Origin of the sequence: Streptomyces sp. CA-250714 (assembly GCF_050936705.1) — a bacterium.
Lineage (GTDB): Bacteria > Actinomycetota > Actinomycetes > Streptomycetales > Streptomycetaceae > Streptomyces.
The window spans coordinates 4094470-4150281 of the sequence record NZ_JBNJMI010000001.1 but is presented as its reverse complement, the minus strand read 5'-3'; the positions used below and the strand labels follow the sequence as shown (position 1 = coordinate 4150281).

Here is a 55812-nt window from a genome sequence, read left to right as displayed (position 1 = left end):
GAAAACCCGCCACCGACGACGAACGCCGCGCACTGCTGCGACAGCTCGCCGCCGAGGGCCGGCCGCCCGGCTCGATCCGCCAGGCCGCCGATGTTCTGGGCTGCCGCCAATCGAAGGCCAAGCAACTGCTGGCGGCTGAGGACCTGCTGAACACCACCAACGCCCGCAAGCACGCAGACAAGTGAGGTACCTGCCGTGACCGACTCGATCCGCTACAGCCGCTGGCACACACCTCGTGTGGTGGCCGCGAACGCACTGGACGTGCTCGCCGACATCACCCGAATCGTCTCCTTCGTAGGCGCCGCCTGGTTCGGCGCCCTGGCCCTCTCCGCAGCCTTCGGTGACTCGCCTACGTACGACCCCGCGGACGCACCCGGTCTGGCGCTGCTCGGACTGGCGTCGCTGGGCGTCGAACGCGTCGCCTTCCTTCTGTTCAGCTGCCCGGCCGCGCGCCTGCGTCCCGGCTTGGGCGAGCTGCCGGGCTGGGCGGTGCCCGCATCCGTGCGTGAGCAGGTGCACGGCTTCCTGAGTGCCCGGGGTCCCGTACGAGTCAGTGAGGCCGCCCGCGGCCTGGGACTGCCGCGGAGCACAACCCGCTCGGCACTGCACTGGCTGGCTGCCGACGGCCTCGCCTACCGGTCTCGGTTCGGTGAGTGGTCGAAGACGCCAGAAAGCCACCGCCAGGCCGACGGCGGCCCGCATGCGCCGGTCATCGAGGGCGGCGAGGGGGAGACCCGATGAGCCGTCGGCAGAAGGCCAGGAAGCAGCGCGAGGCAGCGCACTACGCGGCCAAGCGAGCTGCGGCAACAACCGCCGCCGAGCAAGCCGCCGTCGCCTTCGATCACGTGCGTGCTCGCCTGGCGCACCTGCCCGAGTCCGAGCGCGAGCAGGCGTGGCAGCGCATTGCCGACGACCTCGAAGCCTGGGCTCATCACTTCACCCACGAGCACGCTGCGTGAGCACTCGCGTGAAATTCACGCCCGTATTCACAGGTCCGCGCACGCCAACGCGGAGACGCGCGCAGGCGCGCGCGAATCCACCATCACAGAACGTCACAAGAGTTGATCTTGAAAGGAGGGGAAGTCAGTGTCCTTCTTCGCTGCATCGATCTCCGTAACTGTTGCTGTCCTCTGCCTCATTGCCGCGGGACTGCTGCGAACGGTCGGACGGCGCAAGGCGCCTCGCCTGACCACGCTGCTCGTACTCGCCGGCGTCGTCGGCATCGTCGGGACGCCGGTGGGCGGCTGGCTGCGCACCGCCGTCGGCTGGGCCGACTCGTCGCTCAGCACGATCATCGGCCGCTACACCGGCGCCACCGCCGTCGGCCTCATCGGCCTGGTGACGGCCGCTGTCGTCGGCTTCGACCTGTTCCACAAGTCGATCAACAACCGCACCCTCGCCTGCGCCGCGGTGGTGCCCGTCGCCGGGGTATCCATCCCTGGCACTGCCGGAGCGATCGTCATGGGCGCCGTCGGCGCTGTGGCCAGCGCATTTGGCGCTCTCGGCAGCTTCCTCTTCTGACCCGTGCACAAGCGCACGCACTTTCCTCACTCACTTACCCAACTCCTCAACCCACTTGGAGGTGAGGCCCCATGGGAATCGTCATCGTCCTTCTCGCGGTCTGCTGGGCCGTCGGCGACGGCGTCAGCAACGCGACGAGCAGTGTCCGGGACAACTACCGGGCAAGGCGCGACCGTAGGCACCAGGCCGCCCTGAACCGGCGCAAGCAGGCCGCCCGCGGAGGAGGCCCTGCGCCGCGCAGCGCCAGCACCGGCGTCAAGGTCGCGTCGGGCGCCGCGACCGTCGCCGTCGGCGGGTTCCTCGTCGCCCGCGGCTTTGTCGACGGCGTACGGGCCGGCTGGCCCAAGGGCATGGAGCGCGCCCGTCGCTGGGCCGACACACGCAAGAACGGCGCAGCCGACAACTCGCCGACGCAGCAGGACGCCAAGGGCCAGAACAGCGCTCCGACCCCGCCCGAGCAGCAGCCGAACGTGCCTCAGCCCTCTCCCAAATCCGGCGCGACCGACACCCCGAAGTCCCCCGCCGCCCCTCAGCGCGGCGGGCCCACCCACAACCGAACGAATACCTCTGGAGGTTCCACCGTGTCGATCAACACTGCCACCGGCGGCGAAGTTCACAGCTACGAACAGCTCCTCGCCGAGCTGAACTCCATCGCCGTCGAGGCCCAGGCCGAGCTGGAGGACGCCCAGGCCGACGCCCAGCGCGCCCGCGAGGACGCCGAACGCATCGACCTGATGGTCGGCTCCCTGACCGAACTGGAGTTGGATCAGGAAACGCTCGGCAGGATCAGCTCTCTGGCCGACACAGCCAGCGCCCGACTGGAAGCCGCCAACGCTCGCGCCGTCGCCGCCGACAGCCGCGCCAGCGGCGCCATGGCCACTGCCCAGCACGTCCAGCAGATGCACCAGGCGCTCGCCGAGGCATACGCCTCCATTCCCAACGGCGGAGCGAAGAAGGAGTTCTACGTCTCCGGCTGATGCCCAGAGGTTGCCGGCCGACTGAGGTCGGCCGGCCACCTACCCGCCAACACCCCTCCCCCCGACCGCCCCACGCAAGGAGCACGAGCCCGCATGCTGCGCCGCCACCCTCGTGTTGTTATCCGCCGCTCCAAGCTCGCTACTGCCGTAGCAACCGCCCGCGTCCTCTTCCGCTCCAGCCGTGGCACGGTGCGCTTCCTCTGGCGGTACCGGCGTCCGCTGGTGCCCGTACATGCGGCCGTCAGCCTCGGCACCCTGGGCGCCGCATGCGGCGCCACTGTCGACGGCTGGAAGACGGCGCTGCTGCTCGACGGCGCCTTGGCGGCAGGCGTCGCATGGTGGCTGCGCCGGCGTCGTCGCATGGACAAGCAGCTGCGTCCGGCAAAGCGCGTGTACGCCATCGCTGCTGCCGGCACGGCGGGCGCCCTGTTGTTCGCCATGGCGGCGCGCGGCGGCCTTACCCCGCCCATGCCCGGCCTGCTGCTGGTGTGGCTGCTGGCGACTGGAGTCCCGTGGTGGTGGCACCACCGCATACGCGACCACGGCGACCTCTCGGCCGAGCTGGAGCTGTGGGAAAGCCGCGTCGCCCACGAAAAGGGTGCGCTCACCGGCTCGTGGCTGAGCGACTTCGAGCAGGTCGCCGACGCCAACAGCTCCCGCGCGATCATCAATCTCCCGCCTGGCGAGCTGGAGACCGCACAGGCCGTCTCCGCCACCGGCCGCGTTGCCTCCGCCTTCGGCGTTCCGCCGTCCAACGTCGTCATCGAGGCAACACGCGACGGCGCCAACGACAAGGCCCAACTTTCCCTCTACCGCAGCAACCCGCTTCAGGCAGTCCACCTGTGGCCCGGCCCGCATCTGCTCGACCACGAAACAGGTGTCGCGCCGATCGGCGTCTATGCGGACAGCGGCCATGTCCCGTACCGGTTCTGGCGACCCGGCTCAGGCCCAGTGCACGACCTCATCGCCGGCACCACTGACGCGGGCAAGTCCCGGCTGCTCGACCAGCTCCTGGCTTACGAACGGCACAGCCCGCTCATGGTGTCCTGGGTGATCGACCCGCAGCGCGGGCAGTCGCTACCGGACTGGCAGGACGCGGTCGACTGGTTCGCCGACAGCGTCGCCGAGGGCAAGAAGCTGCTGAAGGCAGCGCAGCGCGAGATGTACCGCCGTAACCGGCTGCTCGCCCGCATGGTCTGGACGGACGAGAAGGGCCGTCAGCGCCGCGGCAAGGCATCGTTCACGCCGACCCTGGAACTGCCGCTCCTGTGCGTGACGATCGATGAGGCGCACGCCATCCTCGCCGACCCGGAATGCGTGAAGATCGCCGAGGATCTGGCGAAGATGGCCCGCAAGTGCGGCATCAAGCTCCGGCTCGTCACACAGGTGCCGCTGCTGTCCCAGCTCGGCAACTCCCAGACGCTGCGCGACATGGTCGCAGCGGGCAACGTCGTCGTCCTGCGCACCGCCAACCGGCTCTCCGGTCAGGTCGCCTTCAACGGCGCCATCCCGGCCGACCCGCACGCCCTCCCGCGCGAGTTCCCCGACGGCTCGACCACATCCGGACTCGCCTACAGCCTCGGGCCACAGTCCCGCTCTTCCGTACTGCGCACCTTCTACGTGGAGGACCCGTACGACTGGGCCGTCACCGGCGAGACCACCACGCTGTGCGAAGAGGGCATCAAAACGGCCGGCAAGGACTACGCGACGTGGCGCCATCGGCGTGACGACGCCTGGAGCGAGCCTGAACCGACCGAGGAAGAGCAGCCCGCGGCAGCCGCCATGTCTCCGGTGGTCCCGGCCGACGCCAGCGCCATCGACACCGTGCACGACTACCTGACCCGGCGCGGCGAACCGGTCCGCACCGGCGTCGTCGCCCAGGCGCTCGATCTCCCGCTGCCCACCGTCAGCCAGTCGTTGCGCCGTCTCGGCGAGGAAGGCCGCGCCGTCAAGGTGCGGCACGGCGTATGGGTCGCGGCAATCAACACCGCCGACGACAACGAGTCGACTTCCGAGGCCGCCGCTTGATCTGCCGCTTCCCCTGCCCGTCCCCTCCGTCACCCGCCTCGCGGAAGGCCCGTACGTGAACCAGCAGCCCCACCCAGCCGCCGACAACGTCCGACCGCTCCACTCCCATGCCGACGAGACAGACGCCATCGATACGACGGCCATGCCTCACGACCTGGAGGCCGAACAGGCCGTGCTCGGCGCCATGCTGCTCCCCGGCCCCAACCGCACGCAGACCGCGGTCATCGCCGAGGTCACCAGCCGCATCGGCCCCGAGGACTACTACCGGCCCGCGCACGCCACCATTCACACCGCGCTCGTGGCCATGCATGAGCAGGGCCACGCCGTCGACCCCATCCTGCTGACCCACCACCTGAGCAAGACCGGCGACCTGAACCGTGTTGGCGGCGCCGCCTACCTCCACCGCCTCGTCCAAGCCGTCCCCACCGCGGCGAACGCCGACTACTACGCCGAGATCGTCGCCGAGAAGGCCGACGAACGGCGCATCATCGAGGCCAGCACCCGTGCCTCCAGCCGCGTCCGCTCGGGTGTCGGCGACAGCGCCAGCATCGCCGCCGATGCGGCAGCCGAACTTTCCGCCCTGCGCACCGCCGAGCGCTGGCCCGCCCCCGTGCCACTCGGCACGACCGCCCCGCTCCCCAGCTTCCCTGTCGACGCTCTTCCTGCGTGGGTCGGCGAGCACGTCGCCGCTGTCGCCGAGTTCACCCAGACCCCGCCCGACATGGCCGCCACCATGGCGCTCGCTGCCCTCTCGACAGCAGCTGGCGGACGCGTTCACATCCAGATCCGCCCCGGTTGGGTCGAGCAGTCCAACCTCTACCTCGTCTGCGCCATGCCGCCCGCGTCCCGGAAGTCAGACGTGTTCGCGGCCATGACGGCGCCGATCTACGAGGTTGAAAGGCAGCTCCAGGACGAGACCCGAGCCGCCCGTGTCGAGGCTGAGACGGCCAAGGAAGCTGCCGAAGCCGAAGCGGACGCCCTCATGGCCAAGGCCCGCAAGGCTGACGGCGGCGACCCCGCCGCACTCGTCGCCGAAGCCTCAGCAGCCCGCATGCTCGCCGAGGACATCGTGGTGCCGCCGAAACCCCGCCTGACCGTCTCCGGGGACGTCACCCCTGAACCGCTCACCCACCAGCTCGCCGTGCACCGCAGCCTCGCCGTCCTGTCCCCCGAAGGCGACCTGTTCGACATCATCGCCGGCCGCTACAGCGCCCGACCGAATCTCGGCGTCTTCCTCAAAGCTCACAAGGGCGAACGTCTGGAGACGGACCGCATCACCCGTGAACAGCCCTCCACCGACCGGCCCGCCCTGACAATCGGCGTCACCCCTCAGCCCTCCGTCCTCCAGGACCTCGGCGAAGCTCACGGGGCACGCGATCGCGGCCTGCTCGCGCGATTCCTCTACGCTCTGCCGCCCTCCAACCTCGGCTACCGCAAGACCCGCACGGCACCGGTACCGGAACAGGTCTCCAGCACCTACGCCGCACGACTCGACGCGCTTTTGCGAACCCTCTTGACCTTGCCGGAGTCGGTCGCCGTGGCCATGGACGCGCACGCCGACCAGGCGGTCGAAGCGCTCCAGGCCGAGGTCGAAGTGCAGATGCGCCCGGACCACCGGCTCGAACACCTCCAGGACTGGGCGGGAAAGCTCGTGGGCACCACCGCCCGCGTCGCGTGCCTGCTCCACCTCGCCGAACGCCTCACTGACGGCTGGGGTGACCCCGTAGCGGTCGGCACAGTTCAGCGAGCAACCGAGATCACCCGGTACTACACCGAGCACGCCCTGGCCGTCTTCGACCTCATCGGCTCCGACCCGGCTACCGAGGACGCCCGCACCATCCTCGACTGGCTCGGCCGCCCCAAGACGGACGGCACCTACCGCCGTGCCTTCAAACGGCGCGACGCCGTCGCCGCTTCCCGCCGCTTTCGCACCGTCGCCCAGGTCGATCCCGCGCTCCAGCTGCTCGAAGCTCACGGCTATCTGAAGGCCGAAGAGCCAGCGAGAACCGGCCGCGTCGGACACCCCTCCTCCGTGACTTACCGCGTCCACCCCGGCTTGCAGACACCGACGGACGGCGATCATGCCCGGTAGTCGTCAGCACCGTCAGCACAATCCGCTGACCAGGACCAACGCCCGTAAGCACCTCGTCAGCACATGTCAGCGCTGTCAGCAGTACCGCCGAATACCGCTGACGCTGCTGACGGCTGCTGACATCCGTCAGCACACCGAAACCGCAGGTCGCCGAATTCTGCTGACGCTGCTGACGGTCCGCGCCCCGCCTCCCTCGGCCGGCACCTGGACGTACGACTGCCCACCCCACCGCGCCCCCGAAAGGGACTGATCACCTTGGCCAAAGAGCCCCTGATGAAACTCCCCGAAGTGCTCGATGAAATCGGAATCTCCAAAGCCGCCTTCTACCGATGGCGCGCTCGTGGCAAAGCCCCGAAGTGCAGAAAGCTCCCCAACGGTCAGCTTCGCTTCCGCCGCGCTGACGTCGACGCCTGGCTGGATTCGTGCGAGGAGAACCGCGATTGCTGACGTATGACGTGAAGTTCTACGAGATCGAGCACCGCCCCGATCGCCGCTCGCCCTACCGCGTGCGCTGGGTCGTCGGCGGCAACCGTCACTCGAAGAGCTACCAGCTCAAGCCGCAGGCAGAGGGACGCAAATCCGAACTCATGGCAGCCGCCCGGCGCGGCGAGCAGTTCGACACCGAAGAAGGGCTGCCCGTATCGGAGCTCCGCGCCAAAGATGTGGTCACCTGGTACGAACACGCATGTGCCTACGTCCTCATGAAGTGGCCGCGTGCCGCAGCGAAGCACCGAGCCGGCATCGCGGACGCCCTGGCGACGGTGACCCCAGCGCTCCTCAAGCAGCCGACCAGCGGACCGACCGCCCCGTCCCGGAGCGATATCCGACAAGCCCTGTTCCAGTGGACATTCCGCATGGTGCGCAACGACGAGGACGAACTGGTTCCCCGCCATCGCTCGGAGGAGCCACCGCCAAGGATTACGCGAGCGTTGACGTGGGTGTCGCAGAACTCACTGACCATAGAGGAGGCTGCTCGGCCGGAAGCCGTACGTAAGGCTCTCAACGCCGTTTCCACGAAGCTCAACGGCGAGCAGGCAGCCGAGAACACCGCCCGCCGAAAGCGCATGGTGCTCAACAGCACCTACAACTACGCCCTCGAACGGGAGCTGATCGAAGGGATCAACCCGCTCAAGCGCGTCGACTGGCAGGCTCCGCAGACCGACGACGAAGTCGACTTCCGCTACGTCCCTGGCCCCAAGCTCGCCAGCGCACTCATACGCGAGGCAGCTCGCCAGGGTGCCCGCGGCGCTCACCTGCACGCGTATTTCGGCTGCCTCTACTACGCCGCTATGCGCCCCGCTGAAATCAGCCAGCTCAAGGAAAAGGACTGCCGTCTCCCCAAGAAGGGATGGGGCACTCTCATCCTGGACAGCAGTTCACCAGAGGTCAGTACGGGCTGGACCGACGCAGGAAAGCCGTACGACGAACGCGGCCTGAAGCGGCGCGCGCGAAAGACAACCCGTCCGGTGCCCATCCCTCCTGTACTGGTCGCCTTGCTCCGAGCACACCTCGACACCTATGGCACCGCAGATGACGGCCGTCTCTTCCGCGCCGCCCGCGGCGGACGTGTCCGCTCGACTGAATACTGCGAGGTCTGGCACAAGGCCCGGCACAAAGTCCTCAGCCCGGAGGACGCCGAAACGCCACTCGCTGAAGTCCCGTACTCCCTGCGTCACGCCGGGGTGTCCTTGTGGATCACGGCAGGAGTTGAGCCGACGGAGGTAGCCCGAAGGGCCGGCCACAGTCTCGCCGTCCTCTACCGCGTCTACGCGAAGATCCTCACCGGCCGACAGGACCACTCGAACGAACTGATCGACAAAGCCCTGGGCGAGCTTCCGTCACAACCCGACGAGGACGAACAGTCACCTGGCCAGGACGAATAGCCGCAGACTGCCGCTCCCCCTGGGGCACACCTGGGGGAGACAGCCTGAGCGCAGCTGAGACTCCGGCGAGAAATCGTGAGATTGTTCGAATGACGAAGGGGTGCCGCGCAGTGCGCGGCACCCCTTTCACCTGCGGCTTTACCGCCAGTGCGGAGGCGGTGGGATTTGAACCCACGGAGGTGTTGCCACCTCTACGGTTTTCAAGACCGCTCCCTTCGGCCGCTCGGGCACGCCTCCCCGCGTCGTCGGTGGACGACGCGGGGACAGCCTAGCGCGTGGTCAGTCGTCGCCCTTGCGGGAGCCGAGGGTGAGCTCGACGGTCTTCTGTTCGCCGTCGCGCTCGTAGGTGATCTGGACCTTTTCGCCCGGCTGGTGGGTCCAGATGGTGCCGATGAGGGTGGGGCCGCTGTCGATCAATGTGTCGTCGAGCTTGGTGATGACGTCGCCGGGCTTGAGGCCCGCCTTGTCGGCCGGGCCGCCCGAGGTGACCGGATCGGAACCGCCCTCGCCGGTGTTGGAGATGGTGGCGCCCTTGCCGCCGCCGCCCAGTTCGACGGTCGCGCCGATCACCGGGTACACCGGCTGGCCGGTCTTGATGAGCTGCTCCGCCACGCGCTTGGCCTGGTTGGAGGGGATTGCGAAGCCCAGGCCGACGCTGCCGGACTGGCCGCCTTCCAGACCGCCGCCTCCGCCACCGCCGCCCGGCTGAATGGCCGAGTTGACACCGACGACCGCGCCCTGGGCGTTCAGCAGTGGTCCGCCCGAGTTGCCAGGGTTGATCGAGGCGTCGGTCTGGAGGGCGCTCATGTACGACGCCTGGCTGCCCTGCCCGTCGCTGGAGGCCACCGGGCGGTTCTTCGCGCTGACGATGCCGGTCGTGACGGTGCCCGAGAGGCCGAACGGAGCACCGATGGCGATCGTCGCGTCGCCGACCGCCACCTCGTTGGAGTTGGCGATCGGCAGCGGCTCCAGCTTCCGGTCGCCGACGCCGCTGAGCTTGAGTACGGCGACGTCGTAGCCCTGCGCCTTGCCGACGACGTGCGCGTCGTACTTCTTGCCGTCGGAGAACGTCGCGGTCAGCTTGCCGCCCTGCGCGCCATTGGCGACCACGTGGTTGTTGGTGAGGATGTGGCCTTCCTTGTCGAAGACGAATCCCGTGCCCGTGCCCTCCTCGCCGCCCCCGGAGGACCGGATCGTCACGACGCTCGGCAGCGCCCTGTCGGCTATGCCCGCGACCGATTTGGGCGAGCGGTTCAGCTTCTTCGGGTCGGCGGAGGAGCTGATGGTGGTGGTGTCGCCGTTCGCGTTGCGGTCGGCCGCCCAGAAGCCGATCCCGCCGCCGATGCCGCCCGCGACGAGCGCGGCGACGAGGACGCCGACGAGCAGACCGCCACGCCGCTTACCGCCGCCCGGCTCCGGGCCGAGCGGGCCGGAAGGCATCGCCCAGGGGTCGTGCGGCGGCACGCCGCCATCACCCGGACCGCCCGGACCTGGCGGGCCACCGGGACCGCCGCCGTACGGGGGCGGAGGCGGCGGAGGCGTCTGACCGCTCGCGCCGCCCTGGCCCCAGCCGCCGGACTGCCCTGCACCACCGTCACCGGGACCGGCGCCGGTGCCCCCCTGCTGCGACTGCACCAGCGTCTCTCCCATGGGCTCGTTCGCCGATACGACCGTGTCCTGGACGTCCGGACTGTTCCGCGTACGGTCCGCGGGGGTGGCCGCGTCGGCGGGCGTGGCCGCGGACGTGGCGGTGGCAGCAGTGGCGTCGGTGGCCGAACCGGAGGCGGAAGAGTCGGGGGAGGGCAGCGAGAAGTCGCCGTCCTCGCGGCTCGTCGGGGCGCCGGTGGACGGGGCCTGGGCCGGCGCCGGGGGCGTGGGACCCGGCCCCGCCGCAGGCGTCACGGCAGCGCCCTCGTTCTCGGTGCTCACAACTCACTCCTCATCAGGTACACGACATCGCAGGGCTGGGTGTGGTCACGTACGCGGGTATCCGTGAACAGCTTTTCCCATCACACGTCAGACGGGCGTAAACCGTTGCTGAGCGTCCGTACCCCCTTCTTCACATCGGGGCAGAACCGGACAGAACACCTGGGTGTCCCGGCTGCCGTCGAGGCTTCCCCAACCGCTGTCGGGCGCGCACGGACCGACAGCGGGGCGGCGTCACCCACACCACCCACCGCTCGCACACGCGTACTCCGTGATCACAGCAACCAGCGTAGGCGTGCCCGGCCCGAACCGCCCCTCGGCGACCTCGGCCACCACCCGGAAGCCGACCCTCCGCCAAGGGCCCCGGCCCCGAACGCCGCCAAAGCCCCCTGGCCCGGAAGGACCTGAAGGTCCCGCCGGCGACCTGGAGCTTCCGCCGACGCCCCGGGGATCCCGCCAGCGACCCGGAGGTCCCGCCGGAACGCCTGCCCGAACGCTGCCGGGTCCCCTCCGGCCCGATGTCTTCCGCAGAGCCCTGCACAGCGTGCTCGTCCGGCCCGATGGCACGATAACCCGGTGAGCAACGAGATCGACGCCCGGCCGCGCCACCGTCTCGCGGGCCCCCCGTCCGTCGTCGCCCACCGCGGTGCCTCCATGGCGGCGCCCGAGCACACGCTGGCGGCCTACCGCCGCGCCATCGAGGAAGGCGCCGACGGCCTGGAGTGCGACGTACGGCTCACCGCTGACGGACATCTTGTCTGCGTCCACGACCGCAGGATCAACCGCACCTCCAACGGGCGCGGCGCAGTCTCGGCCCTGGAGCTCGCCGATCTGGCCGCGCTCGACTTCGGCTCGTGGAAGAACCGGCACGCCGACCCGTACGAGTCACCGGACTCGGCGCTGGACACCGACGGGACCGACGGCCGCGCCTGGAGGACGGACCCCGAGCTCACTTCCGTCCTCACCCTCGACCGCCTGCTCACCCTGGTCGCCGAAGCTCCCCGCCCCGTCGAACTGGCCATCGAGACCAAACACCCCACCCGCTGGGCCGGTCAGGTCGAGGAGCGGCTGCTGGAGCTCCTGGACCGGCACCGGCTGCGCACCCCAGTGCGCGTCATGAGCTTCTCGGCGCGCTCCTTGCAGCGCATCCGCACAGCTGCGCCGCACATTCCGACAGTCTTTCTCATGCAGTTCCTGCTCCCCCGGCACCGGGACGGCCGACTGCCGCACGGTGTGCGCATCGCCGGTCCGAGCATCCGTATCCTGCGCGCCCACCCGGAGTACGTGGCACGGGCGCACCGCGCGGGCAACGAGGTGCATGTGTGGACGGTCGACGAGCCACGGGACGTCGATCTGTGCGTACGGCTCGGTGTCGACGCGATCATCACCAACCGCCCCCGCCAGGTCCGCGCCCGCCTCCACGGCGACCGGGCCGGCTGAGGCGGAAGGCCCAGGCAGACGGAGTGCACCGGCGCACTCGGCACTTATTGCAGACACGCGAGTGCGTCAAGAGACCAGGAGTGGCCGGTTTCCGCCGCACTCTACTGGGGCATTCATCCCGATGGCGTGGGGCAAAGGAGGTCTCGGGGGTGGCGTTGGTGGTGGCACAGGAGGTGCCTACTTCGTCGACCATGGCCGTGCCCCATGGTCCGCAGGGTGTACGAGTCGCACGGCGCAGGATGCGCGAGGAGCTTCGCGCATGCGGCGCGCCCGACACGGTCGTCGACGATGCGATCTTGATCCTTTCCGAACTCCTCAGCAACGCGTGCCGACACGCACGCCCGCTGCACGAGGAGGCGACGGCCGGCACGAACGGCACAGGCAGTCCGGTCGACACCGTCAGAGCGTCCTGGCGCAGGGACGTTCGGGGGGAGGTGACCATCGCCGTCACGGACGGCGGCGGTCCGACCCGCCCACTTCCGGCCAAGCCCTCCGTCACCGCACGCGGCGGCAGAGGACTTGCCATCATCACGGCCCTCGCCCGCGACTGGGGCGTACGGTCCGAGCCGGACACCCCCGCGGACGAGCCCCCGGGAGTGACGGTCTGGGCCGTGCTGCGGCCGGACAGTTCGTTCAGCGGCCGGGTCGCCGCAAGCCTGGACGGCCTCGAGGACGGACTGCACGGTGACCTCGACGGGAGCCTCGACGGCGAATTCGACCTCGCCTCCGTGGAAGAGCTCAAGTAGCCGACTGCCAGGGCGAGGGCGCAGTAACGCGAGAGGGCACAGCCAGCGGGAGCGGCACAAGCAAGCGGCGCGGCGCAAGCACGCCGCACGGGCAGCGACGTGCGCCGTCCAGCTACTAGTATCGCGGCGCCCACACACCGCCGCATACCTGGAGAACCGCTCGTATGGCAAAGAAGCGCCGACCCCAGACAGCCGCCGCGGCGCCCGCCGGAACCTCCGCGGGCGCGGCAGCCGCCGGAAGCTACCCGGTGGTGGGAGCCCGGCAGCCGTGCCCCTGCGGTTCGGGCCGCCGCTACAAGGCGTGCCACGGCAGGGCGGCCGCACAGGCGGCCACCGAGCTGGTGCGTCGCCCGTTCGAGGGCCTGCCGAACGAGAGCGACTGGGTTGCGATGCGCGAGCTGGTCCCCGCCGCCACAGCGCGGCTCACCCTCAAGGACGGGCTGCCGGAGGGCGTTCCCGCGGTGACGCTCGCGACAGTGCTGCCGATGGCGTGGCCCGCGCTGCGCCGCGACAACGGCGAGATCCTGCTGGGCCTGCAGAACGACACGGCGTCCGGTGACATCAGCCGCGATCTGGCGGACACCCTCACTCGTGCGCTCGCGGCCGAGCCGGGCACGCCTGTCGACGCGGGGCGGGCGGCGCCGGACGGCCCGCGGCTTCAGGATCTGCTGGACCTGAACGCACCGTTCGAGCCAGAGGTGCACTCGGGGTTCGAGTTCTGGCTGGACGGTGACGAGCAGCCGGCCGGTGAGGTGGCCGCGTCGTTGGAGAGCGCCAACGCGGCCGCGATCCCGACTGCCCGGCTCTCGGGTGTGGAGGGCGCCTACTGGTGCGAGGCGCCCGAGAAGAACCACCTGCGCTGGGTGATGACCCACCCCGAGGAGCGGCTGCTGGATGCGCTCGCTCGGCTGCACGCGGCCGGCGCCTCGGCCCTGGGCGACCCTGGCGGCGACGCCGACACCGAGGGCTCCCGCCTGGTGGGCTCCTTCCGTGCGCACGGCCTGACCGTGCCGGTGTGGGACCTTCCGTCGCAGATGAGCTCCGAGGACTGCGAGAAGCCCGCTGCCGCGTTCGCCGAACGGCTCGCGGAGGCACTGGCGGTGACGGCACCACTGACTGCCGAGGAGCGCAGGGCGCGCAGCGGTCTCACCAACCGTCAGGTGACGCTCAGCTGAAGGCTTTCGACGGATTCGGCGCGGGGTTTGCGGAGGATTCGTGACCGTGACTCCGGTCACACTGGAGCCCCAACGGGCCCTACTCGCAGGTAAATCGGCGTCCGGATCTGGGCGATCGAATTTGCTAACAGCCGATCTCTTGTTACCGTTCTAGGAGCCCGGTCGCTGGTGCATCCCCCGTCGCCAGCGACCGGGTTCTTTTTGTGCCCGGCTCCGGACGGCGTCGGGGCCCGCGGGTTAACTTCCGCCGCGCTGCCGCGAGTTGCCTCCGAAGGGCCGTGACCCGCTGTCGGCCCGCAGCAGCCGCTCACCGTCCGCCGAGACGACCTCGACCACCGCCGCATACGCGCCCTCAGCTGCCGCTGCGGCCTTCCCGCCACGGCCGCGCGGCGTCTCGCATACGTCTGGAGCGCCGCCGCCGCGCAGCGTGCAGTGCACGCGCGCTGTCCGTCCGTCAGGGCCTCGGAGGGTGAGGACGGCCGGCAACCGGCGGTCGGTCGGGTTGCGGTAGTACGCGCGGGCCCAGGTGTCGCCGTCGTCGGTCAACACGCAGGCGCGGGCTGCCACACCTTCGGGGGAGGCGATTTCCGGCCCGCAGGAAACGGCCGGGCGATCTCTCTTCGACGGGCGGACATCGGAGGGGTGCGCCTTGGGTGCGGTGTCATCGGAATCGGTGCGCGCGGGCGGCTGGGCGGCCTCGAACGCCTTCGACGCCAGTCGCGCGTCCTGGCCCGACACCGCCGCGGCGAGCGGCAGTGCACCGACGAGCGCGACCGCACTGGCAAGCGTGACCACACGGAGCCTGGAGGTGCGCTGTTGCGGCTGGTACATGAGGGACCCACCTGGGACACGAACGAGGAGGGGAGACCGGGCCGACTGATGAGGTGAACATATCGGGGTCAAGGGGCCGCCGGTGCGACAGTCGGCCCGTTTCCCCTGCAACTCCGGTCGGCTCCTACCCGTACGGGTGAATACGCTCCCCGTTCCCAAGCCCCAAGTAGCCCCCGCTCCAGTGGGACGGCGTCCGTGGATCCCTCGGCAGGCGAGCCTCAGTAGGCCAGCCGGCTCCCGCTGTCCGGCGTCGCGGCGCTCTCCTCGACCAGTACGTCGAGCAGCGTCTCCATCCGGGGCAGCCACGGCCGCCCCTCGCCACCACGTTCGGGCTCCCGCTCCCAGCGGACCTTGCCCGCGCCGGTGAGGGAACCGGGGAGTGCCACGTAGCCGCCGCCCCCGTGGAACCGCAGCGAACTGGGCACCCGGTCCTGGGCGTACAGCAGTTCGCCCAGCTCTTCGAGGGCGTAGGGCTCGACCAGCACCGAGAAGCGGGTGGGTGTCGCGATCACCGGGCCGACCCGGACGCCGGTGCGGTCGAACGTGGCCAGGGCGCGCGCTCCGGCGACGGCCGGGAGGCTCAGCGCGCACGGCGCCGAGCCGCCCGTCGCGAGGATGACGGGTGCGTCAGGTCGGTTCTCCCACCACCAGCGCACCATCGTCGGGTCGGTGGTGGCCGCCAGCAGCACCGGCTCGAAGGGGTGCGCTCCGGGCACCACGCACTCGGGGTCCGGACACGCGCAGACGGCCGAAGCGCCGCGGGTTCCCGGAGACGCGAGCGCGGCGCCGGGAACAACTGGCCACTGCCACTCGACGGCCGCGGCCAGCGCCGTGCTCCGCATCGGTGACCTGTGGTTGTACCGTCCGGACCGCGCCCAGAACCGTCGGCCCTGGAGCTGCGCCCAGGCCCGGAGGGAGCGCCTTCCGAGGATCTCGCGCATAAGCGCTCGTTCCTTTCCGTGAACCGAACAACGCCAACTACGCAAACACAGCGGACATCGCCAACTGGCCGTGCCGAACCGATCTCTAGCTCAAAACACCACGTGAAGCTCTGGTGACCGTGCGTGCCGAACAGCGCATCATGCTGCGGGCCGAGCGTGGAACGTGGCGGGGGGTGGCGCACACATGGCGTTCGCGCTGTGGACTGCCACCTGCGCCGATGCTGCTTGCACTTGCTCGTTACTTGCTGAGAACCGCCCCCGGCCTCCGGCCGGGAGGTCCCCCCAGAATCCGCTCGTACCGCGCCTGTGCTGCCTGGTGCAATCCTGCGACTGGCGCCCTCCCGCAAGAAGCGGGCGGGTCGGGGCCCGCTGCTCCCTAGGACGCCATGACTCCCCACAGGGTTCCGTACCCGCAACGGCGGTGCCAACGCGCTGCCGAATGGCCTCAGTCGACAGCAGTATGCACGCCACGTGGGCGATTTTTCGCCAATCTTTCCATGCCTCGGCCAGCCCCCGTGAGGTGGGTCCGTCCTCCGGACATTCTCGGCACCGCAGCGCACGTGCTGGACATGCCTCAACGGCATGTGTAGATGTAGTGGCATTGATAGCGGAGCAGCATGACATGGGGGTTTGCGATGCTATTGGGACAGTTCACCCGCAGCCTGAGCCGCCGCCCATGACCTCCCCGCACCTGCCGAAAGTGGCTGGAATCCAACCAGCGGTTTCCTCGAACTCCTCGACAACCGCAGCGGCCTCCTCCGCTGCGGCACCCGCCGCGCCCACGGCGTCCACAACACCCCCGGGACCCGCCACCTCCCCGGCGTCTGCCGCGTCCGCAGCGGATCCGTCCGCACAGACCGTTCCCCCCGGGACCGGAAGCTCACTGGCCGACCGCAACCGGATCTGCGACCTCTCCTCGCTCCACGACCTCACCACTCGGCTCGTCCGCACCACCAGCCTCGACACCGCGCTGCGCGAGACCCTGCGCGCCGGTTCCGCGCTGCTGGGCGCCCCCCGGGGCATGATCGCGCTCGAACCCGGCACCGACCCCGGAAGCGAGCCCTCCAGCACACCGGGCCGCGCCCCCGAACGCACCATCGGCCTCGGTCTCGGCCGCGCCGATCTGGGCCAGATCGAGACCGTCCCGCGCTCCTCGGCCGCGTACGCACGCATCCTCGACGCGGAAGCAGGGCCCTTGGATGCGGAAGCAGCGCCCTTCGAGGTGGCCGAGAAGGACGAACCGGCCGAGACCGATCGGCCGTACGGGCCCGGCAACAGCGACGGCCCCGCCCCCGACGACGGCGCCGTCCTCTCCGACGCGCCACCGGCGCTCGCCCCGGCCCGCGGCATCGCCTGCCCCGACATCGCCGCCGACCAGGACCTCGCCCCCCGGCACCGGGAGGTCGCGGCCCGTCTCGGCTACGCGGCCACCTACGCCGTGCCGCTCACCACCGAGTCCGGCACCCGGCTGGGCGCCGCCGTCTGGCTCTACGACGAACCAGGCGAGCCCACCCCCCGCCAGCGGGAGCTGCTCGGCAGCTATCTGCGGCACGCCACTGAGCACTGCGCCCGGCTGGGCGAACTCGCCCGTACCCGCGCCGACATGGCCACCCTCGGTGAGGAGCTGCTGCCCAGCGCCCTGCCCCGCGTCCCCGGGGTGTCGCTCGCGGTACGGCACCGTACGGGCCCGTGCGGCGGCGGTGACTGGTATGACGCGCTGCCGCTGCCCGACCGGGCCGTGGGACTCGCGGTGGGCGGGGTCACCGGCAGCGGACCGGCAGCGGTGGCCGCGATGGGGCGGCTGCGCGCTTCCCTGCGCGCGTACGCGGTGATGGAGGGCGAGGACCCGGTCGCCGTGCTGTCCGACCTGGAACTGCTGCTGCGGCTGACCGAGCCGTCCTGTTCGGCTACCGCGCTGTTCGCCTACGCCGAGCCCGCCACCCGCAAGATCCTGCTCGCCGGAGCGGGGCACTGTGCGCCGCTGATCGTCGGGCCCCGGCGGATCGAACCGGTGGAGACCGCCGTCTCGGCACCGCTGGGGATGCTGGCGTGCTGGGAGGCGCCGAGCGCGGAGATCGTCCTGCGGGAAGGCGAAACGCTTCTGTGCTACACGGACGGACTGCTGCACCGTACGGGGCACTCCATGGACCGCGCCTTCGCCCGGCTGCGCTCGGCCGCCGCATCGGCGCCGCGCGCCGCACGGGAGGACCCGGACGCGCTCGTCGACCATGTGCTGCGCACGGTGCTGCCCGGTCCGCTGGCCGATCTGCCGGACCACCCCGAGGACGTCGTACTGCTGGCGGCCCGTTTCTGAAGGGCGCGCCCTCGCGCCGTGATCCGCGCCGCGCGCGCCCGTACCGCGCCGCCGAACCTCACATTCGTACAGCCGAACGTCACATCCGCACGACTGTGGACCAGCCGGGCGCCACCCATACGATGGAAGGTGGTTTTATCCGTCGAAGAGGAGGCAGACGTGGCAGACGCCGCTGACGAGCAGCCGATCAAGCAGCGGAAGAACAGCCTGTACACGGGCGTCTCCGACGAGCTCGCCGAGAACATGAAGTCCGGCTGGGGCGACACCGAGCTGCGTGATCTGGAGCCCATCGCGCAGGCCACCGAGCTTGCCGAGCGGCGCGAGCGGCTGTCGGCGCGTTTCCCTGGCGAGCGTCTGGTCATCCCGGCGGGCAACCTCAAGACCCGGTCCAACGACACCGAGTACCCCTTCAGGTCGTCCGTCGAATACGCCTACCTGTCCGGCAACCAGACCGAGGACGGCGTCCTGGTACTGGAGCCCACCGGTGCGCACGGCCACGAGGCCACGCTCTACCTCCTGCCCCGCTCCGACCGGGAGAACGGCGAGTTCTGGCTGGACGGCCAGGGCGAGCTGTGGGTCGGCCGCCGGCACAGCCTCACCGAGAGCGAGAAGCTCTACGGCCTGCCCTGCGCCGACGTGCGCACAGTGGCCGACAAGCTCCGCGAGGCCACAGGACCGGTGCGGGTCGTACGCGGGTACGACGCCGGGATCGAGGCGGCGCTGGCGGACAAGGTGACCGCCGAGCGGGACGAGGAGCTTCGGGGCTTCCTGTCCGAGATGCGGCTGGTCAAGGACGAGTTCGAGATCGGCGAGCTGCAGAAGGCCGTCGACTCGACAGTGCGCGGCTTCGAGGACGTCGTACGGGTCCTCGACAAGGCGGAGGCCACCTCCGAGCGCTACATCGAGGGCACGTTCTTCCTGCGCGCCCGGGTGGAGGGCAACGACGTCGGCTACGGCTCCATCTGCGCGGCCGGGCCGCACGCCACCACGCTGCACTGGATGCGCAACGACGGCCCGGTGCGCTCGGGCGAGCTGCTGCTGCTCGACGCCGGCGTGGAGACCCACACCCTCTACACCGCCGATGTGACCCGCACCCTGCCGGTCAACGGCCGCTTCACCGAGCTGCAGCGCAAGATCTACGACGCGGTGTACGAGGCGCAGGAGGCGGGCATCGCCGCCGTCAAGCCGGGTGCCAAGTACCTCGACTTCCACGAGGCGGCACAGCGCGTGCTCGCCACCAGGCTGGTCGAGTGGGGTCTGGTGGAGGGCCCGGTGGAGCGTGTGCTGGAGCTGGGCCTCCAGCGGCGCTGGACGCTGCACGGCACCGGCCACATGCTCGGCATGGACGTGCACGACTGCGCGGTCGCCCGCCGGGAGACGTACGCCGAGGGCACGCTGGAGCCGGGCATGTGCCTGACGGTGGAGCCCGGGCTGTACTTCCAGGCGGACGACGAGACGGTGCCCGAGGAGTACCGCGGCATCGGGGTGCGCATCGAGGACGACATCCTGGTCACCGAGGACGGCAACCGGAACCTGTCCGCCGCACTGCCGCGCAGCAGTTCCGAGGTGGAGAGCTGGATGGCGAAGCTGCGGGCGTGAGCCCGGGCGGACCCGAGCTGACGGCACCGCCCGGTCGCACCGCGCCCATGCGGTCCCCGACCGGGCGGCAGCCCACGATTATTCGAGCACAGCGGCGAGGACGGGAGACGACGTCACGGCACGAGCCTGCTGAGCGAGGTCACCGACCAGGAAGAGAGCACGCATTGGTCTCCCGGCTGCGGACCGGACTGCTGTCCGCGTTCCCCTTCCTCGCCATGGGTGTGGTCGGTGCCGCTGATCTGACGGGCGGACCCGGCATCGGGGTGCAGCCGATGATGGCGCTCGGTCCCGCGTTCGCCGGGCTCACCGGCGGCAAGCGGCGTACCGCGCTGGTCGGTGCGCTGGCGATGGCGCTGTCGATCGCGCTGAGCCTCTACAACGACCAGTTCGGCGAACGGCGCGGCAACGCGACGCTGATCTCCGTCGCGGGTGTCTCGGTGGCCGCGCTGGTGGCGACCGCGATGCGGCAGAAGCGGGAGGCCGAGCTGGCCAATGTGCGCTCCATCGCGGAGGCCGCCCAGCGGGTGCTGCTGCGCCCGGTGCCGCGCGGCGCCGGACGGCTGCGGGTCGCCGTCTCCTACACCTCGGCCGTCGCCGAGGCGCGGATCGGTGGCGACCTGTACGAGGTGGTCACCTCGCCGCACGGAGTGCGCGTCATCATCGGGGACGTCCAGGGCAAGGGCCTGGAGGCGGTGGAGACGGCCGCCGTGGTGCTCGGCGCGTTCCGTGAGGCCGCCTACGACGAGCCGGACCTGCCGGCCGTCGGAGAGCGCCTGGAACGGGCCCTGGCCCGGCATCTGCTGGGCGAGAAGTTCGTGACGGCGGTGCTGGCCGAGGTGCCGCACGGGGCGCACGTCCAGACCGCGACACTGCTCAACTTCGGGCACCCGGCGCCGCTGGCTGTCCGGCAGGACGGCAGTGTGTACTTCGCGGAGCCACCGCAGCGCTCCCTGCCGCTGGGGCTGGGCCTGCACGGCAGCGAGCCGCCGCGCCCGCACGAGGTGCCGTTCGCGCCGGGCGACCAACTGCTGCTGTACACCGACGGCGTCACCGAGGCCCGCGACCCGGACAACCGTTTCTACCCGCTGAACGAGCGCGCCCATCTGCTCAAGGACACCGATGCGGAGGGTGCGCTGGAGGCCGTACGGCAGGACATCCAGGAGCACGTACGCTCCCCGCTGCACGACGACGCGGCCATGCTGCTGCTGCGCTACAGGAACAGCACTGCTGCACCGTCCGCGCCGTCGGCCGCAGGCGCGGCCTGAGGGGCGTCGGCGGGGTCAGGAGGCGGTCATCAGGTGTCCGTCGCGGCGGGCGAGGACCTTGTCGAAGCTGACGACCGCACCGCCCTGTCCGGGCCGGTTGCGGAACCGTACGTGGTCGGCGAGGGACTCGATCAGGAACAGTCCCCGCCCGCTCTCCGCCTCGTTCGCGCAGCGCGTCGGTGCGTATCCGGCGGGGAAGCCGGGGCCGGTGTCCGCCACCTCGATGCGGCAGCGATTGCCCTCCAGATACGCGGAGACACGGTACGCACCGACCATGTCACCCGCGGTGCTGCCGTGCTCGACGGCGTTCGCGCACGCCTCGGACAGGGCGAGGCACATGTCGTAGGCCACATCCGGGTCGACACCGGCCGAGGCCATCGAGCTCAGCAGGAGCTGTCGCGCGAGCGGCACACTGGCGGCTTCGCGCCGTAGCCGGAGAGACCACCACAGGCTGCTCATGCTCACCCTCCATGCGGCTCGACACACGGATTACCTATTGCCTGCGCGTACCAGCACTACGCGGTGCCGTCACGATGACCCCCGTACGGCGGAGGGGAGCAGCGCCAGGTGCGGGGCCAGGGGCACTACATGCGGTACGGCGGAAGCGCGGCCCAGGGTGCGCGCCCCCTGCCGACGGAGGGCACCCTCGGCAACCTGGCGCGGCGCACCAGTGGGGTGGTTGAGCGGCGGTGGAGCGGGTGTGGCCCTGCTGTGTGCAGGGTGGAACGGCGGTGAGATGATGGCGCGGCCATGACTGCCGGTGCGGACCTGAGACTGCTGCGGGCCGCGGTGTTCGCCGCGGTCTGTGTCACCGTGTCCGCTGCCGGGCATCTGCTCGCCGCCGACGCCGTGCTTCCCTTCGGAACCCTGGCGCTGGGCTTCGGCTGCGTGTTCGTGATCGCTGTCGCGCTGGCCGGGCGGGAGCGTTCGCTGCCCGGCATCGCGGGGCTTCTCTCGCTGGGGCAGGTCGCCCTGCACCTGACGTTCTCGATGGGCGGCGGCGCACAGCACGCCCCGACGGCAGCCGCCGGGGCGACCGCCGGCCAGGAAGCGGGCGGCGTACGGGCACTCGCCGGGAAGCTGCTGTGCAACGACAGCGCGATGGGCATGAGCGAGACCGAGGCACGGCAGGTCGTCGCCCGCGCCGGGCTCGACCCGCACGCCGCTGTCGCTGCGGGAGGCAGCGGCACGGGCGGTGGGGGAGAGCACGCCGGACACCACGCCGCCGCCACGATGCCCTTCCCTGACACACCGCTCGACTGTCTGCGCGAAGCCGCGCGGGCCGCTGTCGGGATGTGCGAGGTGCCGATGCTGCTCGGGCACCTGTGCGCCGGGCTGCTGCTCGGCTGGATGCTGCGGCGGGGCGAGGCCGCGCTGTGGCGGCTGGTGCGGCTGTCGTCCGACGCCGCTGCCGCTGCGGACGAGCTGGTGGCCGCGCTCGCCCTGCGTACCGCCCTGGCCTTCGTACGGGCCCTGCACACCGGACTGCTGCCCTGGGCGCCCGTGCGGGCCCGCTTCGCGCGGCCTGACGACGAGACGCCGCCTCAGCCGCTGCTGCTCCAGCACTCCGTCCACCGACGCGGCCCGCCCGCGCGGCCGGCGGACACTTTCGCGCTCGCGGCCTGACGCACCGCCTCACGACGCTCACCGGGACCGGACCGTCCCCGCCCCCGCTCGACGGGGCAGGGGGCGGCCCTGCCATGGCAGCGGCGCGGTGCGGGCCTCGCGCGCCCGCGTGCCCGCCCTCCGCATGTCATGTCACTCGGTCCTGCGTATCGCAGGCCGTGTCTCCCAGGAGCTCACTCATGAAGATCGCCAACCGCCGCGCCGCGACTGTCTGCGCGCTCGCCGCCGGGACCGTACTGCTGGTCGCGGGGCCGGCCTCGGCGCACGTCAGCGTCGACCCGGAGGAGGCCGCGAAGGGCGGTTACAGCACCGTCAACTTCAAGGTGCCGAACGAGAAGGACGACTCGTCCACCGTCAAGCTGGAGGTCACCTTCCCGACGGACCACCCGCTGGCCTCCGTGATGCCGCAGCCCGTACCCGGCTGGGACATCAAGGTCGAGAAGAAGAAGCTGGACAAGCCGATCGAGATGCACGGCGAGAAGATCACCGAGGCCGTCTCCAAGGTGACCTGGAGCGGCGGCAAGGTCGAGCCGGGTCAGTTCCAGCAGTTCCCCGTATCCATGGGGCAACTTCCCGAGGAAACCGACCAGTTGGTGTTCAAGGCCCTGCAGACCTACGACAACGACGACGTCGTGCGGTGGATCGAGGAGCCGAAGGAGGGCGCGGCGGAGCCCGAGAACCCGGCACCGGTGCTGAAGCTCACCGCCGCCGAGGACGAGGACAAGGCCGCCTCGGGCGCCTCAGCGGACGACTCCAGGGCCACCGAGAAGACCGCGGCCTCCTCCGACAGCGACTCCGGTTCCGGCTCCGACACCACGGCGCGGGTGCTCGGCGTGGTGGGCATCGTCGTCGGGGTCGCGGGCGTCGCCTTCGGCGTCCTGGCGGGGCGGCGTCGCTCGGCCTGACCCGGGGCCCGTACGTTCCCTCAGGGGCCCGTACGTTCCGCACGGTGGTGCGGTCCGGCGCCCGTCGCCCGGCCGCACCACCCGGACCTCCCCCTCGCACCCACCCTCTGCACGAACCCTCACCGCACGATCACAATCCCTACTGCACGATGCGGACAAGCACTATGCGCTCCACGAGAACAGCCGCGGCAGCTGCCGCCTTCGCCACAGCCGCCGCGCTCGCCCTGGCGGGCTGCGGCTCCGACGACGGCGGCAAGGCCGCTGACAAGCCGGCGTCTGTCGAGAAGAAGCAGCAGAAGGGCAGCACGGTCCTCGACCAGGCCTTCGAAAAGCCCGATCTGACGCTCACCGACACCCGCGGCAAGAGCTACGACCTGATCAAGGAGACCAAGGGCCACCCCACGCTGCTCTACTTCGGGTACACCCACTGCCCGGACATCTGCCCGCTCACCATGAGCAACATCTCGGTGGCCAAGTCCAAGCTGTCGCCGGAGCAGAAGAAGAAGCTGCGGGTCGTCTTCATCACCAGCGACCCAAAGCGGGACACCCCCAAAGAGCTCGGGAAGTGGCTGCACGGCCAGGACCCGTCCTTCGTCGGGCTGACCGGCGACTTCGACACCATCCAGGCGGGCGCCCGCAGCGTGGGCATCAGCATCGAGCCCTCGTACAAGAAGAAGAACGGCGACATCGTCTCCACGCACGGAGCGCAGCTGCTCGCCTTCTCCCCCAAGGACGACAAGGCGCACGTCCTCTACACCGAGGACAACACCACGCCGGAGATCCTCGAGAAGGACCTGCCCAAGATCATCGAGGGGAAGAACCCGTGACCGCCCGGCTCCTCGACCCCCGCCCCCGCCGACCGTTGGCCGCCGTGGCGCTCGGTGTTGCACTGTCGTTCGCCCTGGCCGCCTGCTCCTCCGGCGAGAAGGACGCTGCCACCAAAGGTGACGGCCACCCCGAGCTGAAGGTCAGCGGCGCCTACGTACCGCAGCCGCCGACGAAGGAGACGGCCGGCGGCTTCCTGACCGTACGCAACGGCGGCGACAAGGCCGACAAGCTGACCTCCGTCTCCAGCGATGTCGCGGGCAAGGTCGAGATGCACAAGACCGTCGAACAGCAGATGCAGCGGGTGAAGTCGCTGCCCGTGCCCGCCCACGGCACTCTCCGGCTGGGGCGCGGCGGCAACCATCTGATGCTCATGGAACTGGAGCGCAAGCCGACCAAGGGCCAGACGGTCACCTTCGTGCTGCACTTCACGCGGTCCGGTTCCGTCACGGTCAAGGCCCCCGTCGAAGCGACGAACTACACACCCGAGAAGTGAGGTTCGCAGGCGTGCCGTCCACCCCCCGAGCTCCCTTCCGCACAGCTGTCCGCTGTGCGGTCTCCCGCTGTGCTGCTCCCCGTTCCGCCGCTCCTCGCTCCGCCGCCTCACGCGTGCTGTCGGTCCTCGTCATGGCTGCCGTCGCACTGCTGGGGGTACTGACTGCCGCGGGCCCGGCGGGGGCGCACGCCGCGCTGACGGGCAGCGATCCCGCGGAGGGCTCGGTGGTGCGCGACGCGCCCCGGCAGGTCACGCTCGACTTCTCGGAGGGCGTGGCCATGTCCGACGGTGCCGTCCGGGTGCTCGACCCGCGCGGCAAGCGGGTCGACACCGGCAAGGTCCGCGACACCGGCACCGGCGGCAAGGTGCGGCGTGCCGTCTCGCTCCGGTCGGGGCTCGGCAAGGGCACCTACACCGTCGCCTGGCAGACCGTCTCGGCGGACAGCCATCCCGTCTCCGGCGCGTTCACCTTCTCGGTCGGCAAGCCGTCCAAGACGAGCGTGGCGACGCCGCAGCAGGACGGGAACGCGGACGGCGGAGCTGTTGGCACCCTCTACGGGCTCGGCCGGTACGCCGCCTACGCGGGTTTCGTACTGCTGGTGGGCGGTGCGGCGTTCGTGCTGCTGTGCTCACCGCGGGCCGCCTCCTCGCGGGCGGTGCAGCGGCTGACGGTCACCGGCTGGAGCATTCTGACGGCGTCGACGCTGGCGCTGTTGCTGCTGCGCGGCCCCTACACCGGCTCGGGAGGGCTCGCCGATGTCGTCGATCTGGGCGGGCTCAAGGACGTGGTGGGCACCAAGCCGGGCGCCGCGCTGGTGTCCCGGCTGCTGCTGCTCGCGGCGGCAGCACTGTTCGTCTCGGTGCTCTTCGGCGCGTACGCACGGCGCAGTGGGCCGGACGGTGCCGCTGGAGAGGGCGACGCCGCGGATGAGGGCGGGACGGCGGGCGCTGTGGAGGGCGAGGAGGCCGCGCGGCAGCAGCGGGACCTGTTCTTCGGACTGTCCATCGGCGGCACCTTGGTGGCGGCCGGTCTGGCGGCGAGCTGGGCGATGGCCGAGCACGCATCCACCGGTATCCAGACCTGGCTGGCGATGCCCGTCGACGTGCTGCACCTGCTCGCTGTCGCACTGTGGCTGGGCGGTCTCGCCGCGCTGTTCTGCCTGCTGCGCTGGGGCCCCGCCCCCTCGGGCACATCGGTGCGGCGGTTCTCCCGGCTGGCGTTCAGCTGTGTCACCGTGCTGGCCGCCACCGGGCTGTACCAGTCGTGGCGCCAGGTGGGGTCGTGGCGTGCGCTGACGGACACCTCGTACGGGCAGCTGCTGATCCTGAAGGTCGTCCTGGTGGGGGCGCTGGTGTCCGTCGGCTGGTTCTCCCGACGGTGGACAACCAGGTTGACCGACGTCCCGGCAGAGGCGGAAAAAGCAGAACAGAGCGCGGTGTCCGAACGGGTCGAAGCCTCCACCCGTACGGCAGCCGTCCCGGGTCGGCGCGACCCGGAACGGGCCACTGTCCGCACGTCCGCACAGGGCGCGTCCCATGCCCCGGAAAGCCACCCCGCCGACCCGGTGCGGGCCGCGCAGCTGGCGCGGCAGCGGGCGGCCGCCGCGGCGGCCAGGCGCCGTCAGGAGCGGGAGGCCGATCCGCAGCGCAGCGGGCTGCGCCGTTCGGTGCTGACCGAGGCGACCGTCGCCGTCGTCCTGCTGGCCGTCACCACCGTCCTGACCGGCACCGAGCCGGGCCGGACCGAGGAGCGGGTACGGGAGGCGGGCAGCGCCGCACAGAACCAGCCCTCGGGACCGGTGGATGTGAAGGTGCCGTTCGACACGGGCGGCCCGGGCGGCAAGGGCACCGCCGAGCTGGAGATCGAGCCGGGCACCAGCGGCGAGAACGCCCTGGAGCTGCGCACCACCAGCCCCAGCGGCAAGCCCGTGGAGGCACGCGAGGTGAAGGCCACCTTCACGCTGCCGGCCAAGGACCTCGGCCCGCTGCCCGCAGCCCTCAAGCCGGTCAAGGGCGAGAAGGGACACTGGAAGACCGCCGGGCTGCAGCTGCCCATGGCCGGAAAATGGAAGGTCGCGGTCACCGTCCGCACCTCCGACATCGACCAGGTCACCGAGACCACGACCGCCACCATCGGCTGAGCCGGAACCGAGCGACGAACATGAGCACCCAGGACACGCACAACACGCGGAACAGCAAGACGGCGAAGAACCCTCCGGGGGGCGACGCCGACGACAGCGCCTCCGACGCGCGGAGCCAGGGCAGGGAGCACCCGGGGGCGGCGGCGCAGCTGTCCCGCCGTCGGCTGCTGGGCACTGCCTCGGCGGCGGGCGCCGCCGGGCTGGCGCTGGGCGGCGCGGGCGGCGCCTGGGCGCACTCGGCGGCCCAGGACGCGCCCCCCACGGCGCTGACCACGCTGGGCTCCAGCACCGTGCCGTTCCACGGCACCCACCAGGCGGGCATCGTCACGCCCGCGCAGGCGCACGGCCATCTGCTCGCCTTCGACCTCGCCCCGGACGCGGGCCGGAAGCAGGCCGCGGCACTGCTGCGCCGCTGGTCCGAGGCGGCCCGACGGATGATGGCGGGCGAGCCGCCCGGTGACGGGGAGCGGGACACCGGGATCGCGCTGGACGCCGGTCCGGCGTCGCTGACGGTCACGTTCGGGTTCGGCCGTACGTTCTTCACCCGTACAGGGCTGAAGGACCGGCTGCCGGCGCAGCTCGCGCCGTTGCCCGACTTCTCGGCGGACGCGCTGGACAAGAAGCGCTCGGACGGCGACCTGTGGGTGCAGATCGGTGCCGACGACGCGCTGGTCGCCTTCCACGCGCTGCGCGCCCTCCAGCGCGAGGCGGCGGGCACGGCACGGGTGCGCTGGCAGATGTCCGGCTTCAACCGCTCCCCCGGCGCCACCGACCGCCCCCGTACGGTGCGCAATCTGATGGGCCAGGTCGACGGCACCAACAACCCCAAGCCGCAGGAGAAGGACTTCACCAAGAAGGTCTTCGTACCGTCCTCGGGGGAGCCCTCCTGGATGGCCGGCGGCTCGTACGTGGTGCAGCGGCGGATCCGGATGCTGCTCGACAAGTGGGACCAGCACTCGCTGAGCGAGCAGGAGAAGGTGATAGGGCGGCGGAAGTCCGACGGCGCACCACTGTCCGGCGGCCATGAGCACACCAAGCCGGACCTGGACAAGCGCGGCTCGGACGGGCTGCCGCTGATCGCCGGGGACGCGCACATCCGGGTGACGGCTCCGGAGAGCAACGGGGGAGCGGCGATGCTGCGGCGTCCGTTCTCCTTCCACGACGGCTTCCTGGACGACGGTGCGCCGGATGCCGGGCTGATCTTCCTGGCCTGGCAGGCCGACCCGCTGCGCGGCTTCGTACCCGTCCAGCGCAAGCTCGACCGGGGGGACGCCCTGTCGCGCTTCCTGCGGCACGAGGCGAGCGGACTGTTCGCCGTGCCGGGCGGCCCACAGAAGGGCGAGTACGTGGGGCAGCGGCTGCTCGAAGGCTGAGACCGGCCCCCGGTGCGCTCCCCGCGCGACTACCGTGGCTGCATGTCACCTGCGAGCCGCTATACGTACCTCGGCCCCGAGGGCACCTTCACCGAAGCCGCGCTGCACACCCTGCCCGAAGCCGCCACCCGTCAGCTCACCCCGATGGTGTCGGTCCCGGCGGCCCTGGACGCCGTACGGAACGGGGAGGCGCAGGCGGCGTTCGTACCGATCGAGAACTCGGTGGAGGGCGGCGTCACGGCCACCCTGGACGAGCTGGCCGGCGGCCGCAGACTGATGATCTACCGCGAGGTGCTGCTGCCGATCGCCTTCGCACTGCTGGTGCGCCCCGGCACCACGCTGGAGGAGGTCAAGACGGTCACCGGACATCCGGTCGCGCAGCCGCAGGTGCGCAACTGGCTGGCCGCGCATCTGCCGGACGCCCTGTGGGAGTCGGCGGCATCCAACGCGGACGGTGCCCGGCTAGTGCAGGAGGGCCGCTACGACGCGGCCTTCGCCGGCGAGTTCGCCGCCGCAACCTACGGTCTGGAGCCGCTGGTCACCGACATCCACGACGCGGAGAACGCGACGACGCGGTTCGTGCTGCTGGGGCAGCCGGGGCGTCCCGCGGCGCCGACGGGTGCGGACAAGACCTCGGTGGTCTTCTGGCTGCGCGGGGACCAGCCAGGAGCGCTGCTGGAGGTGCTGCACGAGTACGCCTCGCGCGGCGTCAACATGATGCGGATCGAGTCGCGGCCCACGGGCGAGGGCATCGGGCAGTACTGCTTCTCGGTGGACTGCGAGGGCCATGTGCAGGACCGCAGGGTGGGGGATGTGCTGATGGGGCTGAAGCGCTCCTGCCGGGCGGTGCGCTTCCTGGGCTCGTACCCGCGCGCTGACGAGCAGCCGCCGACGCTGCGCTCGGGCACCGCGGACGAGGACTTCGTCGCGGCGGCGGACTGGCTGTCGCGCTGCCTGGACGGCCGGGACTGAGACACCGGAGACCGGCTGGAGGCCGGGTGCGGGGCCCGAGAGGGCCGGGTGCGGGGGCCGGAGCGGGCCGGATGGGCGTCGTACACAGGCACTCCGAAGTTATCCACAGGGGTGGGTGGCGACCTGTGCACAAGTCGACAGGGAAAACGGACTCAGTCGACAAAGCGGCATGCAGACCCCATCTCCCTCCACAGCCCCCAGCTCCCACCCCGTCACCACAATTCCAGCGATCAACTCTTTGGAGTGAGCTAATCCCCCTCGATTGAGTGGGTATTTCGGGTTTACCCCGGGAATTCCGCGCCGACCGAACAGATGCCGGAACCGATCTCCCTCATTTCCACAGCACCACTTCTTTCCCTGTGGAAAACTCAATCGGCCTCCACCGCAGCTGTGGATAAGTACCGCCGGACGCCTGCTCAACTCCCCCGCGAGTGCGTCCAGTCCACCGGGCTCGCACCAGCGCCGACCTGGTCGGCACCGCGCTCACCGAAAGCCGGAAAGCCGGAAAACCGGAAGAACAAGAAACCCCGAGAACAGTATTTTCCCGAGGTGCAAAACTCCCAATTCGGACAAACACGGCAAAGGGATATCGAATCGAGTGGCGTCCGAAGCCACCGGTACCCTGGCGGGGTGATTGACCTTCGCCTGCTCCGTGAGGACCCCGACCGTGCGCGCGCTTCGCAGCGCGCCCGTGGAGAGGACGTCGGCCTCGTCGACGCGGTGCTCTCCGCCGACGAGCGGCGCAGGTCCTCAAGCGTCCGCTTCGACGAACTCCGCTCCGAGCAGAAGCAGCTCGGCAAGCTCATCCCCAAGGCGGAGGGCGAGGAGAAGGCGGAGCTGCTGCGCCGCACCGGCGAGCTGGCGAGCGCGGTGAAGGCCGCCGACGTGGAGAAGGACGAGGCCGCGGCCGAAACCCAGCGACTGCTGCGCCAACTCAGCAACCTGGTGCACCCGGAGGTCCCGGTCGGCGGCGAGGAGGACTTCACCGTCCTGGAGACCATCGGCACGCCCCGCGACTTCGCCGCCGAGGGCTTCGAGCCCAAGGACCACCTGGAGCTGGGCCAGAAGCTCGGCGCCATCGACGTCGAGCGCGGCGCCAAGGTGTCGGGCTCGCGCTTCTACTTCCTCACCGGCATCGGGGCACTGCTGGAGCTGGCCCTGGTCAACGCGGCCATCGCGCAGGCGACCGAGGCCGGCTTCACCCCGATGCTGACGCCCGCGCTGGTCAAGCCGCAGGCCATGGACGGCACCGGCTTCCTCGGCCAGGCCGCACAGGACGTCTACCACCTGGACAAGGACGACCTGTACCTCGTCGGCACCTCCGAAGTGCCACTGGCGGGGTACCACATGGACGAGATCCTCGACGCCGACCGGCTGCCGCTGCGCTACGCCGCCTTCTCGCCCTGCTTCCGGCGCGAGGCCGGCTCGTACGGCAAGGACACCCGGGGCATCTTCCGGGTCCACCAGTTCGACAAGGTGGAGATGTTCTCCTACGTCGACCCGGCCGACTCCCAGGAGGAGCACCGCAGGCTGCTCCAGTGGGAGAAGCAGTGGCTGTCGTCCCTGGAGCTGCCGTTCCAGGTGATCGACGTGGCCACCGGCGACCTCGGCTCCTCGGCGGCCCGCAAGTTCGACTGCGAGGCGTGGATCCCCACCCAGGGCAAGTACCGCGAGCTGACCTCCACGTCGGACTGCACCGAGTTCCAGTCGCGCCGCCTCTCCGTCCGGATGCGGGACGGCAAGCAGGTGAAGCCGCTGGCGACGCTGAACGGGACGCTGTGCGCCGTGCCGCGCACCATTGTGGCGCTGCTGGAGAACCACCAGCAGGAGGACGGCTCGGTGTGGGTGCCGCCGGTGCTGCGGCCGTATCTGGGCGGCCGTGAGGCACTGGAGCCGGCCGCCAAGTGAGCGCGCTGCCCGCCGGGGACAGCTCCGGCACCGACGCGTTCCCCTACCGGCTGATCGCCACCGATCTCGACGGCACACTACTGCGCTCCGACGACACCGTCTCGGAGCGCACCCGTGCAGCGCTGGCCGCCGCCACCGGGCGCGGTGCCGCGCACATCGTCGTCACCGGCCGGGCCGTGCCGTGGACGAAGCAGATACTGGCCGACCTCGGCTACCGAGGGCTCGCGGTGTGCGCACAGGGCGCACAGGTCTACGACGCGGGCTCCGGCCGGCTGCTGACCTCCGTCACGCTCGACAGGCGGGTTGCCGAACAGGCCCTCACACAGCTCGAGAAGGAAGTCGGCACCGTCGCGGTGGCCGCCTCCCGTGACGGGGTGGACGGCGAGGTGCTGGCCGGTCCCGGCTACCGCGTCCACGACGGGCCGCTGCCCTACATCCCGTTCGACGACCGGGAGACCATCTGGCGGCAGCCGCTGAACAAGCTCTACATCCAGCACCCGCAGCTCGACGACGACGAGTTGGCGAAGGCCGCGCGTGGAGCCGTCGGCGATCTGGTGGGCGTCGTGATGGCCGGTGCGGGCATCGTGGAACTGCTGCCGCTGGGCCTGTCCAAGGCCAAGGGGCTCGCCCTGGCGGCCCGTCGGCTCAAGGTCCGCGCCGCCGAGACCATCGCGTTCGGCGACATGCCCAACGACATCCCCATGTTCGCCTGGGCCGGGCGGGGCGTCGCCATGGAGAACGCCCACGAGGAGCTGCTGACCGTCGCGGACGAGGTGACCGCCTCCAACGACGAGGACGGCATCGCACTGGTGCTGGAGCGGCTGGCCACGCAGGGGCGGTAGAGACCTGTCCGTGGGCCGTGAGGGCCACGGGCGGGCAGCCGCTGACGGGCCCGTGCGGCAGGCGATTCACTCCTCGGCCTCGTGGGACGGTGCGGTGTCGTGCTCCGGCTTCCGCTCCGGCTCCTGCTGCGGGTCGTACAGCGCGAGCACGTCGCGGGCCCGTGCCAACAGTTCGTCGACGGCCTCGGGAGGATCGAGCACCTCCACCCAGGGGCCGAACTGGAGGAGCACGCTGACGCCTGGGAGGGCGGAGAAGGCGAGGTGGACGGTGACCCAGTCGCCCTCGTCCTGTCCCTCTCCGTGCGCACCGGGGGACTCGGTCAGCAGCGGTCCGACGATCCGGGAGAACATGTCGAGCCGGGAGCGGTGCACCCGTGCGGTCACCCGCAGCTCCCTGGGCCGCTCCTCGATACGCCGGCGCAGCGTGTGCCAGACATCCGCCAGTTCGACCTCGTCGCGCCGCCGCACCGGCTCCTCCAGCACGGTCGCGGAGGCGATCCGGTCGACGCGGAAGAGGGCGGGGGAGCGGCGCCGGTCGGCGACCAGGTACCAGACGCCTGCCTTGCTGACGAGACCGTACGGATCGACGGTGTAGGTGCGCAGCCGGCTGTCACCACTGTGCCGGTAGCGGAGGCGCAATCTGCGGTCGGCGAAGACGGCGGTGTGCAGTGCGTCGAGTTCGACCTCCCGACGGGGGCCGGGCAGCCATCGGTCGGGGTCGACCAGGATGCGGCGGCTGGTCAGTTCCGCTGCCGGACGGTGCGGCGCGGGAAGCGCCGCCATCACCTTGCGCAGGGCCGAAACCAGCGCACTGTCGAGACCGAGCGCGGAATGTACGCCCTGTGCCGCCAGTACGAAGAGAGCGCGGGCCTCGTCGCCGGTCAGGCCGGTCACATCGGTGCGGTAGCCGGGCAGCAGCGTGATACCGCCGTGCCGCCCGCGTTCCGCGTACACGGGCACCCCGGCGGCCGACAGTGCCTCCACGTCCCGGTAGATGGTCCGCGCGGAGACCTCGAGCTCTGCTGCCAGTTCGTCGGCGGGTACACGGCCGCGCGTCTGGAGGAGCAACAGGATGGCCAACAGCCGGTCGGATTTCACGTCACCACAGTGCCGCAAAATCTTGACGGGCTTTGTCAAGTTTTCACGGCAGACTCACCTCCACGTCGAAGCCACCGGCTTCGCACCACCGGAGCCTGCCGCACCACCTAGGAGTGGACTGTGAACAGCACCCCTGAGATGCCCGACCCCCGCCCTGTGTACGCCGGCGCCACCGCGCAGGCGGCGAAGGTGATCGCCGCCGTACGGCCCGAGCAGCTCGACGGGCCGACCCCGTGTTCCGAGTACGACGTGCGGGCACTGCTGGGCCACCTCGTCAGCGGCGCCCGCCGGATCGCGACCGTCCCCGACGGCAGCGACGGAAAGGGCCCGGATGTTCCCGAGTGGACGGCCGACGTACCGGCCCAGCAGTGGCCCGAGCTCTACGAGGACGGCCGTAAGCGCATGATCAGTGCCTGGGAGAGCGACGAATTGATGGACACTGACGTGACGGTGCCCTGGGGGCGGATGCCGGGCCGGTACGCGCTCTCGGGTTCGGTGATGGAGACCGCCGGCCACACCTGGGACCTGGCCCGGGCCATCGGCTGGACCGGCGAACTGGACGAGGGGGTGGGTCAGTTCGCTCTGGCCACCGCGCACCAGGCGCTGCCCGCCGAGGGCCGGGAGCACATGCCGTTCGGCGATGTGCGGCAGGTCCAGGAGGGCGCCGACACCTACACCCGACTCGCCGCATGGCTGGGCCGGGACCCGCAGTGGCAGGCCCCGGGGACGGTGCAGCAGTAGGCCGGAACGAGGGCGGCCCGAGGACGGACCGAGGGATGGCCCGGTGAGACCCGGACCTGCCACGACCAACAGTCCGGACGCACGACAGTCCGGACGAGCGACAGGAGAAACCAGCATGACGGGGAGGACGGACGGGATGCGGAAAGAGGCCCTGGACGCACTGCGTGACGCGGTGCGCGGCAGTGTGCTCGTACCGGGGGACGAGGGGTACGACCAGGAGCGCACCGGTTTCCAGACCGGGAATCCGCACCGCCCGGACGTGATTGTCGCGGCCCACACGGCGGAGGACGTGCGGGCGGCGGTCGACCACGCGCAGCGGCACGGGCTGCCGCTGGCCGTACAGGCGACCGGGCACGGCCTGGGCGAGTCGGCCCGTGAGGGCGTGCTGGTGAGTACGCGTCACATGACGGGCATCCGGATCGACACGACGGCACGCACCGCCTGGATCGAGGCGGGCGTCCGGGCGAGCGACCTGGTGGCGGAGGCGGCACGGCACGGGCTGGCGCCCGTCAACGGTTCGGCTCCCGGGGTCGGCGTCGTCTCGTACGCGCTGGGCGGCGGAGTCGGGCTGCTGGGGCGGGAGTTCGGCTACGCGGCGGACCGGGTGCGGCGGATCGATATCGTCACGGCAGACGCCCGGTTGCGCGAAGTGACGGCACAGAGCGACCCGGAGCTGTTCTGGGGGCTGCGCGGGGGAGGCGGCGGTTTCGGTGCGGTGACCGGGCTGGAGCTCGAACTCGTCCCTGTGGAGCGCATTTTCGGCGGGCGGCTCATCTTCGACGGGGGTCAGGTCGCCGAAGAGGTGCTGCGGATCTGGCAGAAGTGGACAGAGTCGGTCCCCGATGAGCTGACCTCTGCTGTGACACTGCTGCCGATGCCGGACGTACCCGGCATTCCCGAACCACTGCGGGGCCGTTATCTCGCACAGGTGCACATCGCGTTCACCGGGTCGCGGGAGGAGGGCGAGCGGCTGGTCGAACCGTTGCGGGGCATCGGCTCGCTCCTGGTGGACGAGCTCCGGGAGATGCCGTACGCCGAGTGCGCGGCAGTCTTCAGCGAGCCGGACACGCCGCACTCGTACCGCAGCGCCAACGTCATGCTGGGCGCGGACGGGCTGGACGACAGCACACGGCGGGCCGTACTGGCGGCTTCCGGACCGTCGGCCGAGGCGATGTGTGTGCTGAGCGTGCGCCACCTGGGCGGTGCGTTCGCCCACCCGCCCGCCGTACCGAACGCGGTGGCGCACCGGGACGCGGAATATCTGCTGTATGTGCTCTCCCCGGTGTCGGACCCGGGCGAGGACGTGGTGCGCGCCCTACACGAGCGGGTGCTGGCCCCGGTGAGCGACCAGTCGCTCGGCCGGAACGCCAATTTCCTGTACGGGCCGCAGGATCGCGATATCGCACAGGCGGTGTACGGGGACGAGAACAGTGCGCGGCTGGAGCGGCTGAAGGCCCAGTGCGATCCGCAGGGGCTGTTCCGGTTCAGCCTGTGGGGTGCTGGACGCGGCTGAGCCCGCCCCTTCCGGTCCATACAGACCTCCGGGCCGGTACGAGAGGTGCGCGGGCCGGGGCGAGGGGCGATTCGGGGGTGAGGGAGAGAAATACGTTCCCTCGTCCCCCGAATCGCGTAACCGTACGACTGTCGAATCGTTGTACCCATTGCGCGGAGACGACTGGAGAGCGCGGCGACGAGAGTGTGTGAAGTGGTGGTAGCCGGTTGAGAGTCGGCCCGAAGGACGACGCGGGCACCGAACGGTCTCTTGCCGGTAGTGCGGTACATGGGAAGACATGAGCTGATCTCCGCTCCTGGTTCCTGGATACGGACACCTGTCGACCCCCAGGTGATCGGGGTTTTCCAGACATGTCCGAATCCAGGACCCAGGAGGGTCTGCCATGTACACCGATTCCGTCCTGCTGGAGTCGCGCAGCGCGCGCTCCGGCATGGCACACAGGGTCGAAGTCCTCGACAAAGTCAAGGCGTTGGCGTTTTCCACAGGTGGTGCACAGGCCACCACCCGGGATGTGGCCAACTACTTCGAAGTGCCCCTGAACACTGTGGAAAAGTTGGTCACCCGACACCGCGAAGAGCTCGTCAGCAACGGTATGACCGTTCTGAGGGGAGCTGACCTGCACAAATATCAGACCGACACGATGTCAGTCTCATCCGGGCCGGACAGCGGTTATCCACAGCGCCGCAGTGGACTCACCGTCTTCAGCCGCCGTGCCGTCCTCTACGTGGCGATGCTGCTGCGCGACAGTGTGGTTGCTCAGCGGGTCCGTACCTACCTCCTCGACGTCGAGGAGAGCAGCCGTACGCACCCCGGGGTCGAGGCGGTGCGGCAGTCGACGGAGGAGCTGCGGCGGACGGTCAGCACGCTGGCCGCCGGATACGGTTCGCTCGATCGCAGGGTCGGCAATCTGGAGGCGGCCGGTGCCGAACTCGGCGCTGTCCTCCAGGAGCTGGGGCCGGTCATCGGCCGTCTCTCGACGCGGGTCGAGCGCATGGACCACCGGCTGGCGGAGACCGAACGCCGCACGGAGCGCACCGAGCAGGTGGTGTGCGCGATGAGCCAGCGGCTCGCCGATATGGGCGAGGAGATGCGCGCCATGCGCCGGGAGCTGCGCGGCGTCGTACGCGCCGTCGGCGCCGAACCGACACCCCTGGCACCAGATGCGGAGATCGGAGAGGAGTGACTGTCCTGAAGTGAGGTGCGTCCCCGGCTCGTTGTACGGGCCGGGGACAGGACGAAGCGTCCAGCTGACGCAACGCCCAGCGGGTGGGAGCAAGCCCTCGCTCCCACCCGCTTTTCCGCATCCTCCCGTACGGCTACTCCTCCCCCGCGAGCGTCAGCGTGCGCAGTTTCTGGCCGGCGAACAGGGTGCCGCCCACTGTGACGACCACGATGAGCGCCACTGCTGCCGCAAGTCCCACCGACGAGCTGACGTCCGCGCCGCTGCCGGCCACCTTCTCGGCGAGCGCGAGTGCCCACTGCTGCACGCTCAGCGTCTTGGCGCCCGGCACCAGGCTGCCGATGAGCGCCTCCCAGATCAGCGCGTACACCAAGCCGATGACGACAGCGTGCCTGCTGACCGTTCCCAGCAGCAGGAACAGCGCGCTGTAGGCGATGGAGGCGACCGCTGCGGCGAGTGCGTAGGCAACAGCGAGCTGCTGGCTGTTGCCGTTCAGGATGAAGCCCGCGACAAGCACCGGTACGGCCGAGAAGACGGCGGTCGTTCCGGTGGCGACGAGCAGCTTGGTGATGATGACGGAGGTGCGTGAGACCGGCTTGGATAGCAGATAGACGACAGAGCCGTCGTCGATCTCCGGGCCGATGGCGCCTGTTCCGGCGATCACGCCGATCAGCGGCACCAGTGTGGCGAGCGCGAAGCCGCCCAGCAGTTGGCTGGTCACCGCGTCGTCGGCGCCGTTCATGGCACGTACGGCGGCGGCTACGACGAGCAGCAGTGCCGGCAGCGCGCACAGGATGAGCGCGCGGCGGCGGCCGAGGAGTGCGCGATAGGTGAGCCGCGCGACCGTCGGGTTGTACATCGGTTCAGCTCCTTTCCGCCGCTCAGGCCGCGACGAGGTACGAGAAGACGCTCTCCAGGGACTCGTCGGAGGGCGAGACGGTGTAGAGCCGGATACCGTGCTCCCGCGCGAGGCGGGGCAGCAGCGTGGTGAAACGGGTGAAGTCGACGGCCTGGATGCGCAGTGCGTCCTCGGCCTTGTCCACCTCGATGCCCGCCGTGGAGGCGTCCGCTATGAGTGCCGCAGCCAGCCGCCGGTCGTCGCTGGAGCGCACAAGGTAGCGGTGCGGGCGGTCGGTCATCAGCCGGCGGATCTTGCGGAAGTCGCCGCTGGCGGCATGCCGTCCGGCGACGATGACCTCGATGTGGGAGGCGAGCTGTTCGACCTCCTCCAGGATGTGCGAGGAGAACAGCACGGTGCGGCCCTCGTCGCCCATCTTGCGCAGCAGTTCCATCAGATGCATGCGCTGGCGCGGGTCCATCCCGTTGAACGGCTCGTCCAGCAGCAGCACCGAGGGGTGGTGCACCAGTGCGGAGGCCATTTTCACGCGCTGCCGCATGCCCTTGGAATAGGTGGAGATACGGCGGTCCTGCGCGTACTCCATCTCAACTGTCGCCAGCGCCTCGGCAGCTGCGGCACGCGGGTCGGGCAGGCTGTGCAGTTCGGCGTTGGCCAGTACGAACTCATGGCCCGTGAGGAAGTCGTACATCCCCTCGCGCTCGGGCACCAGGCCGATGTGGCGGTAGGAGTCCTCGTTGCGCCAGATCTGCGCCGCCGTCACGGGCCTGCCGTCGGGGCCGGGCGAGGGCTCCAGGGTGACGGTGCCGTTGGAGGGTGCCAGGAAGCCGCCCATCATATGGATGAGAGTGGATTTTCCGGCACCGTTGGGACCGAGGAGACCGGTGACACCAGGGCCGATGTCCATCGTGATGTCGTTGACCGCGACGACGTTTCCGAACCAGCGGGAGACGCGGTCGATGTGGATCGTGGTCACAGTCCGGCCTTTCGGTAGCGGCGCAGCAGAAGGGCGTAGAAGCAGGCGACCAGCGCCACGAAGACAGCGAGGTAGCAGGCGCCTTGGGCGCCGGTGAGCGTCTGCGCGTCCGGGAATCCGGAGCGGCCGTCCAGGAACCTGCTCTGGATGCCGTCCAACAGCGTTCCGGGCGAGCCCAGACCGAGCCAGCCGATGGCGCTGCTGTTGTCGGAGGTGAGGGCGATGCCCTGGAGTGCGGTGACGAGGAAGTACGGCACCGTGATGGCCACGATGATCGCGGCGACACCGAAGCCGCGGCGCGGCGTGAGCGCGGCGATCCAGGCGGCGATGGCAGCGTGCAGCAGTGCGAACAGCGCGCAGAAGACGAGCCCTTGGGCGGCTCCCTTGGTCTGGTCGGAGAAGTCCAGCTTCACCAGCAGGGCGCCGACGTACATGATCAGTACGGGCACAGCAGTGAACAGGAAGAGGGCTGCCGAGAGTGCCGCGTATTTGGCGGCCACATAGTCGCTGCGCTCCATGGGGCGCGAGAAATACAGCGGAGTCGTCTTGAAACGCAGGTCCATGGAGATGGCCTGCGGTGCGGCAGCGGCCAGGTAGATGCCCAGCAGCGGCTGCATCAGCAGCACGTACTCGGCGTATCCGGCCTCCAGCTCCTTGCTCTTGGTGAGGGCCGCGACTGCCACCAGGATCGCGGCCGGCACGCACACCGCGGCGAACAGCAGCATCGGCAGGACCTTGGACTTGGCCGAACGGCCCAGCCCGTAGGAGCCGCGCAGCGACTGTGTGAACAGGGCACGCCGCGCGTAGGAGCGGCCCAGGCGGGGGCCCTCGTAGCCGCGGTAGCCGATGTTGTGGATGACGTCCTGGCCGCGTTCGGCGGTGGCCGCCCGGCCGTGTGCGGGGGCGGTGGGCTGCGCGGGGTCGGGGTGCCCTGTGGTGCGGTCAGGCGACATCGCCGGCGCTCCTTTCCGTGAAGACCTCGGAGATCTGGTGCCTGCGCTGTTCCATGCGGACGAGCCCGAGGCCGAGCTCGGCCGCGGTGTTCCGCACGGTGTCGAAGACCGATTCGTCGGCGTCCCCGGCCTCGCTGCCGATGTCGAGGGTGACCAGATGCCCGGCGCCGGGTGCCAGAGCGTTGTCGGGCGCCGGCTCGTGCGGGGCGAGGCCGGCCTTCCGGAGGGCGGTACGCAGAGCCGCGGTGCCGTCAGGGTGCTCGTCGGTGTCGGTGACCTCGACCGCCAGGACGGCGGTGCGCTGGGTGAAGTCCGCGGTGGAGGAGGAGCGCAGCAGCTTGCCGCCGTCGATGACGACGATGTGGTCGCTGGTGCGCTCCAGCTCACCCAGCAGGTGCGAGGTGACCAGTACGGAGATGCCGAAGTCGGTGTGGACGCGGCGGATCAGACCGAGCATCTCGTCGCGTCCGACGGGGTCGAGTCCGTTGGTCGGCTCGTCGAGGAGGACGAGCCGCGGATCGTGCACGAGGGCCTGCGCGAGCTTGACCCGCTGCTTCATGCCCGTCGAGTAGCCGCCCATGGGCCGGTAGCGCTCCTCGTACAGGCCTACGTGGCGCAGGGTGTCGGCGGTGCGCTCCCGGGCTGCCGTCGCGGGCAGCCCCGACATCCGCGCCATATGGACGACGAACTCGGTGGCGGACACGTCCGGGGGCAGACAGTCGTGCTCGGGCATGTACCCCACCCGCTCCCGGATCGCGCCGCCCTGGGTGGCCACGTCCATGCCGAGCACGGCCGCACTGCCTTCGGTGGCGGGGGACAGCCCGAGCAGGATCTTGATGAGAGTGGACTTTCCGGCTCCGTTGGCGCCCACCAGGCCGGTGACACCCGGCTCTATGCCGACGGTCAGCCGGTCCAGTGCGGTCACCCGGGGGAACCGCTTGCTGAGGCTTTCGATCGCGATCACAGTCACGCTTCGACGCTATGAGCGAATCGTCGCGTCCGCGTCAGACGCGGCGCCGGTTTCCGGCCCGGGTCCGTACCTCTCAGGTGCTCCGGGTGGTCCCTCTCAGGTCGGAGTGCCTCCCGTAGGGGTCGGGGTGGGAGGGGGTGTCGGGCGGGGCGGGCCGGGGGGGGGGAGCCGAAAGGGCCCGGGGTTAGGGGCCGGGAGGGCCGGGGGCCGGGGGCTGGGTGGGGTCGGGAGAGCTGGGAGGCCGGGAGGGCTGGGGGCAGCCGAGAGGCCGTGATCCGGAGTTATCCACAGGCTTGGCGGGGCCCTTGACCCCGCCACGGCTCGATGTCACATTCATCAGTGACAAGTTGCTCACGCACCGGCACGGCTAGGCGACGGACCGCACCAACTCCACGAGCCCACCGACTCCAAGAGTCCACCGACGACAAGAACCCACCGACGACACCGAGACCGAGATCGAGGACGACCCACGGACGGAAGGCTGGCGATGTGCGCGGCGACGATCGGTTACTCCTCCGCTGACCTGCGGGGATTCAGGGAAGTGCAACAACTGGCCTACGCCTGCGCGGAGTCGGTGGCCGCCCGGCTGAAGCCGGGGGTGACCGAGCGAGAGGCCGCCCGGATGCAGCGCGAGTGGCTGCGCGAACGCGGGGTGCGGGACTGGTTCCATCTGCCCTTCGCCTGGTTCGGGGACCGCACGGCGTTCACCGGCTTCAAGGTCCCGCTCCAGTTCTTCCCCACCAACCGGAAGCTGGAGCCGGGCATGCCCTTCATCCTCGACATGGCACCGATCCGGGGCGGCTACACCTCCGACATCGGCTACTCCGGCTGCCTCGGTCTCAATCCACTTCACGAACGGCTGATGGTGGACCTGCGGGCGCACCGCGAGCTGATCCTCACCGGCGTGCGGGCGCGGCGCTCGCTGCGGGAGATATACGAGGACGTGGAACGGCTGATGGTCACGCAGGGGTATGCGAACCGGCACCGCGCCTACCCCTTCGGTGTCATCGCGCACAAGGTCGACCTCGTCCCGGACCGCCGGTGGTCCCCCACGGTCCTCGGCTTCGGCACCAACGCGCTGCGCGGGCTGGCGCGAGACGCGCTGCACGGGCACCGGGACGGCTGGTCACCGCTGTGGAGTCCGTACCGCTTCTCGGACCATCCGCCGCAGCCCGGACTGTGGGCGGTGGAGCCCCATCTGGGGTTCCGCGGCACGGGCGCGAAATTCGAGGAGATCCTGGTCGTCACCGATTCCCGGGATCCCGAGGAGAGCGCGTACTGGCTGGACGACGATCTGCCGCATGTGCGGCGCTGGCAGGAGGAGGCACAGGCGGCATGAACGGAAAGACGGACGGCACCGCGCCGGGCGCCCACCCGGCGGGCGGTCTGCTGGAGGGCGCACGGGAGCGCCGGATCGCCACCGGAGGGATCGAGCTGTGCGTCGCCGAGCTGGGCGACGCCACGCGGCCGACGGTCGTGCTGTTGCACGGCTATCCGGACAGCAAGGAGGTCTGGTCCGAGGTGGCGCACCGCCTCAAGGACCGCTTCCATGTGGTGCTGTACGACGTGCGGGGCTGCGGCAGGTCCACGGCGCCCAAGCCGCTGCGCGGCGGCTTCACCCTGGAGAAGCTCACCGACGACTTCCTGGCGGTCGTGGACGCGGTCTGCCCCAATGAGCCGGTGCATCTGGTGGGGCACGACTGGGGCTCGGTGCAGGGCTGGGAGTTCGCGACGGTGCGTCGTACGGAAGGCAGGATCGCCTCCTTCACCTCGATCTCCGGTCCCTCGCTGGACCACTTCGGCCACTGGATCAAGAAGCGGATGTCCCGGCCGACCCCGCGCCGTGCCGTGCAACTCCTCGGCCAGGGCGCCAAGTCCTGGTATGTGTACGCGCTGCACACCCCGGTGCTGCCCGAGCTGGCGTGGCGGGGGCCGCTGGGCAAGCGCTGGCCCAAGCTCCTGGAACTGACCGAGAAGGTCCCCGGCGGCGGCTACCCGACCGCGTCCCTGCCCGACGACGCCGCACACGGTGCCTGGCTCTACCGGGACAATGTCCGCGCCCGGCTGCGCCGCCCCCGCACCGACTGCTACGCCCATGCGCCGGTCCAGCTCATCACGCCGACCGGGGACGCCTTCCTGAGCGAGCGTCTCTACGACGAGCTGGAGCTGTGGGCGCCCCGGCTCACCCGGCGCACCCTCCCGGCCAAGCACTGGGTGCCGCGCACGAGGCCCGACCACCTGGCCGCCTGGATCACTGAGTTCGTCACCGGCAGCGAACCGGGGACGCCGGCACAGGAGCCCGCCGCCACCGGCAGATACGCGGACCGGTTCGCGGGTCAGCTGGTGCTGGTGACCGGGGCGGGCAGCGGAATCGGCAGGGCGACGGCGTTCTCGTTCGCGGAGGCCGGAGCCCGGGTGATCGCCGTCGACCGGGACGCGGAGAGCGCCGCCCGCACTGCGGACATGGCCCGCCTGGTGGGTGCCCCCCAGGCGTGGGCGGAGACGGTCGATGTCGCGGACGAGCAGGCGATGGAGAAGCTGGCCGAGAAGGTGGCGGCCGAGTACGGCACGGTGGATGTGCTGGTCAACAACGCGGGCATCGGCATGGCGGGCGCCTTCCTGGACACCACCACCGAGGAGTGGAAGCGGACGCTGGACGTCAATCTGTGGGGCGTCATCCACGGCTGCCGCCTCTTCGGGCGGCAGATGGCCGAGCGCGGCCAGGGCGGGCACATCGTCAACACCGCTTCGGCCGCCGCCTACCAGCCCTCCCGCGCTCTGCCCGCGTACAGCACCTCCAAGGCTGCCGTGCTGATGCTCAGCGAGTGTCTGCGGGCCGAGCTGGCGGGCCAGGGCATCGGTGTGACGGCGGTCTGCCCCGGCTTCGTCAACACCAACATCACCAGCACCGCCCAGTTCGCGGGGGTGGACGAGGCGGAGCAGCAGCGGATCAGGCGCCGCACCTCCCGGCTGTACGGGATACGGAACTATCCGCCGGAGAAGGTGGCGGACGCCATCCTGCGAGCCGTCGTCCGCAACCAGGCGGTGGTGCCGGTGACGCCCGAAGCCCGCGGGACACGGCTGATGGCCCGCTTCACCCCGCGAGCCCTGCGCGGCATCGCCCGGATCCGGCCGCCCATGTAGGCCGAGGTGGCCGGCGGCGGGAGATCCTCGCCGCACCGGCAACACCGTGTCAGCTGTAGCAGCTGTGTCAGAGGAGACCACGACCATGCCTCCGTCCGTTCCATCCGTCCCATCCTGTCCGTCCTCCCGGGCCCCGGGCCCGGCGTCGGCCCCGACGTCCGAGCCGGAGTACCGCATCGAAGACCTCGCGCACCGCAGCGGTGCGACGGTGCGCACCATCCGCGCGTACCAGGACAAGGGCCTGCTGCCCAAGCCGGAGCGACGGGGCCGGGCCAACGTGTACGACGACTCGCATCTGGCGCGGCTGCGACAGATCGCCGATCTGCTGGAGCGCGGCTACACGCTGGCGTCGATAAAGGAGCTGCTCCAGGCCTGGGACGAAGGCCGTGGGCTGGGCGGGGTGCTGGGCCTGGTCGCGGAGGTGGACGGGCCGTGGACGGACGAGGAGTCGGGCCGTATCTCACGGGCCGAGCTCGACGAGCTGTTCGGCGGCGAGCACGACGAGGCGGCGGTCGCCGAAGCGGTGGCTCTGGGGGTGCTGGAGCCCCTACCGGGGCGGGAGGACGAATTCCGGGTGCCCAGCCCGCAGGAGCTGTCGGTGGCGGCGGAGCTGCACAAGGCGGGGGTGCCGCTGCTGGCCATCACCGAGCAGCTACGCGAGCTGCGCGGCCAGGTGGAGCACATAGCCGCCCGCTTCCTGGACTTCACCAACGAGCATGTCTTCGTCCGCTATCTGGGCGCCCAGCTCTCCGATGTGGACGCCTCCGAGGCAGCAGACCTGGTGCGCAGGCTCCGCCCGCTCGCGCAGCAGACGGTCGAGGCCGAGCTGGCGAGAGCCATGCAGAAGTTCGCGGCCCGCAACCTCCGCGACCACCTGCGCTCGGCCGCCGCCGTGCCACCCGCCGACCCGGGTGGCACGGCCAGGACCGAACAGATCCGGCTTCCGGCCGAAACGGTCGAGTCAGTACGCGAGTTGGTGGGCGAGGCCCACGTCCCGGCCTTCTTCGCGGCAGCCGCAGAACGGGAGGTACGAGCCCGCACGATGGACCGGATGACGAGGGGAGGGGTATGACGGCGAGCGGCTAGCCGTGCGCCGCCAGCAGACCTCCCACGCTCCGGGGGCGAGCGCCCCGTCAGGGGCGCGGGGAACTGCGCGACAAGCCACAACACACCCGCAGTCCGCGACCGACAGACAGGGGCACCCCCTCCCCGGAACAACGGAGAGGGCGGGCAAGCTTCGCCGGATACGGCCCAGGCGCCGGGGCGGGCCGCCGAGCACCCACCGGTCAGGTGGGGAGCCGCCCCAGCCAGGTCGTCGGGTTCACCGGCGTCGGGCTCACCCGGCGTTGGGGTGACCCAACTGGGCGGGGGCCTCAATGGCGACGCGTTCGAAGACTGATTGGTCTGCCTCGAAGCGGGTGCCGGGGAGGGGCCAGTGGAGGACGAGTTCGTCGAAGCCGAGGGTGGCGAGGCGGCCGGCGAAGTCCACGAAGGCGTCGAGGGACTCGAGCGGGCGGTCGGGGGTGAAGCCGGTCAGCAGGGTGCGGCCGAGGGTGTGCGGGGCGCGGCCGGTGTCGGCGCAGGCCTTCTCCAGGGCCTCGGTCTGCCGGGCGAGGGCGGCCAGCGAGTCGGCGGGGGTGCCGGTCTCGTTGGCGGCCGGGTCACCCGTCGTCAGCCAGGACTGCCCGTGCCGGGCGGCCAGCCGCAGCCCGCGCGGTCCGGTCGCGGCGACGGTGAACGGCAGCCGGGGCCGCTGCACACAGCCGGGGAGGCCGCGCGCCTCGTGGGCGGCGTAGTAGGTGCCCTCTACCGTCACCTCGTCCTGGGTGAGCAGCTGGTCGAGCAGCGGGACGAACTCGGCGAAGCGGTCGGCGCGCTCCCGGCGCGTCCACGGGTGCCGGCCGAGGGCGGTCGCGTCGAACCCGGATCCGCCCGCGCCGATCCCCAGGGTGACGCGGCCGTCGCTGATGTCGTCGAGGGTGATCAGTTCTTTGGCGAGTGGGACGGGGTGCCGGAAGTTCGGCGAGGTGACCATCGTGCCGAGCCGCAGCCGGGAGGTGGCGGCAGCGGCGGCGGTGAGGGTGGGTACGGCACCGAACCAGGGACCGTCGCGGAACGGTACCCGCCACGAGAGGTGGTCGTAGGTGTACGCGGCGTGGAAGCCCAGCTCTTCGGCCCGTCGCCACATCTCCCGTCCGCCCTCGGACCAGCGGCGGACGGGGAGGATCACGGTGCTCAGACGCATACCCCGAGCTTAAACGCACGGTCACCGTCAGCCCGCCCTGCCGGTACCCCCCCTCGAAGCCCGAGCCCAGGGCCCCGCGCCCCGCCCCCGAACTCCCGAACCTCGACCCCAGGGCCCCGCGCCCATGAGACTCCGAACCCCGAGCCCCAGGCCCCGAGCCCCCGAGTCCCCGAACCCCCCGGACCCCGCGCCCCGGGCCCACGAGCCAGGGCCCTGCCCCACATCCCCGCGCCCCCGGGCCCTCAAGCCCCCTGGCCTACGAGCCCAGAGCCTCGGCCCCGGCCCCCGGCGCCCGAACCCGAACCCAGGGCCCAGGCCCCGAGCCCCCGAAATCCCCAGACCCCGAGACCGGGGCCCCCAACCCCCAACCCCCAACCCCCAACCCAGGCCCCCAGCCATTACCCCTCACGTCATCGACCGCGCTCCCCTGCTCCGGCAGTGTGGGGCACGTCAACGAGATTCCCGGCGATCCCGGCAATCCCAGACGAACCCGTCGAGAGTCCCGGCATCGCAGGCCCGAGGAGGGCACCATGTCCGTCAAGTCCCACGAGACCACCGCGAGTTCCGTTGCCGAGGTCACCCGCCAGGTCGTCCAGGAGTTCGTCGCCGCCCGGGTGGCGGGGGATGTCGAGCGGCTGGTCGAACTCTTTGCGGATGAGGTCGACTGGGTGCTGGCCGAGAACCCCGTCGTCCCTTGGATCCGGCCGCGTTCCACCGGGGCCGAATGCGCTGCTCAGTTCACGGAGCTGGCCGAGTACACGGTGGCCGAGGACGCGCGGGCATCCGTCGACACGTTCCTCGTGGACGGCAGCGACGCCGTTCTGATGGGGCACATATCGGGGACCGTACGGGCGACGGGGAAGACCTTCGAGGGTCCGTTCGCGCTGCGTCTCACCGTCGAGGAGGGTCGGGTCACCCGCCACCACCTCTACGAGAACAGCCTGTCGGTCGCCGAGGCGTGCACCCCTTCCTGACCCGCAGCATCTGCGACCTCACGGGTCGCGGCATCCCGCGCCGGAGCTCGGGCGGGTGCGCCGTGGTGGGCATGCGCGGCTCGTAGGTAGGTCCGCAGGCGGCCGACCGGGTCGGGGTCGTCGGTGGACTTGGGGGCGAGGAACTGGGGATAGACGATCTCCGGTGCGAGGGCGACGGCCGCATCCAGCTCCTCGTACAGCCGTTCGGTGCGACGGCGTACCCATTCGTCCAGCGGCGTGCTGTCGACCCAGAACGGCAGTTGCACGCCCTGCTCCCCCATGGTGTCCAGGGCATGGGTGACCGTGTCCGTGACGGCGTCGTGCGGGGACATCAGCGCGATGGGCAGCCGCTCGGGGACGAAGGCGGCCAGGTGCGGGTCGCCGTCCGACGAGCCGAGGATCATCGAGGCCAGCCGCGGGGCCAGGGCCGGCGAGCAGTGGAAGCCGTCGCGGTACGTACCCGTGGCGAAGATCAGCCCCGGCACGGAACAGCGGCCCAGCAGCGGAAAGCAGTCGAGCGGAATGGGCCGGGCCCCGGCCATCCAGCGCTGGACGCGGGCAAAGGCGAGATCATGGTCGACCTGCTCGCAGACCTGCCGCATCAGGGCGTGGGTGGAGCCGAGCTCGGCACCGGTGACGGGCCGGGTGGTGATCAGATTGGTGGCGCCGATGTACTGATCACCGGGCTCGGTCATCGGTACGACGTGCAGACCGCAGGTGGCGGCGCGGTTGGGAGTCCGCAGTACGTGACGCGCCCCGGAGCCGCTCGCCGCGGTGCGGGTCACCAGCAGGGACACCCCGGTACCCGACAGCATGGGCGGTACGGCGCCCGGCGGCAGCACGCTCTCGGCCAGGCTGCTGCTGGCCGCACCTGCGGCGAGGACCACGATGCCGGCCGCCAGGGTGCTGCCGTCATCGAGCCGTACGCCCCGCACAGCGCCCCCCGCCTCGCCCACGACACCAGCTCCGCCGTACGCGCCCCCCGCGGCAGCACCGCCCCGGGCAACCGCGGAGTCCCCGGCGCCCCCTGCGTCTCCCACACCACCGGCGTCCCCTGCGACACCGGCACCTTCCGCGCCTTCCGCGCCCCCAGCACCCCCCGCAGCTCCCACGCCCCTGGCGTCCCTCGCGCCCCCCGCGTCCCCCGTCAGCAGCGACCGCACGCTGCCCGCGACATGCTGCACGCCCAGTCGCGCGGTCGCCGCTTCGAGCGCGGCGAGGAGGGAACGGGCGTCGACCGAGCCCTCCCGGCGCAGATGCAGCACCCGCAGCGGACGGGCGTCGCTGCGGGGCGCCAGGCCGTCCACGTCGCGCGCGTCGACCAGTTCGTACGGCTCGCCGTACTCCTCCGCGGCGGCCCGCATGGCGTCGAAGTTGTCGGCCGCCACGGCTCCTGACCGGCCGCTGAGCAGCACGAACGTCCCCGGGAGATGCGAGGCGCGCAGGGCGGGGCCGGCTGGGGGCCCGGCCAGTTCGGCGAGCGTCTCGATCCAGCCGGGCCAGGCGTCCAACGCTTCACGTGCCAGTGCGAAGCGGGCCCGGGTCGCGGGATGCCGGGCGGTGTAGCGGGTGACCTCGCCGAAGCAGTTGAGCATCGCCCCGGCCGCGGACGTCGCCGACATCGGCCGATGCGGAGGTCCGACCACGCTCACCCTCGACTTCGGGCTCTGCCGGGCGACCTCCAGAGCCACCGACAGTCCCATGACGCCGTTGCCGACCACGACGACGTCGGCAATGTCCGCAGCCCGCGATCCCGTCCGCGCTCCGACCATGAAGGTGCCTCTCTCTGTACGCTCCCGGCCCGCCGACCGCCCCTCACCCAGCCTCCGCCGCGACCCTCGGTCCCGGCCCTCGGTCCCAGCCCTCGAACCGGCTCCGATTCAGCCTGTGCCGGAAGCGCGGCCCGCGCAGCGCGGCGAACGTTGAACGGGTGACGGCACCGCACCACCGACCCCGGCCGACCCTGCCCCCGCCAGCCCGGCCCCGGCCCGGCCGACCGGCCCCAGCCGACCCGGCTCCGGCCAGCCCGGCCCGGCCGACCGACCCCAGCCGACCCGCCCCCGCCGCTTCGCCGTCCCGCTGCGCAGTACGACCCGGAAGCGGGCATCCTCGGTGGTATGGACGGTATGGATCACATCCGGCACCCGCACCGGCTGCCGCGGATCCACAGCACCGAGTCGGCCGTCTCGGTGCTCGGCGCGCTGGCGGAGCGCCGGGGGCTCCCGGTGACGGTGGAGCATGCGATCGGCGCCGACGAGTCGTCGCGGCGTACGGCGGCCGGGGCGTTCGCCGTCACCGACGAGGACGGCACCCTCCCGCACGAGGCGCTGCTGGAGATCCCCGCGACGGACGGCCCGGACGGTGTGCCGCTCACTCCGAAGATCACGGTCCAGCTCTTCGAGGAGGGCGACGCGCACATCACGCTCGACGGGGTGACTTTCCACGACCTCCCGCGCGAGGCGACGCCCGCCTTCCTGGAGGCCGTCTTCGACAGGCGCGCCCATTTGAAGCGGACGTGGTACCCGCCGTTCTGCCGGTTGGTGGTGACGCTGGACGACGAACTGTCCTACAAGGAGGTCGTCCCCGTCGCCTACGGCCTCTCCCGCTGGCTCAACTCCCTCCCGGACTAAGCCCTGCGGGAGGGCCTTGTCCGGCGGATTTTGCCCGGCCCTCTCGTCTTCCGGTCTGGAGGTGCCCCTGCCCGACGGGCGCGGACTGCGGGTACGTCGTAGCAGACCGCGCGCAGCCACGCCGCCCCCAGCCCGGTCCGCGTCCTAGGAGCTGGCGTCCGGCGCGGGCTCCAGCAGTTGGTCGAGGTGGCGGTGGAGGACGGCCAGGGCCGTGGTCGGGGAGTGATGGCCCGCGATGACGTGGACGGTGAGGCCGTCGGCGACGGCGAGGAGCGTATGTGCTTCGCGTTCGGGGTCGAGGTGTGAGGGGACTTCCCGGGTGTCCTGGCCGTAGCGGATGAGCCATACGAGGAGCTCGTGCAGCTTGGCGTAGGTCTCATGCAGGACGGCGGCCAGCTTCTCGCTGGCCGGGGCATGGGCGACGAAGGCCAGCCAGGCGTGTGCCTGTGTCTCCGACTCCTCGCCCAGCAGGGCGAGCTCGGTCAGGGTGTGGGACAGCAGGGTGGACGCGGCCTGGGGCATGTCGGCCGCGGCGATACGCGCGTTGGCGCGTTCGGTCACATGCTCGGTGATGTGCTCCAGCGCGAAGAGCAGCATGTCTTCCTTGGTGCGGAAGCACCGCTGGACAGCACCCATCGACACGTTCGCCTCGGCGGCGACGTCACGCAGGCTGACGGCGTCCATCCCGGAGCGCGCGATCAGGGTGCAGACCGCCTCGGCGATCTGTCGGCGCCGGGCCTCGTAGTCGACCTGCCTGGGCACGGTGTGCTCCCTTCCCCTCCCACGTCCCTTCCCCCGTACGTTTCACGATTCTGATGCACTTGCATCGTAACGGCTGACCCTGCACGATGTGATGCAGGCGCATCGGAACGAACGCGCATCGGAACAACCGCACGCCGGAACGCCGCCGCCTCGGAATGCATCCGGAACGCACCGCGACGAGAACGCTGCGCCGGTATCCGCAAAGGCCGGTATCCGCAAAACGGGAGGGAAAGGTCATCGTGGCGAACCAGCTCAAGAAGACAGCCAACAGCTCAGGTCAGGGGCTGCTGTTGCTGTTCGGCGCCATCCTCGTCATCCAGGGGTTCGGCTCCGCCATCACGGAAGCCGGATGGGACACGAGCTTCGGCGTCGCCGGGCTGCTGCGGGCAGCCCATCTGCCGGAGTGGGTGACCCTCCTGGTCGGCGTCGCGGGCACCGCCCTGCTGGCGACGGCGGCGCGCCGGCACTACGCACAGAAGCGCGCGGCCCGCCGACCGTAAGAGCGGACCCGCCGCTGGCCAGGGCGGCCCACCCCAGGTGAAGGCACCCCGCCCAGGGCCCTCACCCCCGGCCCGCCCCAGCCCTCACGGCCGCCCCGCCACCCCCGGCGTACGCCCAAACGCCCTGCGGAACACATCAATAAACGCACTACTCGACGCCCACCCGCAGCGATGCGCAACCACCGTGACGGGCGTGCCCTCGGCCAGCAGCCGCAGGGCGTGGTGGAGGCGGAGCTGGGTGCGCCATTGGGGGAAGCTCATGCCGAACTCGGCCCGGTACAGCCGGGTCAGGGTCCGTTCGCTGACGCCGACGGCGGCGCCGAGTTCGGCGAGGGTACGACCGTCGGCCGGGTCCTCGCACAGCAGCCCGCACACCGCCGCCAGCCGCGAATCCTCGGCTGCCGGTACATGGACGGGCTGCTGGTCGCAGTGTCGGAGCTGGTCGAGCAGTACGGCGCGCAGCCGGCCGAGTTCCGCGCCGGTGCCCCGGAAGTCCCCCGTACAGACGAGGAGCAGTTCGCGCAGCAGTGGGCTGACGCCGAGTACGGCGGGCCGGTCGAGGCGGAGTGGGTTGGCCTCGACCGGCAGGCCCACCAGGTGGAGGTCGGTGGCGCCGTAGGCCCGGTGCTGGTGGGGCGTCCCGGCCGGGATCCACAGCGCGCGCGTTGCGGGGGCGACCCACGTCCCCGCCTCTGTCGTGACGGAGACGACTCCGCGCCCGGCGTAGACGATCTGATGCTCGTCGTGCCGGTGCGCGTCGACCTCCTCCCCGGGGGAGAGGACGAGCGTCCGCGTCACGGCGCGGGGCGAGTGGCGGGTTTTCGGCATCGCTTGGCAATTTATCGGAAGCGGTACCGCGACGCGGCGCCGCACCATCGCACCATGACAGCGCAGAAACACCTCGTGCCCCCTCTCGCAGCCCTCCGCGAACGCCGCAGCGCGAAATGGCGGAGCCACCCGGCGGACGTACTTCCGCTCCCCGTCGCGGAGATGGACTTTCCGCTGGCCGAACCGATCGCCAGGGTGCTCCGCGAGGCGATCGACCGCTCCGACACCGGATACGCGGCTCCCACCCGCGAATTGGCCCACGCGCTGCACGGCTACGCCCGCCGCGCCTGGGGCTGGACGATCGACCCGGACCACGTCCGTACGGTCACGGACGTGGGCATCGGCATCGTGGAGACGCTGCGCCGCCTCGTCTCCCCCGGCGACGGCGTGGCGCTGAGCCCACCGGTGTACGAGCCGTTCAGCTGGTGGATCCGCGAGGTCGGCGCGCACCCGGTGGAAGTCCCCCTCGCGACCCTGCCCGACGGCGAACGACGGCTCGATCTGAACGCGCTGGAGCAGGCGTTCGCGGCCCCCGGCACCGTGGCGTATCTGCTGTGCAACCCGCACAACCCGCTCGGCCTGGTGCACAGCCGCCAGGAGCTGACGGCGCTCGCCGAACTCGCCGACCGGTACGGCGTCCACGTCCTCTCCGACGAGATCCACGCCCCGCTCACCCTCCCCGGGGCCGCCTTCGTCCCCTACCTCTCGGTGTCCGGGGCGGCCCGCCACCGCGGCTTCGCGTTCCACTCCGCCAGCAAGGGCTGGAACCTGGCCGGGCTCAAGGCGGCCACCGTCGTCACCGCCGACCCGGCGCCCAAGCGGTACGTCGACCGCCTCTCGCCGCACTCCCTCTTCCGCACCGGACACCTGGGCGTACTCGCGACCATCGCCGCGTTCGAGGAGGGCGACGCATGGCTCGCCGAGATCGTCAGCGCCCTCGACCACAACCGGCGGCTGCTGGGCGAGTTGCTGACGCGCCACCTCCCCGCCGTCGGCTACCGCCCTCCCCGGGCGGGCTTCCTCGCCTGGCTCGACTTCCGCCACTTCTCCGGGCAGAGCTGGGGCGACGACCCCGCCGCGCACCTGCTGAAGACCGCCCGCGTCGCCCTGACCTCGGGACTCGGCTACGGCGCCGAGGGCCGCGGCTTCGCCCGCCTCAACTTCGGCTGCGCCCCTGAGACGTTGACGGAAGCCGTCACCCGCATCGCCGAGCCCCATGCCATGCTCGGCTCATGACCAACGCGGAGCCGGTCGAGGACCGGTACGACGACGATCTGCCGTCCCCCACCCCCGCGCCCACCACCCCCGCGGAGTGGGACGAGCTGATCGACGAGTGGGACGAGCTGCGCCACGGCTACTACCTCGGCAACGCGCCGGGCACGGTGCTGGAGTGCGCGAAGAATCTCCGCGCGAGCGTGGCCGATGGCACCTCCACCCCGGAAACCGCCCTGTGGACCCTCGGACTGGTGCTGATCGGCCCCTACGTGATCTACGCCCGCCCCGACGCGGCCGCCGAGGCCCAGGTACTGGAGGCGATGCGCGCCGTCGAGCACGCCCTGGGCGGGGTCCCCTGCTCCCACGACGCACACCCCTGCGACGACATGCCCCTCACCGCCGAGCTGGAGAACTTCCCATCGGTACTCAAGATGCTGGCCCACCCGGAGCAGGACGCCGAGCACGAGGCGCACTTGGCCGACGACGAGCTCTGGCCCGACGAGGAGGGGGCCCAGTCCTGGTACGAGGGCCGGATGACGCGGGAGATATGGACCTGCCCCCGCAACCTGGCCGGCCTCGCCCGCGCCTTCTCCGACTGAGCCGCACCCTCAGGGCTTCCGGTGGACGGGGCACTCGCACGGCGGGTAAGCGCCCGGACTGAACCCCTCCAACGGCCCCCGCCACGGTGGCTTCTCCACGACGGTGACCGAACGCACCGGTGTCCGCCGCCCGGTCTGGGCGGCCACCCGGTAGATCCGTAGCGTCATCCGGTGCGTCTCGCTCACACCCGCTCCTTGATCCACCGCGCCAAAGCGAAGACGGCGTCCGCCGATGCGCCGCCCAACTCCACATGCGGCCGTCCCATGACGGGGTAACTCCCGTTGAGAGACGGCAACTTCAACCCCGCGAGAGTCAGCGCCTCCGCCAGCTCCTCCGCCGCCCGGCGTCCGATGACGAGGGCGTCCTGGGGTTCGGGGTTCGTCGTCTGTGCATCCATGCCCACCACGGTTGCCTCTACGAGGGCGCGCCGGGAAGTAACTGAGGGGTCACAGTGGGCGGTTGTGGTTCTTTACCTTTCTTTGGCATTTCCGAGTCAGCGGCCCGGTTGTCCTGCCAAGCTGTTCTGTAACAGATCCATCACCCTGAGCAGCAGTGGGACCGCCCATGTCCGAGCCAGATTTCATCCCGTCAGAACCTTCGCCCCTGGTCAGCAGCTTCGGCAAACAGCTACGGAAATGGCGGGAGCACCGGCAGCTCTCGCGGGAGGCAGTGGGCAAGAGAGCGGGCTTCTCCGCCTCCACCATTGGCGCCTTCGAGCGCGGGGAACGCATCGCGGATGAGCGCGCGGCTTACGCCCTCGATGTGGCGCTGGATGCACACCAGGTGCTGGCTGTGGTCGGCAAGGACCTGGAGAGGGAGCAGTACCCGAAGAAGTTCGATGAGCTCTTCCGCCTCGAAGCGAGTGCAGCCAGCCTCAGCACGTACGACACCAACGTCATCAATGGCCTGCTCCAGACCGAGGCTTACGCAAAGGAGCTGTTCAAAACCCGTGTGCCGTACCACAGTCAGGAAAGGGCCGACCTTCTCCTCGCATCCAGGCTGCACCGGCAGAAGCTCCTCACCCGTGTACCGAGCCCGAACCTCATCTTCGTTCTGGACGAGGCAGTCGTACGCCGACGCTCAGGCGGGCCCGCCATCATGCGCGAGCAGTTGCTGCGCCTACTCGAACTGGGCAAGCTCAGTCACGTCCACATCCTCGTGCTCCCGTTGGACTGCGAGGAGCCTGTCGGCGGGATTGGCCCCATGACGTTGTTGGAGACGCCGGACCAGCGCATGCTGGGCTACGTCGAGGTGCAAGAGCAAGGCACCTTGGTGTCGGACAAGGAAACGGTCAGCGAGTGGCGGCAGCGCTTTGACATGATCCAAGTGAACGCCCTGCGACCTGCGGACTCCGCACGTCTCATCCAACGCCGTCTGGAGGAACTTTGAGCAGCGAACCCACCTGGTTCAAGTCGAGCTACAGCGGCCCCGAGGGCGGCCAGTGCCTCGAAGTGGCCCTCGACTGGCACAAGTCCACATACAGCGACGGGGGCGGCGGCCAGTGCGTCGAGGTCGCAACCTGCCCGCACAGCATCCACATCCGCGACTCCAAGAACGGCACCGACGGCCCCACCCTGACCCTCCCTCCCGAAGCCTGGGCCGCTTTCATCACCCACCACCGCCGCTAGCGCGACGGGGGGACGCGCCCCGTCAGGGGCGCGGGGAACTGCGCGACAAGCCACAAAGCACCCGCAGCCCGCAAGCGTCAGTCAGGGGCACCCCCTTCACGGCCACCACCTGTGAAGGGGGTCACAACACCTCGGCGGCGACCTCCGCAGGCCGCGCAAGACGGGTGCCCTTCTCCGTCACGACGAAGGGCCGCTGGATCAACTGGGGATGGACGGTCATCGCGTGCAGCAGATCGTCGGTGCTGACATCCGCCGCGTCGAGGCCGAGCTCGTCGTAGACGGCCTCCTTCGTACGGATCGCGTCCTCGATCCGTACGCCCGCGTCGGAGATCAGCTTCCGCAGGGTGGCCATGTCGGGCGGGGTCTTCAGGTACTCCACGATCTCGATGTCGTAGCCCGCGTCCTCCAGGAGGGCCAGGACCTTCCTGGAGGTGCCGCAGCGGGTGTTGTGGTAGATCGTCGCCGTCTTCGTCATGCGGCTCATGCTAAGCGGACCCTCGCGGGGCGGTCTCAGCCGAGCGCGGCCAACAGTTCGCGCTCGCGCTGGGGGCTGAGGCCGGCGCGTCGTACCCGGTCGAGTCCCGCTTCCCGCTCCCAGCGCAAGGTGTCGCCCAGCATCTCCTCGCGGGGCCGGTGGCGGAGCCCGGCGGCACGCGCCGCGGCACCGTTCCTGGCGGACCAGCCCTCCCAGCCCGGCTTGACCAGCCACATCGGCAGCGACTCGGTGCCCATGTACTCGATCACGCCTTCCTCCCGGAGCCATCCCGAACCGGCGGCGACGACCGGCCCGGTGTGGCCGCCCACGGCGCGGGACAGTTCGACCCACTCCGCGAACGGGACGACGGGCCCGACGGCGTTGTACGTCCCGGAGTGCCCCGTCTCGGCGGCGTCGAGCAGCCACGCGGCGAGATCCCGTACGTCGACGGCCTGGGTCGGCAGATCAGGGGTGTCGGGTACGAGCATCGGACCGTGCGGGTCGCGCGCGGCGCGGGCCACCCAGTAGCCGGAGCGTCCGGTGTGGTCGCCGGGGCCGCCTATGAGTCCGGCGCGGGCGACGAGGAGCCGGTCGCCGACGGCAGCCGCCGACGCCTGCTCGCAGGCGACCTTCGCCTCGCCGTACAGCGAACGGTCGACCTCGGCGCGCTCGGTGGGGGCGAGCAGCGGCGCGGACTC

54 protein-coding genes and 1 tRNA gene (1 of these 55 only partly in view) are annotated in these 55812 nt (G+C 70.8%); 37 read left to right on the top strand and 18 right to left on the bottom strand.

What is annotated here, in order from left to right:
• Window positions 1-195: 195 nt before the first annotated feature.
• The 9 genes from ACQEU8_RS18610 to ACQEU8_RS18570 all read left to right on the top strand — a co-directional run bounded on the left by ACQEU8_RS18610 (window position 196) and on the right by ACQEU8_RS18570 (window position 8501).
• The gene (locus tag ACQEU8_RS18610) at window positions 196-741 is read left to right on the top strand and encodes a helix-turn-helix domain-containing protein (RefSeq protein ID WP_433101970.1); all 546 of its coding nucleotides are present in this window, start codon (window positions 196-198) and stop codon (window positions 739-741) included.
• Window positions 738-959 (top strand): hypothetical protein, encoded by a 222-nt coding sequence (locus ACQEU8_RS18605; protein WP_433101968.1) that lies wholly within the window; start codon window positions 738-740, stop codon window positions 957-959. Before ACQEU8_RS18610 ends, ACQEU8_RS18605 begins: the two co-directional genes overlap by 4 nt.
• A 127-nt stretch (window positions 960-1086) precedes the next feature.
• Window positions 1087-1521: a hypothetical protein gene (locus ACQEU8_RS18600; RefSeq protein WP_209267604.1), complete on the top strand. Its 435-nt coding sequence runs from the start codon at window positions 1087-1089 to the stop codon at window positions 1519-1521.
• A 71-nt stretch (window positions 1522-1592) separates the two neighbouring features.
• Window positions 1593-2498 carry a hypothetical protein gene (locus ACQEU8_RS18595; RefSeq protein WP_433101966.1) on the top strand — a complete coding sequence of 302 codons (906 nt, stop codon included), beginning with the start codon at window positions 1593-1595 and terminating at the stop codon, window positions 2496-2498.
• A 93-nt stretch (window positions 2499-2591) separates the two neighbouring features.
• Window positions 2592-4526 (top strand): hypothetical protein, encoded by a 1935-nt coding sequence (locus tag ACQEU8_RS18590; RefSeq protein WP_433101964.1) that lies wholly within the window; start codon window positions 2592-2594, stop codon window positions 4524-4526.
• A gap of 55 nt (window positions 4527-4581) precedes the next feature.
• The gene (locus ACQEU8_RS18585) at window positions 4582-6618 is read left to right on the top strand and encodes a DUF3987 domain-containing protein (RefSeq protein WP_433101962.1); all 2037 of its coding nucleotides are present in this window, start codon (window positions 4582-4584) and stop codon (window positions 6616-6618) included.
• Window positions 6608-6868: a hypothetical protein gene (locus tag ACQEU8_RS18580; RefSeq protein WP_433101960.1), complete on the top strand. Its 261-nt coding sequence runs from the start codon at window positions 6608-6610 to the stop codon at window positions 6866-6868. Before ACQEU8_RS18585 ends, ACQEU8_RS18580 begins: the two co-directional genes overlap by 11 nt.
• A 23-nt stretch (window positions 6869-6891) precedes the next feature.
• Window positions 6892-7065 (top strand): helix-turn-helix transcriptional regulator, encoded by a 174-nt coding sequence (locus ACQEU8_RS18575; RefSeq protein ID WP_433101958.1) that lies wholly within the window; start codon window positions 6892-6894, stop codon window positions 7063-7065.
• Window positions 7059-8501, top strand: coding sequence for a tyrosine-type recombinase/integrase (locus tag ACQEU8_RS18570; RefSeq protein WP_433101956.1), 1443 nt, complete (start codon window positions 7059-7061; stop codon window positions 8499-8501). The genes ACQEU8_RS18575 and ACQEU8_RS18570 overlap by 7 nt, the downstream gene beginning before the upstream one ends.
• 150 nt (window positions 8502-8651) lie before the next feature.
• On the opposite strand, the gene ACQEU8_RS18565 is transcribed toward ACQEU8_RS18570, so the two are convergent.
• Both ACQEU8_RS18565 and ACQEU8_RS18560 read right to left on the bottom strand, forming a co-directional pair.
• Window positions 8652-8738 (bottom strand) — tRNA-Ser (locus tag ACQEU8_RS18565).
• Between the two features lie 42 nt (window positions 8739-8780).
• Window positions 8781-10430: a S1C family serine protease gene (locus tag ACQEU8_RS18560; protein WP_433101954.1), complete on the bottom strand. Its 1650-nt coding sequence runs from the start codon at window positions 10428-10430 to the stop codon at window positions 8781-8783.
• 651 nt (window positions 10431-11081) lie between these two features.
• Between ACQEU8_RS18560 and ACQEU8_RS18555 the strand changes: the two genes are divergently transcribed.
• The 3 genes from ACQEU8_RS18555 (at window position 11082) to ACQEU8_RS18545 (ending at window position 13788) form a co-directional block, all read left to right on the top strand.
• Window positions 11082-11867, top strand: coding sequence for a glycerophosphodiester phosphodiesterase family protein (locus ACQEU8_RS18555; protein ID WP_433102513.1), 786 nt, complete (start codon window positions 11082-11084; stop codon window positions 11865-11867).
• Window positions 11868-12058: 191 nt separating this feature from the next.
• Window positions 12059-12613, top strand: coding sequence for an ATP-binding protein (locus ACQEU8_RS18550; protein ID WP_433102511.1), 555 nt, complete (start codon window positions 12059-12061; stop codon window positions 12611-12613).
• 164 nt (window positions 12614-12777) lie between these two features.
• Window positions 12778-13788 carry a DUF5926 family protein gene (locus tag ACQEU8_RS18545; protein WP_433101952.1) on the top strand — a complete coding sequence of 337 codons (1011 nt, stop codon included), beginning with the start codon at window positions 12778-12780 and terminating at the stop codon, window positions 13786-13788.
• 237 nt (window positions 13789-14025) lie between these two features.
• On the opposite strand, the gene ACQEU8_RS18540 is transcribed toward ACQEU8_RS18545, so the two are convergent.
• Both ACQEU8_RS18540 and ACQEU8_RS18535 read right to left on the bottom strand, forming a co-directional pair.
• Window positions 14026-14619 (bottom strand): hypothetical protein, encoded by a 594-nt coding sequence (locus ACQEU8_RS18540; protein WP_433101950.1) that lies wholly within the window; start codon window positions 14617-14619, stop codon window positions 14026-14028.
• A 218-nt stretch (window positions 14620-14837) separates the two neighbouring features.
• Entirely contained in the window at window positions 14838-15560 is a 723-nt protein-coding gene (locus ACQEU8_RS18535) for a bifunctional DNA primase/polymerase (RefSeq protein ID WP_433101948.1), read from the bottom strand.
• A 676-nt stretch (window positions 15561-16236) separates the two neighbouring features.
• Between ACQEU8_RS18535 and ACQEU8_RS18530 the strand changes: the two genes are divergently transcribed.
• The 3 genes from ACQEU8_RS18530 to ACQEU8_RS18520 all read left to right on the top strand — a co-directional run bounded on the left by ACQEU8_RS18530 (window position 16237) and on the right by ACQEU8_RS18520 (window position 20738).
• Complete coding sequence (locus tag ACQEU8_RS18530) at window positions 16237-17874, top strand: PP2C family protein-serine/threonine phosphatase (protein ID WP_433101946.1); 1638 nt, start codon at window positions 16237-16239, stop codon at window positions 17872-17874.
• 159 nt (window positions 17875-18033) lie between these two features.
• A complete protein-coding gene (locus tag ACQEU8_RS18525; protein WP_433101944.1) occupies window positions 18034-19473 on the top strand; it encodes an aminopeptidase P family protein in 1440 nt (479 codons plus the stop codon).
• A gap of 215 nt (window positions 19474-19688) precedes the next feature.
• Window positions 19689-20738, top strand: coding sequence for a PP2C family protein-serine/threonine phosphatase (locus tag ACQEU8_RS18520; RefSeq protein WP_433102509.1), 1050 nt, complete (start codon window positions 19689-19691; stop codon window positions 20736-20738).
• Window positions 20739-20753: 15 nt separating this feature from the next.
• On the opposite strand, the gene ACQEU8_RS18515 is transcribed toward ACQEU8_RS18520, so the two are convergent.
• Window positions 20754-21197 (bottom strand): ATP-binding protein, encoded by a 444-nt coding sequence (locus tag ACQEU8_RS18515; protein ID WP_433101942.1) that lies wholly within the window; start codon window positions 21195-21197, stop codon window positions 20754-20756.
• Window positions 21198-21488: 291 nt separating this feature from the next.
• On the opposite strand from ACQEU8_RS18515, the gene ACQEU8_RS18510 reads away from it, so the two are divergent.
• The 9 genes from ACQEU8_RS18510 to ACQEU8_RS18470 all read left to right on the top strand — a co-directional run bounded on the left by ACQEU8_RS18510 (window position 21489) and on the right by ACQEU8_RS18470 (window position 31826).
• On the top strand, window positions 21489-22364 hold the full coding sequence (locus tag ACQEU8_RS18510; RefSeq protein ID WP_433101940.1) for a hypothetical protein: 876 nt from the start codon (window positions 21489-21491) through the stop codon (window positions 22362-22364).
• A gap of 179 nt (window positions 22365-22543) precedes the next feature.
• Window positions 22544-23269 (top strand): YcnI family copper-binding membrane protein, encoded by a 726-nt coding sequence (locus ACQEU8_RS18505; protein WP_433101938.1) that lies wholly within the window; start codon window positions 22544-22546, stop codon window positions 23267-23269.
• A 164-nt stretch (window positions 23270-23433) separates the two neighbouring features.
• A complete protein-coding gene (locus ACQEU8_RS18500; protein ID WP_433101936.1) occupies window positions 23434-24096 on the top strand; it encodes an SCO family protein in 663 nt (220 codons plus the stop codon).
• Entirely contained in the window at window positions 24093-24590 is a 498-nt protein-coding gene (locus tag ACQEU8_RS18495; RefSeq protein WP_433101934.1) for a copper chaperone PCu(A)C, read from the top strand. Before ACQEU8_RS18500 ends, ACQEU8_RS18495 begins: the two co-directional genes overlap by 4 nt.
• Window positions 24591-24721: 131 nt before the next feature.
• The gene (locus ACQEU8_RS18490) at window positions 24722-26731 is read left to right on the top strand and encodes a copper resistance protein CopC (RefSeq protein WP_433101932.1); all 2010 of its coding nucleotides are present in this window, start codon (window positions 24722-24724) and stop codon (window positions 26729-26731) included.
• Window positions 26732-26751: 20 nt separating this feature from the next.
• Complete coding sequence (gene efeB, locus ACQEU8_RS18485) at window positions 26752-28104, top strand: iron uptake transporter deferrochelatase/peroxidase subunit (RefSeq protein ID WP_433101930.1); 1353 nt, start codon at window positions 26752-26754, stop codon at window positions 28102-28104.
• 42 nt (window positions 28105-28146) lie between these two features.
• On the top strand, window positions 28147-29076 hold the full coding sequence (gene pheA / locus ACQEU8_RS18480; protein ID WP_433101928.1) for a prephenate dehydratase: 930 nt from the start codon (window positions 28147-28149) through the stop codon (window positions 29074-29076).
• A 630-nt stretch (window positions 29077-29706) separates the two neighbouring features.
• Entirely contained in the window at window positions 29707-30984 is a 1278-nt protein-coding gene (gene serS, locus ACQEU8_RS18475) for a serine--tRNA ligase (protein WP_433101926.1), read from the top strand.
• 5 nt (window positions 30985-30989) lie between these two features.
• Window positions 30990-31826, top strand: coding sequence for an HAD family hydrolase (locus ACQEU8_RS18470; protein WP_433102507.1), 837 nt, complete (start codon window positions 30990-30992; stop codon window positions 31824-31826).
• A gap of 66 nt (window positions 31827-31892) precedes the next feature.
• On the opposite strand, the gene ACQEU8_RS18465 is transcribed toward ACQEU8_RS18470, so the two are convergent.
• Window positions 31893-32924, bottom strand: a complete 1032-nt coding sequence (locus ACQEU8_RS18465) for a helix-turn-helix transcriptional regulator (RefSeq protein WP_433101924.1) — start codon at window positions 32922-32924, stop codon at window positions 31893-31895.
• 120 nt (window positions 32925-33044) lie between these two features.
• Between ACQEU8_RS18465 and ACQEU8_RS18460 the strand changes: the two genes are divergently transcribed.
• The 3 genes from ACQEU8_RS18460 to ACQEU8_RS18450 all read left to right on the top strand — a co-directional run bounded on the left by ACQEU8_RS18460 (window position 33045) and on the right by ACQEU8_RS18450 (window position 36361).
• Complete coding sequence (locus ACQEU8_RS18460) at window positions 33045-33665, top strand: TIGR03086 family metal-binding protein (protein WP_433101922.1); 621 nt, start codon at window positions 33045-33047, stop codon at window positions 33663-33665.
• A 115-nt stretch (window positions 33666-33780) separates the two neighbouring features.
• Window positions 33781-35178 (top strand): FAD-binding oxidoreductase, encoded by a 1398-nt coding sequence (locus tag ACQEU8_RS18455; RefSeq protein WP_433101920.1) that lies wholly within the window; start codon window positions 33781-33783, stop codon window positions 35176-35178.
• Between the two features lie 382 nt (window positions 35179-35560).
• Window positions 35561-36361: a hypothetical protein gene (locus ACQEU8_RS18450; RefSeq protein WP_433101918.1), complete on the top strand. Its 801-nt coding sequence runs from the start codon at window positions 35561-35563 to the stop codon at window positions 36359-36361.
• A gap of 133 nt (window positions 36362-36494) precedes the next feature.
• Here the strand turns inward: ACQEU8_RS18450 and ACQEU8_RS18445 are convergent, their stop codons facing one another.
• Genes ACQEU8_RS18445 through ACQEU8_RS18430 form a run of 4 tightly spaced genes read right to left on the bottom strand, consistent with a single transcriptional unit; the run spans window position 36495 to window position 40107 of the window.
• Window positions 36495-37217, bottom strand: a complete 723-nt coding sequence (locus ACQEU8_RS18445; protein WP_433101916.1) for an ABC transporter permease subunit — start codon at window positions 37215-37217, stop codon at window positions 36495-36497.
• A gap of 22 nt (window positions 37218-37239) precedes the next feature.
• On the bottom strand, window positions 37240-38190 hold the full coding sequence (locus ACQEU8_RS18440; RefSeq protein ID WP_433101914.1) for an ABC transporter ATP-binding protein: 951 nt from the start codon (window positions 38188-38190) through the stop codon (window positions 37240-37242).
• Complete coding sequence (locus tag ACQEU8_RS18435; RefSeq protein ID WP_433101912.1) at window positions 38187-39143, bottom strand: ABC transporter permease subunit; 957 nt, start codon at window positions 39141-39143, stop codon at window positions 38187-38189. Before ACQEU8_RS18435 ends, ACQEU8_RS18440 begins: the two co-directional genes overlap by 4 nt.
• Window positions 39133-40107 (bottom strand): ABC transporter ATP-binding protein, encoded by a 975-nt coding sequence (locus ACQEU8_RS18430; RefSeq protein ID WP_433102505.1) that lies wholly within the window; start codon window positions 40105-40107, stop codon window positions 39133-39135. Before ACQEU8_RS18430 ends, ACQEU8_RS18435 begins: the two co-directional genes overlap by 11 nt.
• Window positions 40108-40600: 493 nt before the next feature.
• Between ACQEU8_RS18430 and ACQEU8_RS18425 the strand changes: the two genes are divergently transcribed.
• The 3 genes from ACQEU8_RS18425 (at window position 40601) to ACQEU8_RS18415 (ending at window position 44329) form a co-directional block, all read left to right on the top strand.
• Complete coding sequence (locus ACQEU8_RS18425) at window positions 40601-41452, top strand: M24 family metallopeptidase (RefSeq protein ID WP_433101910.1); 852 nt, start codon at window positions 40601-40603, stop codon at window positions 41450-41452.
• A complete protein-coding gene (locus ACQEU8_RS18420) occupies window positions 41449-43257 on the top strand; it encodes an SDR family oxidoreductase (RefSeq protein WP_433101908.1) in 1809 nt (602 codons plus the stop codon). Before ACQEU8_RS18425 ends, ACQEU8_RS18420 begins: the two co-directional genes overlap by 4 nt.
• A gap of 85 nt (window positions 43258-43342) precedes the next feature.
• Complete coding sequence (locus tag ACQEU8_RS18415; RefSeq protein WP_433101906.1) at window positions 43343-44329, top strand: MerR family transcriptional regulator; 987 nt, start codon at window positions 43343-43345, stop codon at window positions 44327-44329.
• Between the two features lie 264 nt (window positions 44330-44593).
• Here the strand turns inward: ACQEU8_RS18415 and ACQEU8_RS18410 are convergent, their stop codons facing one another.
• Window positions 44594-45502: an LLM class flavin-dependent oxidoreductase gene (locus ACQEU8_RS18410; RefSeq protein ID WP_433101904.1), complete on the bottom strand. Its 909-nt coding sequence runs from the start codon at window positions 45500-45502 to the stop codon at window positions 44594-44596.
• Window positions 45503-46032: 530 nt separating this feature from the next.
• On the opposite strand from ACQEU8_RS18410, the gene ACQEU8_RS18405 reads away from it, so the two are divergent.
• The gene (locus ACQEU8_RS18405) at window positions 46033-46476 is read left to right on the top strand and encodes a nuclear transport factor 2 family protein (protein WP_433101902.1); all 444 of its coding nucleotides are present in this window, start codon (window positions 46033-46035) and stop codon (window positions 46474-46476) included.
• On the opposite strand, the gene ACQEU8_RS18400 is transcribed toward ACQEU8_RS18405, so the two are convergent.
• The gene (locus tag ACQEU8_RS18400) at window positions 46431-48248 is read right to left on the bottom strand and encodes an FAD-dependent oxidoreductase (protein ID WP_433101900.1); all 1818 of its coding nucleotides are present in this window, start codon (window positions 48246-48248) and stop codon (window positions 46431-46433) included. The genes ACQEU8_RS18405 and ACQEU8_RS18400 overlap by 46 nt on opposite strands.
• A 345-nt stretch (window positions 48249-48593) precedes the next feature.
• Between ACQEU8_RS18400 and ACQEU8_RS18395 the strand changes: the two genes are divergently transcribed.
• On the top strand, window positions 48594-49106 hold the full coding sequence (locus ACQEU8_RS18395; RefSeq protein ID WP_433101898.1) for a hypothetical protein: 513 nt from the start codon (window positions 48594-48596) through the stop codon (window positions 49104-49106).
• Between the two features lie 144 nt (window positions 49107-49250).
• On the opposite strand, the gene ACQEU8_RS18390 is transcribed toward ACQEU8_RS18395, so the two are convergent.
• Window positions 49251-49868, bottom strand: coding sequence for a TetR/AcrR family transcriptional regulator (locus ACQEU8_RS18390; protein WP_433101896.1), 618 nt, complete (start codon window positions 49866-49868; stop codon window positions 49251-49253).
• 239 nt (window positions 49869-50107) lie between these two features.
• On the opposite strand from ACQEU8_RS18390, the gene ACQEU8_RS18385 reads away from it, so the two are divergent.
• On the top strand, window positions 50108-50368 hold the full coding sequence (locus ACQEU8_RS18385; RefSeq protein ID WP_433101894.1) for a hypothetical protein: 261 nt from the start codon (window positions 50108-50110) through the stop codon (window positions 50366-50368).
• 84 nt (window positions 50369-50452) lie between these two features.
• Here the strand turns inward: ACQEU8_RS18385 and ACQEU8_RS18380 are convergent, their stop codons facing one another.
• Window positions 50453-51196, bottom strand: coding sequence for an AraC family transcriptional regulator (locus tag ACQEU8_RS18380; protein WP_433101892.1), 744 nt, complete (start codon window positions 51194-51196; stop codon window positions 50453-50455).
• 54 nt (window positions 51197-51250) lie between these two features.
• Between ACQEU8_RS18380 and ACQEU8_RS18375 the strand changes: the two genes are divergently transcribed.
• Entirely contained in the window at window positions 51251-52432 is a 1182-nt protein-coding gene (locus tag ACQEU8_RS18375) for a MalY/PatB family protein (protein WP_433101890.1), read from the top strand.
• The gene (locus tag ACQEU8_RS18370; protein ID WP_433101888.1) at window positions 52429-53010 is read left to right on the top strand and encodes a hypothetical protein; all 582 of its coding nucleotides are present in this window, start codon (window positions 52429-52431) and stop codon (window positions 53008-53010) included. The genes ACQEU8_RS18375 and ACQEU8_RS18370 overlap by 4 nt, the downstream gene beginning before the upstream one ends.
• 9 nt (window positions 53011-53019) lie before the next feature.
• Here the strand turns inward: ACQEU8_RS18370 and ACQEU8_RS18365 are convergent, their stop codons facing one another.
• Window positions 53020-53196, bottom strand: coding sequence for a hypothetical protein (locus ACQEU8_RS18365; protein ID WP_433101886.1), 177 nt, complete (start codon window positions 53194-53196; stop codon window positions 53020-53022).
• On the bottom strand, window positions 53193-53408 hold the full coding sequence (locus tag ACQEU8_RS18360; RefSeq protein ID WP_433101884.1) for a hypothetical protein: 216 nt from the start codon (window positions 53406-53408) through the stop codon (window positions 53193-53195). Before ACQEU8_RS18360 ends, ACQEU8_RS18365 begins: the two co-directional genes overlap by 4 nt.
• 167 nt (window positions 53409-53575) lie before the next feature.
• Between ACQEU8_RS18360 and ACQEU8_RS18355 the strand changes: the two genes are divergently transcribed.
• Together ACQEU8_RS18355 and ACQEU8_RS18350 are read left to right on the top strand one after the other, a co-directional pair.
• On the top strand, window positions 53576-54400 hold the full coding sequence (locus ACQEU8_RS18355) for a helix-turn-helix domain-containing protein (protein WP_433101882.1): 825 nt from the start codon (window positions 53576-53578) through the stop codon (window positions 54398-54400).
• Entirely contained in the window at window positions 54397-54639 is a 243-nt protein-coding gene (locus tag ACQEU8_RS18350) for a DUF397 domain-containing protein (protein ID WP_433101880.1), read from the top strand. The genes ACQEU8_RS18355 and ACQEU8_RS18350 overlap by 4 nt, the downstream gene beginning before the upstream one ends.
• 121 nt (window positions 54640-54760) lie before the next feature.
• Here ACQEU8_RS18350 and arsC read toward each other — a convergent pair whose 3' ends face one another.
• Together arsC and ACQEU8_RS18340 are read right to left on the bottom strand one after the other, a co-directional pair.
• Entirely contained in the window at window positions 54761-55114 is a 354-nt protein-coding gene (gene arsC / locus ACQEU8_RS18345) for an arsenate reductase (glutaredoxin) (RefSeq protein WP_433101878.1), read from the bottom strand.
• A 35-nt stretch (window positions 55115-55149) separates the two neighbouring features.
• Window positions 55150-55812, bottom strand: the 3' portion of a protein-coding gene (locus ACQEU8_RS18340) for an NAD-dependent epimerase/dehydratase family protein (RefSeq protein ID WP_433101876.1). The gene runs 324 nt beyond the window's last position; only the last 663 of its 987 coding nucleotides appear in the window; its start codon lies beyond the right edge, outside the window; its stop codon occupies window positions 55150-55152.

Bases quoted from the DNA above. Each gene is read 5' to 3' on its own strand.
- ACQEU8_RS18605 (WP_433101968.1), top strand. From the start codon at position 738: ATGAGCCGTCGGCAGAAGGCCAGGAAGCAGCGCGAGGCAGCGCACTAC.
- ACQEU8_RS18595 (WP_433101966.1), top strand. From the start codon at position 1,593: ATGGGAATCGTCATCGTCCTTCTCGCGGTCTGCTGGGCCGTCGGCGAC.
- ACQEU8_RS18590 (WP_433101964.1), top strand. From the start codon at position 2,592: ATGCTGCGCCGCCACCCTCGTGTTGTTATCCGCCGCTCCAAGCTCGCT.
- ACQEU8_RS18580 (WP_433101960.1), top strand. From the start codon at position 6,608: ATGCCCGGTAGTCGTCAGCACCGTCAGCACAATCCGCTGACCAGGACC.
- ACQEU8_RS18575 (WP_433101958.1), top strand. From the start codon at position 6,892: ATGAAACTCCCCGAAGTGCTCGATGAAATCGGAATCTCCAAAGCCGCC.
- ACQEU8_RS18555 (WP_433102513.1), top strand. From the start codon at position 11,082: ATGGCGGCGCCCGAGCACACGCTGGCGGCCTACCGCCGCGCCATCGAG.
- ACQEU8_RS18550 (WP_433102511.1), top strand. From the start codon at position 12,059: ATGGCCGTGCCCCATGGTCCGCAGGGTGTACGAGTCGCACGGCGCAGG.
- ACQEU8_RS18545 (WP_433101952.1), top strand. From the start codon at position 12,778: ATGGCAAAGAAGCGCCGACCCCAGACAGCCGCCGCGGCGCCCGCCGGA.
- ACQEU8_RS18540 (WP_433101950.1), bottom strand. From the start codon at position 14,619: ATGTACCAGCCGCAACAGCGCACCTCCAGGCTCCGTGTGGTCACGCTT.
- ACQEU8_RS18535 (WP_433101948.1), bottom strand. From the start codon at position 15,560: ATGCGCGAGATCCTCGGAAGGCGCTCCCTCCGGGCCTGGGCGCAGCTC.
- ACQEU8_RS18530 (WP_433101946.1), top strand. From the start codon at position 16,237: ATGACCTCCCCGCACCTGCCGAAAGTGGCTGGAATCCAACCAGCGGTT.
- ACQEU8_RS18520 (WP_433102509.1), top strand. From the start codon at position 19,689: ATGGGTGTGGTCGGTGCCGCTGATCTGACGGGCGGACCCGGCATCGGG.
- ACQEU8_RS18515 (WP_433101942.1), bottom strand. From the start codon at position 21,197: ATGAGCAGCCTGTGGTGGTCTCTCCGGCTACGGCGCGAAGCCGCCAGT.
- ACQEU8_RS18510 (WP_433101940.1), top strand. From the start codon at position 21,489: ATGACTGCCGGTGCGGACCTGAGACTGCTGCGGGCCGCGGTGTTCGCC.
- ACQEU8_RS18505 (WP_433101938.1), top strand. From the start codon at position 22,544: ATGAAGATCGCCAACCGCCGCGCCGCGACTGTCTGCGCGCTCGCCGCC.
- ACQEU8_RS18500 (WP_433101936.1), top strand. From the start codon at position 23,434: ATGCGCTCCACGAGAACAGCCGCGGCAGCTGCCGCCTTCGCCACAGCC.
- ACQEU8_RS18490 (WP_433101932.1), top strand. From the start codon at position 24,722: ATGGCTGCCGTCGCACTGCTGGGGGTACTGACTGCCGCGGGCCCGGCG.
- efeB (WP_433101930.1), top strand. From the start codon at position 26,752: ATGAGCACCCAGGACACGCACAACACGCGGAACAGCAAGACGGCGAAG.
- pheA (WP_433101928.1), top strand. From the start codon at position 28,147: ATGTCACCTGCGAGCCGCTATACGTACCTCGGCCCCGAGGGCACCTTC.
- ACQEU8_RS18455 (WP_433101920.1), top strand. From the start codon at position 33,781: ATGACGGGGAGGACGGACGGGATGCGGAAAGAGGCCCTGGACGCACTG.
- ACQEU8_RS18450 (WP_433101918.1), top strand. From the start codon at position 35,561: ATGTACACCGATTCCGTCCTGCTGGAGTCGCGCAGCGCGCGCTCCGGC.
- ACQEU8_RS18445 (WP_433101916.1), bottom strand. From the start codon at position 37,217: ATGTACAACCCGACGGTCGCGCGGCTCACCTATCGCGCACTCCTCGGC.
- ACQEU8_RS18435 (WP_433101912.1), bottom strand. From the start codon at position 39,143: ATGTCGCCTGACCGCACCACAGGGCACCCCGACCCCGCGCAGCCCACC.
- ACQEU8_RS18425 (WP_433101910.1), top strand. From the start codon at position 40,601: ATGTGCGCGGCGACGATCGGTTACTCCTCCGCTGACCTGCGGGGATTC.
- ACQEU8_RS18420 (WP_433101908.1), top strand. From the start codon at position 41,449: ATGAACGGAAAGACGGACGGCACCGCGCCGGGCGCCCACCCGGCGGGC.
- ACQEU8_RS18415 (WP_433101906.1), top strand. From the start codon at position 43,343: ATGCCTCCGTCCGTTCCATCCGTCCCATCCTGTCCGTCCTCCCGGGCC.
- ACQEU8_RS18410 (WP_433101904.1), bottom strand. From the start codon at position 45,502: ATGCGTCTGAGCACCGTGATCCTCCCCGTCCGCCGCTGGTCCGAGGGC.
- ACQEU8_RS18405 (WP_433101902.1), top strand. From the start codon at position 46,033: ATGTCCGTCAAGTCCCACGAGACCACCGCGAGTTCCGTTGCCGAGGTC.
- ACQEU8_RS18400 (WP_433101900.1), bottom strand. From the start codon at position 48,248: ATGGTCGGAGCGCGGACGGGATCGCGGGCTGCGGACATTGCCGACGTC.
- ACQEU8_RS18395 (WP_433101898.1), top strand. From the start codon at position 48,594: ATGGACGGTATGGATCACATCCGGCACCCGCACCGGCTGCCGCGGATC.
- ACQEU8_RS18380 (WP_433101892.1), bottom strand. From the start codon at position 51,196: ATGCCGAAAACCCGCCACTCGCCCCGCGCCGTGACGCGGACGCTCGTC.
- ACQEU8_RS18375 (WP_433101890.1), top strand. From the start codon at position 51,251: ATGACAGCGCAGAAACACCTCGTGCCCCCTCTCGCAGCCCTCCGCGAA.
- ACQEU8_RS18370 (WP_433101888.1), top strand. From the start codon at position 52,429: ATGACCAACGCGGAGCCGGTCGAGGACCGGTACGACGACGATCTGCCG.
- ACQEU8_RS18360 (WP_433101884.1), bottom strand. From the start codon at position 53,408: ATGGATGCACAGACGACGAACCCCGAACCCCAGGACGCCCTCGTCATC.
- ACQEU8_RS18355 (WP_433101882.1), top strand. From the start codon at position 53,576: ATGTCCGAGCCAGATTTCATCCCGTCAGAACCTTCGCCCCTGGTCAGC.
- arsC (WP_433101878.1), bottom strand. From the start codon at position 55,114: ATGACGAAGACGGCGACGATCTACCACAACACCCGCTGCGGCACCTCC.